At 66.8% G+C, this 55692-nt stretch carries 60 protein-coding genes (1 of these 60 cut by a window edge); 27 read left to right on the top strand and 33 right to left on the bottom strand.

The features are described from left to right. Window positions 1–316: 316 nt before the first annotated feature. From TK49_RS18175 to flgA, 3 genes are all read right to left on the bottom strand, one after another. Window positions 317–778, bottom strand: coding sequence for a flagella synthesis protein FlgN (locus TK49_RS18175; protein WP_045218757.1), 462 nt, complete (start codon window positions 776–778; stop codon window positions 317–319). A gap of 112 nt (window positions 779–890) precedes the next feature. Continuing rightward, the gene (gene flgM / locus TK49_RS18170; protein WP_045218755.1) at window positions 891–1211 is read right to left on the bottom strand and encodes a flagellar biosynthesis anti-sigma factor FlgM; all 321 of its coding nucleotides are present in this window, start codon (window positions 1209–1211) and stop codon (window positions 891–893) included. Window positions 1212–1334: 123 nt separating this feature from the next. Next, the gene (flgA, locus tag TK49_RS18165) at window positions 1335–2219 is read right to left on the bottom strand and encodes a flagellar basal body P-ring formation chaperone FlgA (protein ID WP_045218753.1); all 885 of its coding nucleotides are present in this window, start codon (window positions 2217–2219) and stop codon (window positions 1335–1337) included. Window positions 2220–2567: 348 nt separating this feature from the next. Here flgA and flgB point away from each other — a divergent pair, with 348 nt between their 5' ends. The 15 genes from flgB to tnpC all read left to right on the top strand — a co-directional run bounded on the left by flgB (window position 2568) and on the right by tnpC (window position 16569). After that, window positions 2568–3023 carry a flagellar basal body rod protein FlgB gene (gene flgB, locus TK49_RS18160; protein ID WP_045218751.1) on the top strand — a complete coding sequence of 152 codons (456 nt, stop codon included), beginning with the start codon at window positions 2568–2570 and terminating at the stop codon, window positions 3021–3023. 158 nt (window positions 3024–3181) lie between these two features. Beyond that, window positions 3182–3589: a flagellar basal body rod protein FlgC gene (gene flgC, locus TK49_RS18155; protein WP_045218750.1), complete on the top strand. Its 408-nt coding sequence runs from the start codon at window positions 3182–3184 to the stop codon at window positions 3587–3589. Between the two features lie 37 nt (window positions 3590–3626). Continuing rightward, window positions 3627–4283, top strand: a complete 657-nt coding sequence (locus TK49_RS18150; RefSeq protein WP_045218748.1) for a flagellar hook assembly protein FlgD — start codon at window positions 3627–3629, stop codon at window positions 4281–4283. Between the two features lie 60 nt (window positions 4284–4343). Next, window positions 4344–5552 (top strand): flagellar hook protein FlgE, encoded by a 1209-nt coding sequence (gene flgE, locus TK49_RS18145; protein WP_045218747.1) that lies wholly within the window; start codon window positions 4344–4346, stop codon window positions 5550–5552. A gap of 13 nt (window positions 5553–5565) precedes the next feature. Then, complete coding sequence (gene flgF / locus TK49_RS18140) at window positions 5566–6303, top strand: flagellar basal-body rod protein FlgF (RefSeq protein ID WP_045218745.1); 738 nt, start codon at window positions 5566–5568, stop codon at window positions 6301–6303. Between the two features lie 39 nt (window positions 6304–6342). Then, a complete protein-coding gene (flgG, locus tag TK49_RS18135) occupies window positions 6343–7125 on the top strand; it encodes a flagellar basal-body rod protein FlgG (RefSeq protein WP_045218743.1) in 783 nt (260 codons plus the stop codon). A gap of 151 nt (window positions 7126–7276) precedes the next feature. After that, window positions 7277–8008 (top strand): flagellar basal body L-ring protein FlgH, encoded by a 732-nt coding sequence (locus TK49_RS18130; protein WP_045218740.1) that lies wholly within the window; start codon window positions 7277–7279, stop codon window positions 8006–8008. 11 nt (window positions 8009–8019) lie between these two features. Next, window positions 8020–9126, top strand: a complete 1107-nt coding sequence (locus TK49_RS18125; RefSeq protein ID WP_045218738.1) for a flagellar basal body P-ring protein FlgI — start codon at window positions 8020–8022, stop codon at window positions 9124–9126. A 15-nt stretch (window positions 9127–9141) separates the two neighbouring features. Next, the gene (gene flgJ, locus TK49_RS18120; protein ID WP_045218736.1) at window positions 9142–10227 is read left to right on the top strand and encodes a flagellar assembly peptidoglycan hydrolase FlgJ; all 1086 of its coding nucleotides are present in this window, start codon (window positions 9142–9144) and stop codon (window positions 10225–10227) included. A 116-nt stretch (window positions 10228–10343) separates the two neighbouring features. Next, entirely contained in the window at window positions 10344–12278 is a 1935-nt protein-coding gene (gene flgK, locus TK49_RS18115; RefSeq protein WP_045218734.1) for a flagellar hook-associated protein FlgK, read from the top strand. Window positions 12279–12348: 70 nt separating this feature from the next. Continuing rightward, entirely contained in the window at window positions 12349–13308 is a 960-nt protein-coding gene (gene flgL, locus TK49_RS18110; protein WP_045218733.1) for a flagellar hook-associated protein FlgL, read from the top strand. A gap of 65 nt (window positions 13309–13373) precedes the next feature. Further along, window positions 13374–14117, top strand: a complete 744-nt coding sequence (locus tag TK49_RS18105; RefSeq protein ID WP_045218730.1) for a YoaK family protein — start codon at window positions 13374–13376, stop codon at window positions 14115–14117. 156 nt (window positions 14118–14273) lie between these two features. Beyond that, the gene (gene tnpA / locus TK49_RS18100; RefSeq protein ID WP_004633552.1) at window positions 14274–14645 is read left to right on the top strand and encodes an IS66-like element accessory protein TnpA; all 372 of its coding nucleotides are present in this window, start codon (window positions 14274–14276) and stop codon (window positions 14643–14645) included. Continuing rightward, a complete protein-coding gene (gene tnpB / locus TK49_RS18095) occupies window positions 14633–14977 on the top strand; it encodes an IS66 family insertion sequence element accessory protein TnpB (RefSeq protein ID WP_146049720.1) in 345 nt (114 codons plus the stop codon). The genes tnpA and tnpB overlap by 13 nt, the downstream gene beginning before the upstream one ends. A 62-nt stretch (window positions 14978–15039) precedes the next feature. Next, the gene (gene tnpC / locus TK49_RS18090; protein ID WP_009238807.1) at window positions 15040–16569 is read left to right on the top strand and encodes an IS66 family transposase; all 1530 of its coding nucleotides are present in this window, start codon (window positions 15040–15042) and stop codon (window positions 16567–16569) included. A 102-nt stretch (window positions 16570–16671) separates the two neighbouring features. Here tnpC and TK49_RS18085 read toward each other — a convergent pair whose 3' ends face one another. Continuing rightward, complete coding sequence (locus tag TK49_RS18085; RefSeq protein WP_045218729.1) at window positions 16672–17931, bottom strand: NAD(P)/FAD-dependent oxidoreductase; 1260 nt, start codon at window positions 17929–17931, stop codon at window positions 16672–16674. Between the two features lie 162 nt (window positions 17932–18093). Here TK49_RS18085 and TK49_RS18080 point away from each other — a divergent pair, with 162 nt between their 5' ends. Further along, window positions 18094–18822 carry a class I SAM-dependent methyltransferase gene (locus tag TK49_RS18080; protein ID WP_045218727.1) on the top strand — a complete coding sequence of 243 codons (729 nt, stop codon included), beginning with the start codon at window positions 18094–18096 and terminating at the stop codon, window positions 18820–18822. Window positions 18823–18866: 44 nt separating this feature from the next. Here TK49_RS18080 and TK49_RS18075 read toward each other — a convergent pair whose 3' ends face one another. The 25 genes from TK49_RS18075 to fliL all read right to left on the bottom strand — a co-directional run bounded on the left by TK49_RS18075 (window position 18867) and on the right by fliL (window position 40515). Continuing rightward, on the bottom strand, window positions 18867–19304 hold the full coding sequence (locus tag TK49_RS18075; RefSeq protein ID WP_045218724.1) for a hypothetical protein: 438 nt from the start codon (window positions 19302–19304) through the stop codon (window positions 18867–18869). Window positions 19305–19356: 52 nt separating this feature from the next. Further along, window positions 19357–19788 (bottom strand): hypothetical protein, encoded by a 432-nt coding sequence (locus TK49_RS18070; protein WP_045218722.1) that lies wholly within the window; start codon window positions 19786–19788, stop codon window positions 19357–19359. 26 nt (window positions 19789–19814) lie between these two features. Then, on the bottom strand, window positions 19815–21071 hold the full coding sequence (locus tag TK49_RS18065) for a beta-ketoacyl-[acyl-carrier-protein] synthase family protein (protein ID WP_045218720.1): 1257 nt from the start codon (window positions 21069–21071) through the stop codon (window positions 19815–19817). After that, entirely contained in the window at window positions 21071–22297 is a 1227-nt protein-coding gene (locus TK49_RS18060) for a beta-ketoacyl-ACP synthase (RefSeq protein WP_045218718.1), read from the bottom strand. The genes TK49_RS18065 and TK49_RS18060 overlap by 1 nt, the downstream gene beginning before the upstream one ends. Then, complete coding sequence (locus TK49_RS18055; RefSeq protein WP_045218715.1) at window positions 22297–23025, bottom strand: 3-ketoacyl-ACP reductase FabG2; 729 nt, start codon at window positions 23023–23025, stop codon at window positions 22297–22299. The genes TK49_RS18060 and TK49_RS18055 overlap by 1 nt, the downstream gene beginning before the upstream one ends. Further along, window positions 23022–23495 (bottom strand): hotdog family protein, encoded by a 474-nt coding sequence (locus TK49_RS18050; RefSeq protein WP_045220300.1) that lies wholly within the window; start codon window positions 23493–23495, stop codon window positions 23022–23024. Before TK49_RS18050 ends, TK49_RS18055 begins: the two co-directional genes overlap by 4 nt. A gap of 2 nt (window positions 23496–23497) precedes the next feature. Beyond that, window positions 23498–24685 carry a beta-ketoacyl-[acyl-carrier-protein] synthase family protein gene (locus tag TK49_RS18045; protein ID WP_045218714.1) on the bottom strand — a complete coding sequence of 396 codons (1188 nt, stop codon included), beginning with the start codon at window positions 24683–24685 and terminating at the stop codon, window positions 23498–23500. Further along, on the bottom strand, window positions 24682–27105 hold the full coding sequence (locus tag TK49_RS18040) for an MMPL family transporter (protein ID WP_045218711.1): 2424 nt from the start codon (window positions 27103–27105) through the stop codon (window positions 24682–24684). The genes TK49_RS18045 and TK49_RS18040 overlap by 4 nt, the downstream gene beginning before the upstream one ends. Further along, the gene (locus tag TK49_RS18035) at window positions 27105–27755 is read right to left on the bottom strand and encodes an outer membrane lipoprotein carrier protein LolA (protein WP_045218709.1); all 651 of its coding nucleotides are present in this window, start codon (window positions 27753–27755) and stop codon (window positions 27105–27107) included. The genes TK49_RS18040 and TK49_RS18035 overlap by 1 nt, the downstream gene beginning before the upstream one ends. Beyond that, complete coding sequence (locus TK49_RS18030) at window positions 27743–28189, bottom strand: acyl-CoA thioesterase (RefSeq protein ID WP_045218707.1); 447 nt, start codon at window positions 28187–28189, stop codon at window positions 27743–27745. The genes TK49_RS18035 and TK49_RS18030 overlap by 13 nt, the downstream gene beginning before the upstream one ends. Next, on the bottom strand, window positions 28176–29768 hold the full coding sequence (locus TK49_RS18025; protein WP_045220297.1) for an HAL/PAL/TAL family ammonia-lyase: 1593 nt from the start codon (window positions 29766–29768) through the stop codon (window positions 28176–28178). Before TK49_RS18025 ends, TK49_RS18030 begins: the two co-directional genes overlap by 14 nt. Then, a complete protein-coding gene (locus TK49_RS18020) occupies window positions 29761–31473 on the bottom strand; it encodes a glycosyltransferase family 2 protein (protein ID WP_045218706.1) in 1713 nt (570 codons plus the stop codon). Before TK49_RS18020 ends, TK49_RS18025 begins: the two co-directional genes overlap by 8 nt. Beyond that, window positions 31470–33155 (bottom strand): ApeI family dehydratase, encoded by a 1686-nt coding sequence (locus tag TK49_RS18015; RefSeq protein WP_045218704.1) that lies wholly within the window; start codon window positions 33153–33155, stop codon window positions 31470–31472. Before TK49_RS18015 ends, TK49_RS18020 begins: the two co-directional genes overlap by 4 nt. Then, the gene (locus TK49_RS18010; protein WP_373994670.1) at window positions 33152–33781 is read right to left on the bottom strand and encodes a COG4648 family protein; all 630 of its coding nucleotides are present in this window, start codon (window positions 33779–33781) and stop codon (window positions 33152–33154) included. Before TK49_RS18010 ends, TK49_RS18015 begins: the two co-directional genes overlap by 4 nt. 16 nt (window positions 33782–33797) lie before the next feature. Further along, window positions 33798–34043 (bottom strand): acyl carrier protein, encoded by a 246-nt coding sequence (locus TK49_RS18005; RefSeq protein WP_045218700.1) that lies wholly within the window; start codon window positions 34041–34043, stop codon window positions 33798–33800. Window positions 34044–34087: 44 nt separating this feature from the next. Then, window positions 34088–34345, bottom strand: a complete 258-nt coding sequence (locus tag TK49_RS18000; protein ID WP_045220295.1) for a phosphopantetheine-binding protein — start codon at window positions 34343–34345, stop codon at window positions 34088–34090. Then, the gene (locus tag TK49_RS17995) at window positions 34320–35126 is read right to left on the bottom strand and encodes a lysophospholipid acyltransferase family protein (RefSeq protein WP_045218698.1); all 807 of its coding nucleotides are present in this window, start codon (window positions 35124–35126) and stop codon (window positions 34320–34322) included. The genes TK49_RS18000 and TK49_RS17995 overlap by 26 nt, the downstream gene beginning before the upstream one ends. After that, a complete protein-coding gene (locus tag TK49_RS17990; RefSeq protein ID WP_045218695.1) occupies window positions 35111–35821 on the bottom strand; it encodes a beta-ketoacyl synthase chain length factor in 711 nt (236 codons plus the stop codon). The genes TK49_RS17995 and TK49_RS17990 overlap by 16 nt, the downstream gene beginning before the upstream one ends. A 422-nt stretch (window positions 35822–36243) precedes the next feature. Continuing rightward, window positions 36244–37032, bottom strand: coding sequence for a flagellar biosynthetic protein FliR (fliR, locus tag TK49_RS17985; RefSeq protein WP_045218692.1), 789 nt, complete (start codon window positions 37030–37032; stop codon window positions 36244–36246). A 33-nt stretch (window positions 37033–37065) separates the two neighbouring features. Then, the gene (gene fliQ / locus TK49_RS17980) at window positions 37066–37335 is read right to left on the bottom strand and encodes a flagellar biosynthesis protein FliQ (RefSeq protein ID WP_045218690.1); all 270 of its coding nucleotides are present in this window, start codon (window positions 37333–37335) and stop codon (window positions 37066–37068) included. A gap of 12 nt (window positions 37336–37347) precedes the next feature. Beyond that, entirely contained in the window at window positions 37348–38097 is a 750-nt protein-coding gene (gene fliP, locus TK49_RS17975; RefSeq protein WP_045218688.1) for a flagellar type III secretion system pore protein FliP, read from the bottom strand. Further along, window positions 38094–38495: a flagellar biosynthetic protein FliO gene (gene fliO, locus TK49_RS17970; protein WP_045218687.1), complete on the bottom strand. Its 402-nt coding sequence runs from the start codon at window positions 38493–38495 to the stop codon at window positions 38094–38096. The genes fliP and fliO overlap by 4 nt, the downstream gene beginning before the upstream one ends. Before the next feature lie 68 nt (window positions 38496–38563). After that, complete coding sequence (gene fliN / locus TK49_RS17965; protein ID WP_045218685.1) at window positions 38564–39016, bottom strand: flagellar motor switch protein FliN; 453 nt, start codon at window positions 39014–39016, stop codon at window positions 38564–38566. Further along, a complete protein-coding gene (gene fliM / locus TK49_RS17960) occupies window positions 39006–40013 on the bottom strand; it encodes a flagellar motor switch protein FliM (RefSeq protein WP_045218683.1) in 1008 nt (335 codons plus the stop codon). Before fliM ends, fliN begins: the two co-directional genes overlap by 11 nt. Window position 40014: 1 nt before the next feature. After that, window positions 40015–40515: a flagellar basal body-associated protein FliL gene (fliL, locus tag TK49_RS17955; protein ID WP_045218681.1), complete on the bottom strand. Its 501-nt coding sequence runs from the start codon at window positions 40513–40515 to the stop codon at window positions 40015–40017. 361 nt (window positions 40516–40876) lie between these two features. Here fliL and TK49_RS17950 point away from each other — a divergent pair, with 361 nt between their 5' ends. After that, window positions 40877–42736: a putative bifunctional diguanylate cyclase/phosphodiesterase gene (locus TK49_RS17950; RefSeq protein ID WP_373271718.1), complete on the top strand. Its 1860-nt coding sequence runs from the start codon at window positions 40877–40879 to the stop codon at window positions 42734–42736. Window positions 42737–42758: 22 nt separating this feature from the next. Here the strand turns inward: TK49_RS17950 and TK49_RS17945 are convergent, their stop codons facing one another. Beyond that, complete coding sequence (locus TK49_RS17945) at window positions 42759–43394, bottom strand: LuxR C-terminal-related transcriptional regulator (RefSeq protein WP_045218678.1); 636 nt, start codon at window positions 43392–43394, stop codon at window positions 42759–42761. Window positions 43395–43802: 408 nt separating this feature from the next. On the opposite strand from TK49_RS17945, the gene TK49_RS17940 reads away from it, so the two are divergent. The 4 genes from TK49_RS17940 (at window position 43803) to TK49_RS17925 (ending at window position 47756) form a co-directional block, all read left to right on the top strand. Continuing rightward, window positions 43803–44630, top strand: a complete 828-nt coding sequence (locus TK49_RS17940; protein ID WP_045218676.1) for a flagellin N-terminal helical domain-containing protein — start codon at window positions 43803–43805, stop codon at window positions 44628–44630. Between the two features lie 185 nt (window positions 44631–44815). Beyond that, a complete protein-coding gene (gene fliD, locus TK49_RS17935) occupies window positions 44816–46867 on the top strand; it encodes a flagellar filament capping protein FliD (RefSeq protein ID WP_045218674.1) in 2052 nt (683 codons plus the stop codon). 50 nt (window positions 46868–46917) lie between these two features. Further along, window positions 46918–47346, top strand: a complete 429-nt coding sequence (fliS, locus tag TK49_RS17930) for a flagellar export chaperone FliS (protein WP_045218673.1) — start codon at window positions 46918–46920, stop codon at window positions 47344–47346. 53 nt (window positions 47347–47399) lie between these two features. After that, window positions 47400–47756 carry a flagellar protein FliT gene (locus TK49_RS17925; RefSeq protein WP_045218671.1) on the top strand — a complete coding sequence of 119 codons (357 nt, stop codon included), beginning with the start codon at window positions 47400–47402 and terminating at the stop codon, window positions 47754–47756. 22 nt (window positions 47757–47778) lie between these two features. On the opposite strand, the gene TK49_RS17920 is transcribed toward TK49_RS17925, so the two are convergent. The 3 genes from TK49_RS17920 to fliE all read right to left on the bottom strand — a co-directional run bounded on the left by TK49_RS17920 (window position 47779) and on the right by fliE (window position 49205). Beyond that, window positions 47779–48222 carry a MarR family winged helix-turn-helix transcriptional regulator gene (locus TK49_RS17920; RefSeq protein WP_045218669.1) on the bottom strand — a complete coding sequence of 148 codons (444 nt, stop codon included), beginning with the start codon at window positions 48220–48222 and terminating at the stop codon, window positions 47779–47781. Between the two features lie 62 nt (window positions 48223–48284). Then, on the bottom strand, window positions 48285–48707 hold the full coding sequence (locus TK49_RS17915) for an organic hydroperoxide resistance protein (RefSeq protein WP_045218667.1): 423 nt from the start codon (window positions 48705–48707) through the stop codon (window positions 48285–48287). A 162-nt stretch (window positions 48708–48869) separates the two neighbouring features. Continuing rightward, a complete protein-coding gene (gene fliE / locus TK49_RS17910) occupies window positions 48870–49205 on the bottom strand; it encodes a flagellar hook-basal body complex protein FliE (RefSeq protein WP_045218664.1) in 336 nt (111 codons plus the stop codon). Between the two features lie 234 nt (window positions 49206–49439). Here fliE and fliF point away from each other — a divergent pair, with 234 nt between their 5' ends. From fliF to TK49_RS17880, 6 genes are all read left to right on the top strand, one after another. Further along, window positions 49440–51266, top strand: coding sequence for a flagellar basal-body MS-ring/collar protein FliF (gene fliF / locus TK49_RS17905; protein ID WP_045218661.1), 1827 nt, complete (start codon window positions 49440–49442; stop codon window positions 51264–51266). Beyond that, the gene (gene fliG, locus TK49_RS17900; RefSeq protein WP_045218659.1) at window positions 51263–52255 is read left to right on the top strand and encodes a flagellar motor switch protein FliG; all 993 of its coding nucleotides are present in this window, start codon (window positions 51263–51265) and stop codon (window positions 52253–52255) included. The genes fliF and fliG overlap by 4 nt, the downstream gene beginning before the upstream one ends. 35 nt (window positions 52256–52290) lie before the next feature. Next, window positions 52291–53028: a flagellar assembly protein FliH gene (gene fliH, locus TK49_RS17895; protein WP_045218657.1), complete on the top strand. Its 738-nt coding sequence runs from the start codon at window positions 52291–52293 to the stop codon at window positions 53026–53028. Then, window positions 53018–54457, top strand: coding sequence for a flagellar protein export ATPase FliI (gene fliI, locus TK49_RS17890; protein WP_045218656.1), 1440 nt, complete (start codon window positions 53018–53020; stop codon window positions 54455–54457). Before fliH ends, fliI begins: the two co-directional genes overlap by 11 nt. Window positions 54458–54563: 106 nt before the next feature. Then, window positions 54564–55028 carry a flagellar export protein FliJ gene (gene fliJ / locus TK49_RS17885; RefSeq protein WP_045218654.1) on the top strand — a complete coding sequence of 155 codons (465 nt, stop codon included), beginning with the start codon at window positions 54564–54566 and terminating at the stop codon, window positions 55026–55028. A 33-nt stretch (window positions 55029–55061) separates the two neighbouring features. Then, window positions 55062–55692, top strand: the beginning of a protein-coding gene (locus TK49_RS17880) for a flagellar hook-length control protein FliK (protein ID WP_045218652.1). 923 nt of this gene lie beyond the right edge of the window; the window shows 631 of its 1554 coding nt (coding positions 1–631); it begins with the start codon at window positions 55062–55064; its stop codon lies beyond the right edge, outside the window.

Here is a 55692-nt window from a genome sequence, read left to right as displayed (position 1 = left end):
CACCACGCAGCGGTGCCGCCGGGCCGAAACCTTGGCGCGCCAATCAGGCGCAATTTCCCTCCCGGTTTTTTGCTTCTTTATGTCGCCAGGCGCGGAGGATTAACCCCGCCAAAAATCGCAGAATAAATCCCCAGCATGCTTGTTGCACCCATCAATCGGATGTAAACCTTTTTGCTTATCCCGATCGGCGGTGTGCCAGACCCCTTATAGATATCAGGATCGGACGGCGGCAGCCAGCCCCACTTCATGCCCATTGACGTAAACGTCAAGCAGCGTTCGCGGGCCGTCAGGCGAGGAAACGGCAGGCGTGTGGCACCTATTCGGCAACGACCGAGAAGCGCGGCATCGAGAGCGGTTGCTTGCCGTCGCGGCCATAGGGTGTGCCGCCGCCGTTGTTGGCAGCGTGCAGGACTTGCAGCGCGTTCTGCGTGGCACGCAGGCGCAGGTCGATGAGGACGCCGTTGTCGAGGTTGCGCTGGCGCAGCGTGCGGGCCAGGGCCAGGTTTTCGTCGAACAGGCGGCTGGCGGCTTCGTCGGTGCGCAGGTATTTGACCAGCCCGTACGGATCGGCGCCGCCGTGTTGCGCCCACCAGAGGCGGCGTTCACGGTCGGCTGCGCCGAGGGCGGTGAGCTGCTGGTGCTTGGTCTGGGTAATGCGCTCGAGTTCGACCATGTCGCCGTCGCGCAACGCCTGCGCTTCGGCTTCCAGGGTCTGGTTGGCGGCGCGCAGCAGTTCCTGCTCGTCGGCCAGTGTGCGGATCAGCAGTGTGTTGTCCATGGGCGAGGCGACCTCAGCTTGGGCAGCCGCCGGCCGGCACACCGCCCCACCGCGTGCGGCCAGGGGCCGGCGGCGTCTTCAGGGTTGGAGGAGGCGCGACGGGAGTGTCCCGTCAGGCCTTTTTGCTTTGTGCCGAGAGCAGCGACTGGGCGTCGGAAAGCGCCGCATCGGCGATCTTGCCGGCGTCCATCTTCAGCGTGCCGTTCTGGATGGCATGGCGGATCTGCTCGACGCGGGCGGCATCGAAGTCGCCGCTGCCCACCTGGCGCGAGACCTGTTGGACTGACAGCGACGGCGCATCGCCGGTGTGGCGCGCCGTGCCCGCCGCTGCCGTGCTGGCGGCATGCGAGCCAGCGGCACGCGTCGACCCGGACGCAGTGTCCTTGGTCGGCGCAATCGCCGGGGCGTTGTTGACGATATGGTTGATTTTCACGGGTGTCTCCGAAGAGCGCGTTCATCCTAACACCCATATCGGCCAACCCCGCCCCAAACTTTAGCGGGCGTACTGCACGTCGCTTTGCAGTTTCAAAGTGATCGAGCAATCGCAATTCTCGGGTCAGAACTGGATGGCCACCACGCCCGCCGACTGCGCGATGCCCGAAACGACGTTGCCGTTGGCGGTACGCACCTGCGCCACCTGGCCGACTGCGGCCTGGTTCAGCGCCCGGCCGTCGCTCGTGACCTGGAATCCGCCACCCTCGGCAACCAGCTTGACGGTCTGGCCCGCCTGCACGGCGACCGGCAAGCGCAGGCTTTCGGCGCGCAGCGGCTGGCTGGCGGCCACGCTCGTGAGCAGCACGCGGCCGACCACGTCGGCGGGTTGCTGCACGACCGACGGCGGCAGCATCGACAGATCGCCGGTGCGGGCTTCCAGGTCGCTCATGTCGAGGGTCTTGCCCGGGGGCAAGGCGCGGGCGGCCACGTAGTACGTCCCTGTGATCTGGATGGTGGCCGGCACCCACGCCGCCCACGCGTGCGGCGAGCGGCAGCGCACGCCCACTTGTATACGGCCGCGCAGGCGGTTGGCCGCGGGCAGCATCAGGTCGATCTGGTCGCACGGCTGGTTGGCGACGCGCGGGTCGACCGGGCCGACTTCGACCGATGCGCGCGGCGCACCGGTTTCGTTTGTGCCGCCCAGGATGTCCAGTTGCGACTGCAACTGCTGCTGGATCTGCATCTGGATGGCGTTCGGGCCCTGGATTGCGGTGGGCTGGCCGGCTTGCGACGCCCCCGGCATGGCGGCTGCGGCGGGCGCATACCCCACGCGCATCATGCCCTGCCCGTGCGCCGGCATCGGGCGCACGAGGCCGGCCAGCAGCCCCAGCGCGAGGATCACCAGCAGCAGGCGTCGCCCGGCGGCCGGCGGCATGGCCGCGGCCCGCGCGCGCCGCGCCGTCGCGAAAGTCGGGTGATCTGCCTCACGTGCAAACCGCTGTGGCATGGCAAGCCTCCATCAAAAGTCCAGTGGAGTGTAGCCACGCGCGCGGGGGCGCCAAATCCGGAAATGTCGGCCAATCCCCCCCTTATTCAGACGAATGCGGTTGCGCATCGGCCCCTAGACTTTGCAACGTGGTGAAGTCCCTGGCGTTGCGCGGCGGCTGTGCAGCCGGACCGTGCAACCTGCTCCGGTGCCTGGTTTTCCCGGCCGGCGTCGGGCCCGCAGGCAGGCCTTTGCCACTGAGGCTGCATGACGGCAACTCAGCAATACAGCGGTTTGGAGACGGCATCGGCGGTTTTGAAGGGGCTGCCGATGCCGCGTTCTCCATCCCACGGAACACGGAACACACACATGGTCGACAAGCTGGATCAGTTGTTCGGTTTTCAGGAGCAGGCGCTGCGGTTGCGTTCGCAGCGGCACCAGATCCTGGCCTCGAACATCGCCAATGCCGATACGCCCAACTTCAAGGCGCGCGATTTCGATTTTCAGTCTGCGCTGCAGAAGGCGGTCGGCCAGCACAGCGGCAACGCCCTGCCGATGACCGCCACGGCGGCCGGCCACCTGAACGTCAACGGTGCGCCCGCCGGCGAGGTGACACCGATGCAGGCATCGCTGTCGCAACAGACCAAGGCGCTGCAGGGCGAAGTGCAGTACCGCACGTCGCAGCAGCCGTCGATCGACGGCAACACGGTCGACATGGACGGCGAGCGCATGCGCTTTGCCGACAACACCGTGCGTTACGAGGCCGACCTGAGCATCGTGACGCAGAAGATCAAGTCGATGCTGGCCGCCATCCAGAGCAGCTAGCACGGCAACGTTGCGGGACGACCGCGCGGGTTGTGACGCGCGGCGAAAGAGGGGCGGGAGTGATGCGGCGCCCCGGGCCGGCAAGGTGGTGGCCCGGAGAGCGCCCACACAAACAGCGGATCTGATCCGACAACAGTTTCAAAGACAGCGGAATCGACATGTCGCTATTCAAGGTGATGGATGTGGCTGGCAGCGCGCTCACCGCGCAGTCCAAGCGCATGAACGTGGTGGCCTCCAACCTGGCCAACGCCGAGAGCGTGACCGGCCCGAACGGCACACCCTACCGCGCCAAGCAGGTGGTGTTTTCGCCCGCGCAGGAGTCTGACGACTACGCCACCGGCGTGTCGGTCGACCGCGTGGTCGAAGACACCGTCACGCCCATGAAGCGCATGCACCAGCCGGGAAACCCGCTGGCCGATGCCGACGGTTACGTGACCATGCCCAACGTGGACGTGGTGGACGAGATGGTGAACATGATTTCCGCCTCGCGCTCGTACCAGGCCAACGTGGAAGTCGCCAACACCACCAAGACGATGGCCTCCAAGGCCCTCACCCTGGGCCAGTAAGCGCTGTCAACGGGCGCCCGATACACGAGAGACCAACATGACCGTCAACTCCACCAGCAGCACCACAAGCACGACCGGTACCACCACCGGCAACCAGCTGGCCATCACCAACGGCAGCGATCTGCAGAACACGTTCATGAAGCTGCTGGTGGCGCAGCTCCAGAACCAGGATCCGCTCAACCCGATGGACAACTCGCAGATGACCTCGCAGCTGGCGCAGATCAACACGGTCAACGGCATCCAGCAGTTGAACACCACGATGTCGAGCATGCTGACGCAGAACGCGGCCACGCAGGCCTCGTCGATGATCGGCCGCACCGTGCAGGTGCCGACGAGCACCCTGACGCTGTCTTCGGGCGCCGCCAACTTCGGGGTCTCGGTGCCCAACGGCGCGGACGATGTCGTCGTCACCATCACCAACGCCGCCGGCGTGGCGGTGCGCACGGTGGACCTCGGCCAGATGACTGCCGGCAGCGGCAACTACACCTGGAACGGCAAGGACGACAAGGGCAACCAGCTTGCCGACGGTACCTACAGCATCAAGGTGTCGGCGACGCTGGGCGGCAAGACCACCACGGCCAACGCACTGGGCCTGGACAAGGTGGCAGGTGTGACGATCAACAACGGCACGATGCAGCTGGTGCTCGCCTCCGGCGCGACGGCGCGGCTGTCGGACGTTGCTTCCATTCAGTAACGCATCACCGATCAGCGACGGGGACGGCCCCGCGCTTTTCATCTTCCACGGGAGAACACTATGGGATTCCAGCAAGGCCTGAGCGGTCTGGACGCCGCGTCCAAGAACCTCGACGTCATCGGCAGCAACGTGGCCAACGCCAACACCGTCGGCTACAAGAAGTCGACCGCCGAATTCGGCGACGTCTATGCCCGCTCGCTGGTGGGCGCAACCGACAACCAGGTCGGCCAGGGCGTGAACGTGACCAAGGTGTCGCAGTCGTTCACGCAGGGCAACGTGACCATCACCGGCAACCCGCTGGACATCGCCATCAACGGCACGGGCTTCTACCGCCTGGTCGACGCGTCCAGCGGCCAGGTGTCGTACTCGCGTAACGGCCAGTTCCAGACCGACAAGAACGGCTTCATCATCTCGGCCACCGGCCAGAACCTGACGGGCTACGGTGTGGACTCCACCGGCAAGGTCAACACCGCCGTGCTGACCAACCTGCAGATTCCCGTCAACGACCTGGCACCGCTGGCGACCACGAACACCGCGTTCGGCATCAACCTGGACGCCGCCGCCACGCCGCCGACGACCACGCCGTTCTCGCCCACCAACTCGGCCACGTTCAACCATTCCGTTTCGGAGCAGGTGTACGACGGCACGGGCACCGCGCACATGCTGACCAACTACTACGTGCGCACCGCCACCGGCTGGGATGTCTACTCGCAGGTGGACGGCAACAACCCCACCGGCGGCAACCCGGTGACCTCGCTAACCTTCAACGGCAACGGCCAGCTGACCTCCACGCCGAGCAAGATCAGCGTGGCGTTTGCTGGCATGAGCATCGCCAGCATGGATTTCACGGGCACGACGCAATACGGCGGCGGCTATAACGACACCGCCCCGGGCGTGACGCAGGATGGTTACGCCACGGGCCGCCTGGCGAGCTATTCGGTCGGCACGGACGGCGTCATCACGGCGCGCTATTCCAATGGCCGTACGGCCACGCTGGGCCAGGTTGCCATGGCCAACTTCAAGGCCCCGGAAGGCCTGCAGAACATCGGCGGCAACCAGTGGGTGGAAACATCCAACTCGGGCGCCCCGAACCTGGGTACGCCGGGCATGGGCTCGTTCGGCCTGCTGCAGTCGTCGGCGGTGGAGCAATCGAACGTGGACCTGAGCCAGGAGCTGGTGAACATGATCATCGCCCAGCGCTCGTACCAGGCCAACGCGCAGACCATCAAGACGCAGGACACCATCCTGCAGACGCTGGTGAGCATGTAATTAGGAGCCTCGCATGGATCGCTCGATCTACGTATCGATGACCGGCGTGAAGCACCTGTTCGACCAGCAGGCCGCCAGCGCCAACAATCTTGCGAACGCCAGCACTACCGGCTTCAAGGCGCAGATCGATGCGTTCCATACGGTCGGTGTGGAAGGCGACGGCTCGCCGACGCGCGCGTACGTGATGGCTTCTGCCATCGGCACGGACCTCTCGCCCGGTCCCATCGAGACCACGGGCCGCAGCCTGGACGTGGCGATCGACGGCCCCGGCTTCTTTGCCGTACAGACGCCCGACGGCGGCGAGGCCTACACCCGTGCCGGCACGTTCCAGCTCGGCGCGGACGGCACGATCCAGACGCTCTCGGGCCAGCCCGTGCTGGGCGACGGCGGCCCGATCACGTTGCCGCCCGACACCACGGTGCAGTTCGCCAAGGACGGGACCGTCAACGCCATCAGCGCAGACAACCGCACGCCGCCCGTGGCGCTCGGGCGCCTGAAGCTGGTGAGCATCGACCCGTCGAACATCGACCGAGGCGCCGATGGCCTGTTCCGCCAGCGCGACGGCCAGGACGCCGCCGTGGACGAGCGCGTGCGCATCACCGGCGGGGCGCTGGAAGGCAGCAACGTCAACCTGACCGACTCGCTGGTCAACATGATCGAGATTTCGCGCCAGCTCGAGATGCAGATGAAGTCGCTGCACACGAGCGACACGAACGCGCAATCGGCCAACGAACTGCTGCGCCACGCCTGAGCGGCGGCGTATTGAATTGAATCAACCAAGGACTCGAACATGATTCGCTCCCTGTGGATTTCCAAGACCGGGATGGACGCGCAGCAATCGCAGCTGGACGTCATCTCCAACAACCTGGCGAACGTCAACACGACGGGCTTCAAGCGCTCGCGCGCCGTGTTCGAGGACTTGCTGTACCAGAACGTGCGCGAGCCGGGCGCGCAGTCGTCGCAGCAGACGACGCTGCCCTCGGGCATGCAGATCGGCACGGGCGTGCGCATTGTCGCCACCGAGCGCCTGCACACGCAGGGCAACCTGCAGCAGACCGGCAACTCGACCGACGTGGCCATCAACGGCAACGGCTTCTTCCAGGTGCAGATGCCGGACGGCACGCTGGCCTACACGCGTGACGGCAGCTTCCAGATCAACGCGCAAGGCCAGCTCGTGACGTCGAGCGGCTATCCGGTCCAGCCGGCGATTACCGTGCCGCAGAACGCCACCAGCCTGACCATCGGCAAGGATGGCGTGGTGACGGTCACCACGCCGGGCTCGGTCAACAACACACAGGTCGGTACGTTCCAGCTCGCCAACTTCATCAACCCGGCCGGCCTGCGCAGCCTGGGCGAGAACCTGTATGCGGAAACCGAAGCCTCGGGCACGGCCAACCTGGCCAACCCGGGCTCGAACGGCATCGGCGCGCTCAACCAGAACTACGTCGAAACGTCCAACGTGAACGTGGTGGAAGAGATGGTGAACATGATCCAGACGCAGCGCGCGTACGAGATCAACAGCAAGTCTGTGCAGACGTCCGATCAGATGCTGGAAAAGCTGTCGCAGCTCTAAGCTGGACAGTGCCGCTTTAGGAAGTGATGTGATGCGAACCCCCCCGGTTGATCCTCGTGCTGTTGGTGCATTGCCTGTTTCACCCCCTGCCGGGGGCGACGCCCTGTCTTTGTCTTGCCAGCGCAAGGAAGCAGAGAAGGGCGCGCCCGACATGGCGGCCTCCCGCTTGAGTCTGCGGGAGTGGGTTCGTGTTGCGCGCTTGGTTCGCCTCGCTCTGCTTGGCGGCGCTGCTTTGCTGACGACCGCATGCGGCATGCTGCCGCCACCCGCGCCGATCGTGCAGGGTCCGACCACGGCGCGGCCGCCGATGCCGGTGATGGCGCCGCGCCAGAACGGGGCGATCTATCAGGAAGTGGCCTCGGGCAGCGGCGGTTTTCGCGGCATGTTCGAAGACCGTCGCGCGCACATGGTGGGCGACACCATCACCATCGTGATCACCGAGAACACGGCCGCCAGCAAGCAGACCTCGGGCAGCGTCAACCGCACCGGCAGCATGAGCGCTTCGGTGCCCACGCTTGCCGGCATGAACGCCGGTGTGCTGTCGCTGCTGGGCGTGTCGGCCAGCGACGCCAACAAGTTCGACAGCAAGGGCGCCAATGGCGCGCAGAACAACTTCACCGCCACGATCACGGTGACGGTGGTCGAGGTGCTGTCCAACGGCAACCTCGTGGTGAGCGGCGAGAAGCAGATGGCCGTGGGCCAGGGCACCGAGTCGATCAAGTTCTCGGGTGTGGTCAACCCGACCACCGTCAACAACCAGAACACCGTGCTGTCGACCCAGGTGGCGGACGCACGCATGGAATACCGCGGTACCGGCTATGTGGCCGAGGCCCAGCAGATGGGCTGGCTGTCGCGGTTCTTCCTCACTGTGTCGCCGTTCTGAGGGGCCTCGCCATGACATTGCAACGACTCTTTGGCGCCGCGCTGATCGCCCTCGCTTCTCTGGCTGGCACGGCGCACGCCGACCGCATCAAGGATCTGACCACGATTGCCGGCGTGCGCGAGAATGCGCTGATCGGCTATGGCCTCGTCGTCGGCCTGGATGGCAGCGGCGACCAGACCACGCAGACGCCGTTCACGATCCAGAGCTTCAACAACATGCTCACGCAGTTCGGCATCAACGTGCCGCCGGGCGCCAGCATCCAGCTCAAGAACACGGCCGCGGTGGTGGTGACGGCCACGCTGCCGGCCTTCGTGCGGCCTGGCCAGACGATTGACGTGACTGTCTCGTCCATCGGCAACGCCAAGAGCCTGCGCGGCGGCACGCTGCTGCTCACGCCGCTCAAGGGCGTGGACGGCCAGCTCTACGCGCTGGCGCAGGGCAACGTGGTGATCGGTGGCGCGGGCGCGTCGGCCAACGGCAGCAAGGTGCAGATCAACCAGCTCGGCGCCGGCCGCATCGCCAACGGGGCGACGGTCGAGCGCGCCGTGGCGGCCACGGTTGGCGAAGCGGGCAGCATCCAGCTCGACACCGGCACGACGGACTTCGGCACCGTGCAGAACATCGTCAACGCCATCAACAAGCAGTTCGGCGCCGACACGGCCCAGGCCGCGGACGGCCGCACGATCAACGTGCGTGCGCCGGCCCTGGCGTCGGACCGCGTCGGGTTTGTGGCGAAGCTGCAGAACATTGAAGTGACGCCTGCACTGGCAGCGGCCCGCGTGGTCGTCAACGCGCGCACGGGCTCGGTGGTGATGAACCAGCTCGTCAAGCTCGAGCCCTGCGCGGTGGCGCACGGCAACCTGTCGGTCACCATCAGCACCGAGCCGGTGGTGAGCCAGCCGGCGCCGTTCTCGCAAGGGCAGACGGTGGCGGGCGCGCGCTCGAACATCGAGGTCAAGCAGCAGGGCGGCAGCCTCATCAACGTCAAGGGCGGCACCAACCTGGCCGACGTGGTGAAGGCCATCAACGCGATCGGTGCCAACCCGCAGGACCTGATCTCGATCCTGCAGGCAATGAAGGCCGCCAATGCGCTGCGCGCCGACCTGGAAATCATTTAACGCCGGGGTGATGCCATGAACCCGACCGACCTGACTACCCGCCTCGCGCTCGATTCGCGCGGCTTCGAATCGCTCAAGCAGACCGCGCGCACCGACCCGACGGGCGCGGCCAAGACCGTCGCCAAACAGTTCGACGCGATCTTCGTGAACATGATGCTCAAGCAGATGCGCGATGCATCGCCGCAGAACGGGCCGTTCGATTCGTCGTCGACCAAGATGTACACGTCGATGCTCGACCAGCAGCTTTCGCAGACGATGGCCTCGCGCGGCGTGGGCGTGGCCGACCAGCTGCTCAAGCAGATGCTGCGACAGGCCAACCGCGTGGATCCGGATGCGGGCGGCAAGGTCAACACGGCGTTGTCCAGCAGCACGGCCACGAATACCGCGCTGCCGGGCGCCGCGGGTTCGGCCACCGATGCGGCCAAGGCGATCGCGCGCACATCGCTCAACAGCATGGCCGCGTCGGCAGCGTCTGGAGTGGAAGACGACGGCTCGGGCATCAGCACCGTGCCGCGCCCCGGCCTCGAGGCGCGCGTGGAGCGCGCCCTGGCGGCGTTGCGCAAGCAGGCCGAGGCGGAAAGCAAGGCCGCCGACATGCTGCCGGAGGTGGACCTGTCCGGCGTGGCTTCGGAGCCGCGCGGCGACCGCATGGCCAGCTTCTACAACAAGCTGATCGGCCACGCCTCGCAGGCGGCGCAGGAGACCGGCATCCCGGCCAACTTCATGATCGGCCACGCCGCGCTGGAATCGGGCTGGGGCCGCCGCGAAATCAAGGCCAAGGACGGCAGCAACACGCACAACCTTTTCGGCATCAAGGCCGGCGGTTCGTGGACGGGCAAGACCGCCGAGGTGACCACCACCGAGTACATCGGCGGGGTGGCCCGCAAGGTCAAGGAGAAGTTCCGGGCCTACAGCTCGTATGCCGAGGCGTTCAAGGACTACGCCAACCTGCTGGCCAACAACCCGCGCTACAGCCACGTGGTGGCGGCCGGCAACGGCAACGATGCGGCGTCGTTCGCCAAGGGGCTGCAGCGCGCCGGCTATGCCACCGACCCGAACTACGCCCACAAGATCATGGCGGTGCTCAAGCAGATCGTGTGAATGTAATTGAAGCGCCACATTTGGTGGCATCGGCCGGCTCAAGTTTGTCCTTGGCCGGCCGATGTTGTTTCTAGAGCTGATTTCGGCGGCGTCCTGCTGCCCGCACCGAGACAACGATGAGCACCTCCCTCTTGAATATTGGCGCGACCGGCCTGCGGGTTGCCGATATCAACCTGCAGGTGACCGGCAACAACATTGCCAACGCCAACACCCCGGGCTATTCGCGCCAGGAAGCGGTGCAGACGGAAAACGTTCCGCTGTATGCAGGCGTCGGCTATCTGGGGCAGGGGGTCAATGTGACCACCGTCAAGCGGATCTACGACCAGTTCCTGACCGCCCAGGTGCAGAGCGGCCAGGCCGCCACGAGCGCGGCCGACCAGCTCAACAGCCTGGTGTCGGGCCTCAGCAAGTACATGTCCGACCCGAACAGCGGGTTGAGTTCGGCGTTGACGAGCTTCTTCAACGCGGCCGATGGCCTGGCCTCCAAGCCGTCGGACACCACGGCGCGCCAGGTCTTCCTGAACGCAGCCGCCAGCCTGCAAAGCCGCTTCAACTCGATTGCCGGCCAGATGAACGCGCTCAGCGGCCAGGTCAACACGCAGGTGCAGACCCAGATCAGCTCGGTCAACGGCACCGCGCAGCAGATCGCCGCCCTGAACGACCGGATCGCCAAGGCCGAAAGCTCGACCGGCCAGCCGGCCAACGACCTGCGTGACCAGCGCGACCAGCTCGTGCAGACGCTCAACCAGTCGATCAAGGCCAGCGTGGTGCAGACCGGCGACGGTCAGTACAACATCTACGTGGGCAATGGCCAGGCGCTGGTGCAGGGCAACCAGAGCTATCAGTTGACGGCGGTGCCATCGCAGTACGACCCGACGCAGCTGTCGGTGGGCTACAAGAGCCCGGCTGGCGTCGTCAACATCGACGACAGCCAGCTGGGCGGCGGCGCGCTGGGCGGCCTGATGGAGTTCCGCAACAAGACGCTCATCCCGGCGCAGAACAGCCTGGGCCGCCTGGCCACCGCCGTGGCCGCCGACGTGAACGCGCAGAACAAGCTCGGCATGGACGCCAACGGCAAGATGGGCACGGACCTCTTCTCCGTGGCGGGCCCGAGCGTGGCCGCCAGTGCCAACAACACGGGCAGCGCCACGCTGACTGCCAGCATCACCAATGCCAATGCGGGGCAGGGTTACGACTACCAGATCAAGTACCAGGGCGGGGCCTACACCGTCTCGCACTACCCGGACGGCTCCGGTGCCGTGACGGTGACGAGCTGGCCGACCACCATCGACGGCGTCACGCTGAACCTGTCGGGCACGATGAACAGCGGCGATTCGTTCCTCGTGCGCCCGACCGTCCAGGCTGCCTCGACGATGCAGACGCTGACCACGGACTATCACAACGTGGCGGCAGCGTCGCCGGTGGTGCTCACGCAGGGCAGCAACAACACCGGCAATGCGGCGGTGTCGTCCATCGGCGTGGACAGCACGTATGCCGGCGCACCGCTTGCCTCGCCGATCAGCCTGACGTACAGCTCGGCCGTGGGCGGCTCGCTTTCCGGCTTTCCGGGCAGCGTGACGGTGACAGTCAACGGCACGTCGACCACCTATACCGGCGGCACCGCGCCCTATACCCAAGGCGCCACGTACGCGTTCAACGGCGTGCAGCTGACGCTCTCGGGCACGCCTGGCAACGGCGACACGTTCTCCATCTCGGCCAACACCGCCAACAGCACCGACAACGGCAATGCCAGCGCGCTGGCCAAGCTGCGCAATGCGAACCTGCTGGACGGCGGCACCACGTCGCTCGGTTCGGCGTGGAACAACCTCGTCACGCAAGTGGGCGTGCAGGCCAACCAGGCCAGCACGAACCTGACTTCGCAGAAGGCGTTGCTGGCGAGCTCGACGTCGCAGCAGCAGTCGGTCTCGGGGGTGAACCTCGATGACGAGGCGATGAACCTGATGAAGTACCAGCAGGCCTACCAGGCCGCCGCCAAGGTGATGCAGACGGCCAACGCGCTGTTCGATTCGCTGCTGTCGATCGCCAACTGACAGTCGCCGCCGACTGCAGAACCGCCCAGCCCTGCCGATAACGCACTAAAGCCTTCCGCCCGGACCGATCATGCGAGTCAGTACCGCCCAGTTCTTCGCGCTGTCCAGCGCCTCGATGCAGAACACGCAGTCGAACCTGCTCACCTTGCAGCGGCAGATCTCCAGCGGCATCGCACTCGACAGCGCGGGCGACAACCCGACCGCCTATGGCCAGATGGTGCAACTGCAACAGACGCAGGACGCCAACGATCAGTACCAAGCCAACCGCGATGCCACCGATGCGCGCCTGACCAACGTGTCGTCTGCGCTCACCAACCTGGTCACCACGCTGCAGCAGGGCAAGCAGTCGCTGGTGAGCGCCAACACCACGCTGATGACCGATTCGCAGCGCATTGGCGTGCTGGCGCAGGTCAAGCAGCAGTATCAGCAGCTGCTGTCGATCGCCAACCAGCGCGATGCGTCGGGCGTGGCCCTCTTTGGCGGCGCCAACGGCACGACCGACCCGTTTGTCAGCTCCGGCGGCAGCGTGCAGTACGTCGGCACCGGCCAGCCGCCCACCGTCCAGGTGTCGCAGAACATCTCGATGCCCACTTCGGTGTCGGGCGACGCGGTGTTCGTACGCATTGCCAACACGGACCCGGCCAACCCGAATACCAACCAGAGCATCTTCAAAACGTACGAGAACCTGATCGCCGCGCTCTCCACGCCGATCAACCCCGCCACGCAGGCCACCGACGTCGCCAACCTGCAGAAGGCCGTGCAGACCGCACAGGGCAATCTGGACAACGCCTACCAGGTGGCGCTCCAGGCGCAGGTGACCGTGGGCACGCAGCAGGCGCAGATCACCACGCTCAACAGCAGCGGCTCGAATTACGGCGAGCAGTTGAAGGAGCAGATCGCCAAGCTGCAATCGGTGGACTACACCACCGCCATCTCGCAGTTCGCGCAGCAACAGGTGTCATTGCAGGCCGCGCAGAAGACGTTCACGGCGATGCAGGGCATGTCGCTGTTCCAGTACATCAATCCGTAGTCGCCGCCGATGGGCAGGGTGGGGCGCGGCGTATCATGTCGCCTCTCCTGCCGCCAGGATTGGGTATGCCCATCCAGTATCTGCGACGCCTGACCAGCCCCAAGCGCTCCGACGACGCCAACCGGCGCCTCGGGCAATGCCTGGCCTTTGTCGCGGGCGCTGCCAACGCAGGTGGGTTTCTCGCCGTCAAGCAATACACGTCGCACATGTCGGGCATCGTTTCCGCGATGGCGGATGACCTCGTGCTCGGCAACATCGTTCTGGTGCTCGCCGGACTGGCTTCGCTGCTGGCGTTTCTCTGCGGTGCCGCCTGTACGGCTGTGCTGGTGAACTGGGGACGCCGGCGCAGCACCCAAAGCGAGTTTGCCCTGCCCCTGATGCTCGAAGCAGGTCTGCTGCTGCTCTTTGGCCTGATGGGCACGTCGCTTGGGCAATACCGGGTGGTGTTCGTGCCGGCCACCGTGGCCCTGCTGTGCTTCCTGATGGGCTTGCAGAACGCCATCATCACCAAGATCTCGAAGGCGGAGATCCGCACCACGCACGTCACCGGCCTGGCCACCGATATCGGCATCGAGATCGGCAAGGCGCTGTATTGGAACCACGGCCACCACAACCTGCCGGCCGTGGTCGCCAACCGGCCCAAGCTGCGGCTGCTCGCATCGCTGCTGGCAATGTTCTTCGTGGGCGGCGTGGCCGGCGCGCTGGGGTTCAAGCACCTCGGCTATGCGGCAACGATTCCGCTGGCATCGATCCTGATGCTGCTGGCCGTGGTGCCGGTGGTGGACGATCTGGTGGCGCGCGGGCGGTAGGCGCGCCGCTCAGCCCAATACCAGTCCGATCGCAACGGCTCAGCCGAGGACGACCGGCCACGGGATGGCCGTTCCGGCGTAAGCACCCGGTGAACCCGTCTTGAAGGGGACCCGCGTAGCAAGGAGCATCGTGTCCATCTAGTTCTAGGTGGACACGTGGACACTATCGAAGAGAGCGCGCCAATACGGCGCCGACGTCGGCATAGCGCCGAGTTCAAGGCCAAGGCAGTGCAGGAGTGCATGCAGCCGGGTGTTTCGATCGCGGCGATAGCCCTGCACCATCGCCTCAATGCGAATCTGCTGCGGCGCTGGGTCGCCGAGCAGGAAGCAAAGAATGGCGCGCCTGAGGACCGCGAGTTGATGAGGGTGCCGCAAGGCGAGTTCATCCCGTTGCGGATCGGCGAGCCGACCACTGCCGTGCCGGACATCCAGATCGAAGTCCGCCGTGGCGCGACGACGATCAGTCTTCGCTGGCCGGGATCGGCCGCAGCGCAGTGCGCCCAGTGGCTGCAAGGGTGGTTGCGTTGATTCGGGTGGACGCGATCTGGTTGGCCGTGGAGCCGCTGGACATGCGCGCCGGTACCGAAACGATCCTCGCGCGGGTCGTCAAGGTGTTCGGCGCGGCACGCCCCCACCACGCCTACCTGTTTGCCAATAAGAGTTCGACGCGCATGAAGGTGCTGGTCTACGACGGCTTCGGCATCTGGCTGGCCGCGCGGCGCCTCAACAAGGGGCGCTTCATCTGGACGAACGGCGACCAGGCGATCGCCACGGCGCTCAATCCCGAGCAATTGCGTGCGCTGGTGACGGGGCTGCCTTGGCAGACGCTCACCCACGACCACGCGATCACGGTCGTGTAATACCCCCAAAGCCGTAAACTGGCTTCCTTCCAGAGGACTTGGGGTTCTGGCAGACTCGCCGCATGAACCTACCCACCAACCTCGATGCCCTGAGCCCGGACGAACTGCGCACACTGGCTGCGCAGTTGATGGCCCAGGTCGGCGAGAAGGACCGGGAGTTGCGGTACCGGCAAGCCAAGATCGACCAGCTCACACACGAGCTGGCCATCCACAAGCGCTGGAAGTTCGGCAAGCGCAGCGAGCAACTGACATCTGAACAGGCGAGTCTGCTGGACGAAGCCATTGACGCAGACCTCGAGGCGATTGAGACCGAACTGGAAGCGCTCCTGCCGTCGTCCAAATCTGAAGCCAAGAGCAAGCCCAAGCGCCAGGCATTGCCGCCGCAGTTGCCGCGCACCGACATCCACCACGAGCCGGACGCAGAGACCTGCACCTGTGGGTGTGCGCTCAAGCGCATTGGCGAAGACATCAGCGAGAAGCTGGACTACACGCCGGGCACGTTCACCGTGGAGCGTCACATCCGCGGCAAATGGGTGTGCGATCAGTGTGAGACGCTGGTGCAGACGCCGGTGCCACCCCACGTCATCGACAAAGGCATCCCGACGGCCGGACTGCTGGCACATACGCTGGTGTCCAAGTTCGGCGACCACCTTCCCCTGTATCGGCAGGAGCGCATCTATGCGCGCGCCGGTCTGGCCATCCCGCAATCGACACTGGGCGCGTGGGTGGGCATCTGTGGCGTGCGTCTGCAACCGCTGGTGGACGCCCTGCAAGAAGAGGTTCTGAGCCACGGTGTTCTGCACGCCGACGAAACGCCAGTGCAGATGCTCGCGCCCGGCAATGGCAAGACGCACCGCGCCTACCTGTGGGCCTATGCGCCGAGCGAGTTCGAGAAGATGCGCGCGGTGATTTACCAGTTTGCGCCCAGCCGCAGCGGCGAGCACGCTCGCGCGTTCCTGGGGCAGTGGCAAGGCAAGCTGGTATGTGATGACTTCGCCGGCTACAAGGCCAGCTTCGACGGTGGCGTCACTGAGATCGGTTGCATGGCCCATTCGCGGCGCAAGTTCTTTGAACTGCACGACAAGCACAAGAGCGAATTGGCGGGCCAGGCACTGCGCTACATGGTGAGCTTGTACGAGATCGAGGCGCAAGTGCGGGATGCTGAGCCAGACCAGCGCCTGGCAGCGCGGCAACAAAGGGCTGGCCCGATTCTAGAGCGGCTGCACGCCTGGCTCGAGGAACAGCGACGCCGCGTCCCAGACGGCTCGGCGATCGCGCGGGCCATTGACTACAGCCTCAAGCGGTGGCCGGCTCTCGTGCGTTACCTCGACGACCCGACGGTGCCCATCGACAACAACCACGTCGAGCGACAGATCCGGCCGGTTGCCCTGGGTCGCTCCAATTGGTTGTTTGCAGGCTCACTGCGCGCCGGTCAACGCGCGGCTGCCGTCATGAGCCTGATCCAATCGGCCAAGCTCAACGGGCACGATCCCTACGCCTATCTGAAAGACGTCCTCACGCGACTGCCGACCCACAAGGCGGCCGACATCGCCGAACTGCTCCCGCATCGCTGGACGCCCAGCGCCACCTAGCTGGCAAGACGGGTTCACCGGGTGCTTACGTTCCGGCGACCACGGTGCGCAGCCTGTCTGCGTCATCCGCCCGTGGGACGGCCGTTGGCGCGGGCCCGCATCTCAGGCCGCTTCGATTCTGCAGACTTCATGGAGTGTATTGAGCCGCCGTATCGGGTCGGCCACGAACGGATTCGTTTCATCCCACGCATAGCCGGCCAGGATCGCGCTGATCATGCGGCGGATGCCGGGCGAGTGCCGCGGGTGGAAGATGATGTCCTGAAGCTCGCCCGTGTACCAGCGGTCGACGAACGCGCGGAAGGTATTCACGCCCTTGCGCAGCGGCTTGTCGTAGTCGGCGAGCCAGTCCACGGTTTCGCCATCGAGCTGGCGCAGCAGCACGCGCGTGGCGAGTTCTGCCGAGCGCAGCGCGATCGTCACGCCCGAGGAGAACACCGGGTCCAGGAACTCGCCCGCGTTGCCGAGCAGCGCATAGCCGGGCCCATACAGCCGCTCGACGTTGGCCGCATAGCCGCCGATCTGCCGCACCGGCATCAGGAACGGCGCATCGCCGATCAGCGCGGCGATGTTGGGCTCTGCGCGGATGAGGCTGCGCAGCGTTGCTTCGCGCTGGGCTTCCGCCACATCGAGGAAGCCCGCCTCGGCCACGCAGCCGACCGACGAGCGCCCGTTGGCCAGCGGAATCATCCAGTACCAGACGTCGCGGCGCTCAGGGTGGACGGCCACGCAGATCTTGTCGCGGTCGGTGCTGCCGGCGGGCAGGGCGTCGCGCACATGCGTGAAGAGCGCCGCGCGCGTCGGCATGCCGGTCGGGGCTTCGAGGTTCAGCAGTCGTGGCAGCACGCGGCCGAAGCCGCTCGCATCGAGCACGAAACCGGCATGCACGGCATAGGCGTTGCCGGCTTCGTCCTCGACCTCCAGCACGGGAGCGTCGCCCGGCTGCATGGCGCGCACGGTGTGGCCGAAGCGCACTTCAGCGCCCTGGTCCGCCGCGCAGCGGATCAGCGTCTGGTCGAACACCGCGCGTTCGACCTGGTATGTGGTGCCCCAGCCGGCGGAATGCTTGTCGCGAAAGTCGAACGACGCATGCTTGTCGCCACGCACGAAATACGCGCCGTTCTTGTATTGGAATCCGGCCTCGACCACGGCCTGCAGCATGCCCGCCTGCTCGAGGTACGCCATGCTTTGCGGCAACAGGCTTTCGCCGATGGAGAAGCGCGGAAAATGCTGGCGCTCGAGCACCAGCGCGTTGCGCCCGGCCTGCCGCAGCAACGCCGCGGCCACCGCGCCGGACGGGCCCGCGCCGATGATCGCGACGTCAACGTGTTCGTGCTGTTCGATGGGTTGTTGGGTGGAGAGCATTATCGTTGGTGAATATCGCTGTCTTTTGGCCGCTGGCCGCCGGCTAATTAACGGGGGAGCTTACGTCGTACGTTCCGCTTTGAAAACCGGCATGCATTGTCGGTACAATGCGCCAGCCCTGGATACCCGCGCTGATTCAAGATCAACGCCATTTCAATTCCTATGGAAACCGCTTCAACGCCTGCGCATGTGGGTTCTTTTGTGCCCGAGACCGCATTCGGCATCTGGTTTCTGCGCACGTACACGTGGGAGCACCATGTCCTGCGCGTCGCCATTCGGGACCTTCAGCGCCTGATCACCACGCCGCTGCCGGCGGCACCGGTTCTGGTGGATGTCGGTTGCGGCCAGGGCATTTCGTTCCGGCTGCTCGAGCAAGCGTTTGCTCCCGCGCGCATCGTCGGGGTGGATTGCCACGCGCCGTCGCTGGAGGCCGCGCGCCGGGCCGCCGATGCGCTGAGGGTGCCGGTCGATGTGCTCCATGGCGACTGTGCCGCGCTGCCGCTGCCCGATGCGTGCGCCGATATCGTGTTCTGTCATCAGACGTTCCATCATCTCGTCGAGCAGGAGCGCGCGCTCGCTGAATTCCGCCGCATCCTCAAACCGGGTGGCGTGCTGCTGTTTGCCGAATCGACCGACGCGTATATCAAATCGTGGGTGATTCGTTTGTTGTTCCGGCATCCGATGCATGTTCAGAAAAGCGCCGACGGTTATCTGCAAATGCTGCGTGCCGGTGGTTTTGAATTTGAACAGCGCAATATCTCGCTGCCTTATCTGTGGTGGAGCCGGGCCACCGACTTCGGCCTGTTCGAACGCCTCGGCCTGCACCATCCGAAGCCGGGCAAGCGGCGCGAGACGCTCGTCAACGTCGCCGCCACCAAGCCTGCCGCCTGAGCGTTGCGGGCCGAAGGCTTCGGCCTGCAACCGCGGTTGGCGTCTTACTTCTTCAGCGTCACGACCTCGCCCTTGAGGGCCACGCCCGACATGAGGGCGCCCGAGCCGCAGGTGAATTCCGTCGCGCTCTCGGTCAGGTTGTTCTTGTAGTTGCTCTTGATGTTGATGACCGCGTTGCCGCCCATCTGGCGCGCACGCTCCTGCAGCGCCAGCACGGCCGACAGGAACACGTACTGGCATGCGGCTTCATCGCTGCGCCCGACGCCGTTGGTCTTCTTGTTGGTCGCGATCTCGCCCATCGATTTGGCGACCGGCGCGTGATTCTGGCCCGCGAAGACCAGCGCGATGTCGCTGCCGACCTTGTCGGAGCCTTCGCTCTTGAGTGCCGCATCGATCGAATACGTGGCGACATCGTTGCGGGCCAGGGCGCCGCTGCTCATCGTGGCCAGGCACACGGCGGCCAGCATCAGGTGACGTTTCATTCCAGACTCCTTGTTGTCGGTATGGCGGGTTGAGGGAACGGGCGACGCACGATTATTTCGAAGCTTCCACGGTGACCAGCTCGCCGCTCACACGCAGTGCCGCCGACACACCGCTGACGCCGCAGGTGTAGTTGCTCGGGTCGTTGCTCACGGTCGAGTGGAACCACGTCTTGATGTTGATGACCGCATTGGCGCCACGGTCGTGCGCGGCATTGGCGAGCTGGCGCAGCGCGTCGGCCAGCGTGGCGTTGCAGATCTCGACCTCCGTGGCGGTCTTGCGCGCGGGGTGCGACGACTTGGTGACTTCTCCGAACGTGTTCACCACGGCCGGGTGCGGCTGGTTGCCGAAGTACAGCGCCACGCCGGGCGCGAACTGCTGCGATTGCAGCACGGGCTGAAGCGGATACGTCATGACTTCGGTGCGCGCATGGGCAGCCTGGGCAAGCATCGCGGCGCATGCGGCCAGCAGCAGTTGGGTCTTCATGAAGGGCACTCCCTGTGGTTGGTACGTCAAGAATCAAAGGCGCCGTTGACGGCGTCGAACATCAGCCCGGCGCAACTGCCGCCGAACCCGAATGAAATCGACAGCGCCCGCCCGATGCGCGCCGCGCGTGCCTGCCGCACCAGGGGCAGACCCGCGACGGCAGGGTCGGGCGTGTCGATGCCGGCCGAACCGGCGATGAAGCCGTCGCGCATCATCAGCAAGGTATAGATGGCTTCGTGTGCGCCTGCTGCGCCCGGCGGGTGGCCGGTCAGGCCCTTGGTGGACGAGAACGGCGGCACTTCAGCGCCAAACACGGATTGCAGCGCCAGCAGCTCTTCCGCGTCGCCGGCCGGCGTGGACGGGGCATGCGTGTTGATGTAGTCCGGCGGCGCGCCCCCCTCGGCAAGCGTGCTGCGCAGCGCGCGGGCGATGCCGTGCGCCCGCGGCGATACCATCGAGCCGACATCGGTGCTTTGTCCGAAACCCGTCAGCTCGGCATAGATGCGGGCGCCGCGTGCACGCGCATGGGCCAGCGATTCCAGTACCAGCATGCCGGCGCCGGACGCGAGCACGAAGCCGTCGCGCGCCACGTCGTAGGGCCGGGATGCGCGCTCGGGCGCGTCGGCCGTGGCGTGCGAGAGCGCACCCATGGCGTCGAAGAACAGCGCGTAGCTGTCGTGCAGCTCCTCCGCGCCGCCAGCCAGCATGATGTCCTGCTGGCCCGAGCGGATCCACTGCGCCGCCTGGCCGATCGCCAATGCCGACGTGGTGCATGCAGACGACGGCGAGTAGCTGATGCCGCCCAGCTCGAACATCTGCGCAAGGTTGGCCGACACGGTGCTGCTCATGACCTGCGGCACGATGTAGGGCGAGGCGCGTTCCACGCCGCGCGTGCGGGCCACGTCCAGCGCCGCGTCGTAGGCCGCAAGCGCACCCGTGCCCGATCCGGCCACCACACCGGCGCGGCCCGATTGCAGGGCGGCGGCATCCAGACCCGCATCGTCAATGGCCTTGCGCGCCGCGTGACACGCCAGGCGCGCGGTCTGGCCCATGAAGCGATCGAACTTGCGCGCAAACGGCGGTTCGTCGTCAATGGACGCAACACCGGCCACCTGGCTCGACAACCCGAGCGCCTGCCAGGCCGGTACGTGCGAGAGGCCGCAGCGCCCTTCGCGCAGGGCCGCCGAAACCGCGTCGAGCGTATTGCCCAGGCACGACACGATGCCCAGGCCCGTCACGACCACACGTTCCTGCGCAGCGGGGGGGCGCGAAGCACTGGCCATCAGCCGACGCGCTTGAAGATCAGCGACGTGTTGATACCGCCGAACGCGAAGTTGTTGCTCATCACGTAGTCGGCGTCGATGCGGCGTGCGCTGCCGGCGATGTAGTCCAGCGGCGCGCAGGCCGGGTCGACGTGCTCGAGGTTGAGCGTCGGGGCATACCAGTTGCGCTTCATCATCTCGATCGTCCACCACGCCTCGATGGCGCCGCATGCGCCCAGCGTGTGTCCGATGTAGCTCTTGAGCGAGCTGATCGGCATGGTTGGGCGAAACACCTCGGCCGTGGCCTGGCTTTCGGCCACGTCGCCCAGGTCGGTCGAGGTGCCGTGCGCGTTGACGTAGCCGATGGCGTCCTGTGACAGGCGCGCGTCCTGCAACGCGAGCCGCATGGCCTGGCTCATGGTGGCGGCGGTGGGCTGCGTCATGTGCGCGCCGTCGGAGTTGCAGCCGAAGCCGACCACCTCCGCGTGGATGCGCGCGCCGCGCGCAACGGCGTGGTCGTAGTCTTCGAGCACCAGCGTGGCCGCGCCTTCGCCCACGACCAGGCCATCGCGTGCCTTGTCGAACGGGCGCGGCGTGAGGTGCGGTTCATCGTTGCGCGTGCTCGTGGCGTACAGCGTGTCGAACACGGCGACGGCCGGCGCGGACAGCTCTTCGGCGCCGCCGGCCAGCATCATCGTCTGCTTGCCGGTGGCGATGGCTTCGTACGCATAGCCGATGGCCTGGCTGCCCGACGCGCACGCGCACGAAGTAGGGATGATGCGGCCTTTCAGATCCCAGAACAGCGCCACGTTCACGGCCGCCGTGTGCGGCATCATCTGCACGTAGCTGTTCGACGTGACGCCCTGCATCGAGCCCGTATCGAGCATGCTGCCGAACGCGCGGATCGGCTGCACCGAGCCCGACGACGAACCGTATGCGACACCCATGCGGCCATCGGCGATGGAGGTGTCGCCGCTCAGGCCCGCATCGGCCAGCGCCAGCTCGCTTGCGCGCACCGCATACACCGACACCGGCCCCATCGAGCGTGTCTTCTTGCGCGGGTATTCCGGCGGCGTGGTGAAGGCGGGCAGCGGGCACGCCAGGCGCGCATGCAGGGTGTCGAAGTAATCCCACTCGGGCATGCGGCGCACGGCATTGCGTCCCTGCTCGATGGCCGACTGGATCTCGCTCCACTCGGAGCCCAGGGCGGTGACGCCGCCCATGCCGGTCACAACGACGCGCTTCATCAGATCATCCCGCCGTTGACGCCAATGACCTGGCGCGTCACATACGAAGCGGCATCCGACATCAGGAAGCCCACCACCGCCGCCACCTCCGCTGGCTGGCCGATGCGGTTCATCGGCACGGTCTGCAGCGCGTGGTCCAGGTGTTCGACCTGCGACAGCATCTCGGTTTCGATCAGCCCCGGCGCCACGCAATTGACGGTGATGTTGCGCGAGGCCAGTTCCACCGCCAGTGCCTTGGTCGCCCCGATCAGCCCGGCCTTGGCGGCACTGTAGTTGACCTGCCCTCGGTTGCCCATCACGCCCGAGACGGACGCAATGGTGACGATGCGGCCGCCCTTGCGCGCACGCACCATCGGCATGGTCAGCGGGTGCACGACGTTGTAGAAGCCGTCCAGGCCGGTCTCGAGCACGATGTCCCAGTCTTCGTCCGTGAGGGCGGGGAAGGCCGCGTCGCGCGTGACGCCGGCGCACAGGACGATGCCGTAGTAGGCCCCATGCGCCTGCACATCGGCTTCCAGGTGGATGCGGCAGGCGCTGCGGTCGCGCACGTCGAACTGCAGCACGCGGGCCGTGCCGCCCTGCGCCTGGATGCCGGCCACCACGGCGTCGGCCTCGCTGCGGCCGCTGCGGCAATGCACCGAGACGTCGAACCCGTCCGACGCCAGCTGATACGCGATGGCGCGGCCGATGCCGCGGCTCGCACCCGTCACAAGAACACGGCGGCTCATGCTGTGAAACTCCCTTCAATGAATGCTTGGAAATCGGTCGGCTGGTACACCTTGATGACGGCGCTGGCCAAAGGTTCGCCCTCACTGCGGATTGTGCACTCGTAGGCGCCGTGGCCCTCCGCACTGCGCAGCAGTTCACGCGCCTCGATGCGCAGCGGCCGGCCGTGCGGGAAGGCCGGTACGGCCGCTTCGACCCTGCGCGAGCCCAGCAGCACGCCCGGCCGCGCTGGCTGGCCGTTGCGCATCGACAGCAGGCCGACGTGCGCAGCAATGGCCTGCGCCATCAGCTCGATGCCGATCCACGCGGGCATGTTGCCCTCCGCGTCGGCATACCAGGCGGCCGGGTCCACATGGGCCGTCGCCGCGAGCGATTCGTCGTCCCACGCGTCCACCCCCGCGAGCAGCAGCATGGTGCCGCGATGGGGCAGGATGGACTCGATGGGCAGGGCACTCAGTTCGGCATCGGTCATGTTCATCCCCGGCCCAGGATCAGGCTCGCGTTGCTGCCGCCAAACGCGAACGAATTGCTCATCACGTACTGCCCGGCGGCCAGGCGGCGCGTGTCTTGGATCAGGTCCAGTGCGGGCAGCGCGGGGTCGGCCTCGCCGTCCCAGAGGTGGCGCGGCAGGGCGGTGGCATCGTCCGCAAGAGCCAGCCATGCGAAGCCGAGCTCCGTCGCCCCCGCCGCGCCCAGCGTGTGCCCCGTGAAGGGCTTGGTGCCGCTGGTGGGCACACCGTGCGCAAAAACCCGCGCCATGAGGTGGGCTTCCATCTCGTCGTTCTTGCGCGTGGCAGTGGCATGCAGGTTGACGTAGCCGATGGCGTCGGGCCCGATGCCGGCATCGGACAGCGCGGCACGCAAGGCGCGCTCGGCACCGGCGCCGGTCGGGTCGGGCGCGGAAATGTGGTGCGCGTCGCTCGATTCACCCACACCCGCCAGGCGCACGGGGCCGGGCTCGCGGCTCATCAGGAACACCGCCGCCCCTTCGCCGATGTTGATGCCCGCGCGGTTGCGGCTCATCGGGTTGGTGCGTGCGGCACTGGTCGATTCCAATGAGGCGAAGCCCTGCAGCGTCAGTTCGCACAGCGAATCCGCGCCACCCACGATCACCGCATCGCACAGGTTCAGCTGCAGCAGGCGGCGCGCCGAAGCGAACGCCTTGGCACTGGATGTGCACGCGGTCGACACCGTATAGGCGGGGCCCGTGGTGCCGAGCGCGGCAGCGGCGAACGGCGCCAGCGTGCCGATCTCCATCTGCCGATAGTCGAAGGCCGCAGGCAGCGCACCGTGCACCCTGGCATGGCGCAGCGCCGCCTCTGCCGCGTCGATGCCCGACGTGCTGGTGCCGAGCACGATGCCGATGCGGTGCGCGCCGTACCGCGCGCGGGCGGCCTCCAGCGCGGGCCGGATCTGCGCGACTGCGGCAAGCAGCAGACGGTTGTTGCGGCAATCGTAGGCAGCCAGGTGTTCGGGCGGCGCAAGTTCGAGCGCCGCCTGGGCGCGCCCGACGATGGCGGCCGTGCCGTCCGGGCGCTCGGCCGCGATCATGCCCGGCGCGTGTCCGGCTTCCAGGTTGCGGCGGATGGCCGGCACGTCATCGCCGAGCGCGTTGACCATGCCCAGCGCGTGCAGGTAGACGGAAGCTGAAGAAGCAGTCATGAGGATCGATGTTTCGAGTGCGGCAGCCTCGGCGGCATGCCGAGCGGCGCCAGCGCCACCGCAATGACGATGCCCAGGGCCAGCGTCATGCCAAAGCTGCGCAGCACCGGCATGGCGCTCGTGCCCAGCAGGCCAAACGACAGCAGCGTGGTGGCCGCCGAGAGCAGCACGCCCACCCACACGCCGCCAATGTTCGCAGGATCGCGCACGCAGCCCTCGCGCAGGAAGACGGCGTAGTTCGCGCCCACGCCCAGCACCAGCATCAGCGCGAGCCAGTGGAAGAGGTTCAGCGCAATGCCCGCGTAGCCGTACACCGCAAACGTGAGGCCGACGGCGCAGACCACCGGCAGCGTCACGCGCACGCCGGCGGCCACGCCGTAGCGCACGCAGAACAGCGCCAGGATCAGCGTGAGCGCGCCCGCCAGCCACCAGCCGCTGTCCACGCGGTACGCGGCAAACAGCCGTGCCACGCTGGCCGGCTTGTCGACGAAGCGGATGCCGGCATCGGCATCGGCCAGCGCAGCCAGCGCCGGCAGTTGCGACGCCATGGCTCCGACCGGAATGACGATCGCGGCGAAGACCGCAGGCGCCTCCGGGCTTGCCACCTGGCCGAGCCACAGGTGGCGGTACGGCTGCGACCACGGCGTGGCCAGCCACGCATCCACCGTGAGCGGGCTGCCGGTGGCACGCTCGAACGCGTGGATGTAGCCTGCGGCGATGTCGGGGCGGAAACCGGCATCGGTGAGCGTGGCACGCAGGGCTTGCGGGTCGGCAAAGACGCGCTGGGCCAGGCGGGCACGGTCTTCAGCCTGCCGGCGCGCTGACGGCACGAACTGCGTGATGGACTGCACGCCCTTGAGCGCCGCGCCCGCAACGGGCCCTTCCAGCCGGCGCTGCAGGGCCTCGGCACGCTGCAGGACCTGCTCGGCGGAATCGCCCTTCACGACAAAGAACTGCGTGTTGTTTTCCACGCCAATGGCCTCGCGCACCACGGCTTCCTGCCGTGCAAGCTCGGGGTCGCGCTGGATCAGCAGGTGGATGTCGTCGTCACTGGTCAGGCGCAGCCAGCCGGGCACCGCGGCTGCGGCAACGAGGGCCAGGCACAGCCACGTGCCGCGGTGGGCAAGCGCGGTCTGCCAGCCGGACAGCCAGCGTGCCGCGCCGCGGTAAGACCGCTGCGACTGCCGCGGCGCATTCGCCAGCAGCGCCGGCAGCAGCGAAACCACCGACAGGAACGCGGCCCCGATTCCCGCGATGGCAAAGCATGCAATCTGGCGCAGCGCCGGAAACGGCACGCCGACAAGGATCGCGTAGCCCAGCAGGCTGGTGGCCAGCGCAACGACCAGCGCCGGGCGGACGTTGCGCGCGCTGCGCCGCGCATCGTGTCCGGCCTCGGCACCGAGATGGCCGACAAAATACTGGATGGAGTAGTCCACCGCCTCGCCGATCAGGCTGGCACCGAATACCAGCGTGAGCAGATGCAGCTTGCCGAAGACCAGCAGCGTGGCCGCCAGCGCGAACACGATGCCGATACCGGTCGACACAAACCCGAGCACCAGAAAGCGCGGCGAGCGGAACACCCACAGCATCAGCACCGCAATGCCGAGGGCCGAGACGATGCCGATGCGATGCAGCTCCTGCTCCGACGCATGGCGCGCCGCGGCCGCGTAGAACACGGCGCCGGTGCGCGCGAGCGTCACATCCGGGAAGGTGTCCGCCAGCGACTGCTCCGCCTGGGCGACGGCGGCGCGCACCTCGGCCTGCGTTTGTGCGTCGTAAGCAGAGGCCCCGAGCGTGGTGGTGACGAGCACGCTCGTCGTGCCGCCGTGCCGGGCGAGGAGGAAGTTGTCTTCGAGTTCGAGCCGCATGGTGGCCAACGGCAGATCGGCCAGCCAATGGCCAAGCCAGCCGAACGGATCGTCGGCCAGCGGTGCGCTCAGGCCGGTTTCCACCGGTGCATAGAGCCGCTGCGCGAGCAGCGCCGGCAAGGCCGTGCCGCCGGCATCCAGCGCGGCGCGATCGCCGGGCGCGAGCAGCCCGAACCGATAGGGCAGGTAGAACCGCGTGATCTGGCCCGCATCGAACGGTGGCAACTCGGCGATGACGTTGCGAAACGTCGTGCTGCGCTTGAGGTCGGCACCGAGCTGCAGCGCCGCCGCCTTGGCGTGCATGGCGTTGCGGCTGCTGACGAGGAAGACCGTGCGATCGCCCAGCGATGCGGCCAGCGTGTCGACGGCTTTCTCGGCGACGGGGTCGACTTCGGTGGCGGGCAGAAGCGCGAGCAGGTTCGTCTGCAGCGCGGCGCCGCCGTGCAGGCGCACGCCGCAGTAGACCAGCGCGATCAGCACGGCCGCCAGCCAGCCGAGACGAACGGCCCAGGCGGACGGGCTCGAAGTGCGCAGCGCCAGCTCTTGCGCCATCAGGGCGCCCCCAACAGGGTGCGTTCGGCCGCGGAGGGCGCGTCCACGCGCGTGCTGCCGGTGAAGTCGATGCGCGTTTCATCGCCATTGGCCGAGCGGATGCGAATGCTGCGCACATAGGTGTCGCCGGCCAGGTCGAGCCCGCGCAGCGCTTGCGCCAACTGCGGCTGGGCCGGCGTGAGCTTCAGTTGCCAGCGGCTGGCGTTGCCCTGTGCGTTGACGCTGAACTGCGAGTACAGCGCCGACAGGTCGCCCGCCAGCATCGCGCGCATCATCCGCGACACCTGTGCCACGCCGGCGGCGTTGCGGGTGCCGCGTGCCATCGGCTTGTCGTTGGCATCGAGCGTGGTGACGCCGGCGTCGGTCATCACGTACGTCATGCGCGTCGGCTGCTCGATGCGCCAGATCGCGCCCTGGTCGCGCACGAACAGCAGCGTGCCGCTGCTCACCAGCGGCTTCTGCAGGGCTTGCAGGGTCTGCGTCTGCACGAACTGCGCGCGCACGCCCCGGGCTTGTGCGAGCTGCGCCGCCACTTGCGAGACGAGTGCGCTTTCCTGCGGCGCCTCGCTTGGGGCCGCGCCAGCGAGCGCGCTCATGGCCAGGGCCAGGGCGGCCAGGCACGCGCGCATGGTGTCGTTCAGCCCAGCCATGCACGCTCCACACGTTCAATCAACACAGGCGGCGACACGAACTGCAGCTCACCGGTACGCGCGCACACCGCCACCTGCGTGGTGTAGCCCTTGGTCAGGCGTGTGCCCGACGCGCAGTCGACGATCTCGTAGGCGATCTTCAGCCGGTTCTCGTATTCGACCAGCGTGGCGCACACCTCGATCTGCTGGCCGTAAGTGGCCGGCTTGATGTACTTCAGGTGCGCCTCCACCACGGGCCACAGGAAGCCCGACTCGCGCATGTCGCGGTAGTCATAGTGGAAGCGGCGCAGCAGCGCGGCACGGCCGATTTCGAAGTACTTCAGGTAGTGGCCGTGCCAGCAGACGTCCATGGCGTCGACGTCGTGAAAGGGTACCTCCACGCGGGCGCTGGCGGCGAGCGGTGGATGGCCGGGCGGCAGGTCACGGGCGGTCATGGGCGTCCCCTTCGATAAGTTCGCCGCGCTCGATGGCGAGCGTGAGCGCGCGCAGCTCGGCTTCGAGCGGGCGGTCTTCTTCCACGAACCCCGACTGCGCGCCCACGCGGTCGATGAAGGCTTGCACCGGAGCGGGCACCTGCGTCGATGGATTGAGGCGGCAGCGCAGCCGCACGGCCTGCACCGCCGCGAGCGTGTGCGCGGCCGCCACCTGCTCCGTCAGCTCCAGCACACGCAGGCAGTCGCGCGCGGCAATCGTGCCCATGCTGACCTTGTCCTGGTTGTGCGCCTCCGTGGAGCGCGAGAACACGCTGGCCGGCATGGTGTGCTTGAGCGCCTCGGCCGTCCATGCCGACGACGAGATCTGCACGGCCTTGAAGCCGTGGTTGATCGGCGCGCGTTCTGCCGTGGCGCCCGACAGGTTGCGCGGCAGGCCGTTGTTGAACTTGTCGTCCACCAGCAGCGCCATCTGGCGGTCCATCAGGTCGGCCAGGTTGGCAACGGCCGTCTTGAGGGCGTCCATCGCAAACGCGATGTGGCCGCCGTAGAAGTTGCCGCCGTGCAGGACCTCCTGTGCATCCGGGTCGATCAGCGGGTTGTCGTTGGCGCTGTTGAGTTCGTTCTCGATGTCGCGGCGGATCCACGACTGCGCATCGCGTGCGACCCCGATGACGTGCGGCGCACAGCGGATCGAGTAGCGGTCTTGCACCCGGTGCGCGGAGGTGTCGTCCCAGTCGGCCAGGTCGGCGCGAATCCAGGCGGCGACCTCTGCCTGACCGGCATGCGGCTTGGCCGCAAAGATGGTCGGGTGGAAGTGCGCCGCGCGGCCGTCCAGCGCCACGGTGGCCAGGGCCGTCAGCCGGGACGACAGGCGCACCAGCTGCTCGGCGCGCGTGTAGGCCAGGCATGCGAGGCCTGTCATCACCGCCGTGCCGTTCATGAGCGCCAGCCCCTCCTTCGGGGCCAGCGTGATGGGCGGATGGCCGAGCTGCTGCCATACGCCGGCGGCGGGCTGCAGTTCGCCGTTGAAGAGCACCTCGCGCTCGCCAACGAGTGCGGCGGCCACGTATGACAGCGGCGTCAGGTCTCCGCTCGCGCCCACCGAGCCCTCGGCGGGAATGCGCGGCAGGATGCGATGGTTGATCAGGTCGGCCAGGCGCTGCAGCAGCACGTAGCGCACGCCGGAATAACCGTGCGCGAGCGAGTTCAGCCGGGCGGCCACCACGGCCAGCGTTTCGGCGGGCTCGAGATGGCGGCCCATGCCGCAGCCGTGGTAGCGCGTGAGCTGCAGCGGCAGCGCCTCGACCAGCGCCATCGGCACGCTCACCTGGCAGGCATCGCCATAGCCGGTGTTGACGCCATAGATGGTCGCGCCGTCGGCCAGCCGTTCACGCAGGAATCGCGCGCCGCGCTCGATCCGATCGCGCCAGGCGGCATCGGCATTCAGCCGCACCGGCTGCCGGCCATGCGCAATGGCGACCACGTCTTCGATCGTCAGGCGGCGGTTGCCGATCACAACGGGGTGCTCGCCGGCCGCCGCATGCGCTGGCGCGGGTACGTTCAGATCGTGTTCAGCCATGGGCGGCATCCTTCTTGGGGCTCGCCCAAAAATCGAAGAAGTTGAACCATTGGAAAGGGGCCTTGCGGCAGTAGTGCTCCAGCCGCTCGGCGTAGCGTTGGGCCAGGGCGCCAAGATGGCGTGCACGCTCGGCGCGCGGCAGCTCGATGCGCTCGGCGAACGGCTCGAAATACAGCGTGTGGTTCTGCCCGTGCTTCAGGCAGAAAAACAGATAGACCGGGCAACCGAGCGCGTGCGCGAGCACGTACGGCCCCTGCGCAAACTGCGCCGATGCACCGAGGAAGCGCGCCTGCACCGTGCGGCCGGATTCGTGCGCCGGCACGCGGTCGCCCACGATGACGAGCAGCTCGCCTGCGTCGATGCGTTCCTGCATCAGCATGGCCGTAGCGGGGCCGAAATCCGTCACCTGCATCAGGTGCGAGACGACATCGGGATGCGCCTGCGCCAGTACGTGGTTGAAGCGCTGTGCATGCTCGGTGTAGACGACCGCCGTCACCTTGGCGTGGCCGTTGCGGGCGGCCAGCGCGCGCGTCATCTCGAGGTTGCCCAGGTGTGCGCCGATCACGAGCGCGCCACGCCCGCTGGCGACGAGCGCCTCGAACGCGGACGGGTCATCGAAGCGCACGCGCTCGCTCTTGACCTGGCCCGACCACGCGGCGAGCTTGTCGAGCCCCGATTGCGCAAACGCGATCATGTGGCGATACGAGGTCAGCCATCCCGGCTGCGGCAGGCCCGCGCCCGGCATCGACGCATGCAGCCGCGCGAAATACTGCCGCGAGGCCTCCCGCGCGGTGCGCCCCGTCAGCAGGAAGTACGCAACGATCGGGTACAGCCACAGCGAGGTGAAGCGCGTGCCGAACACGCGGCAGCTCAGCGCCAGGAACTGCATGCCCAACCGGCTGCCGCGCTCGGCCATGCGCCACCAGCCTTGCTGTGCGCCGGAGGCGGCGGGATGGCGCCAGCGCGGCAGGAACTTGCCCGCCAGCAGCACGGGCAGGCGCGCCAGCATGCCGGCCACCAGGCGCGTGTGGCTTTTGCTGATGCGGACGTTGTCCCACAGGACATCGAAGTGCGACAGGCCGCCCGGCTCGTACGTCACGCGCGTGGGCAGCGTGACGATGCGCGCGCGGCGCCAGTGCAGGCGTACAAGGATCTCGATGTCGAAATCCATGCGCGTGGGCAGCGCCACGTCGTCGATCAGCTTGCAGGCCAGCGCCAGCGGGTAGATGCGGAAGCCGCACATCGAGTCGCGGATGTCGAACGACAGCGTCTCGATCCATACCCACACGTGCGTGACGTAGCGTCCGTAAAGGCGCGCCTTGGGCACGCTGTCGTCGTAAACGGGGCTGCCGAGGATGACGGCGTCGGGCGAGGCTGCGGCCGCGGCCAGGAAGCGCGGCACGTCGGCCGCATCGTGCTGGCCGTCGGCATCGATCTGCAGCGCGTGCGTGTAGCCGCCGGCGTACGCGGCGCGCAGGCCGGCCATCACGGCGGCGCCCTTGCCGCCGTTCACGGGCAGGCGCAGCAGCGTGACCTGCGATGCATACTGCCGGGCCAGCGCGGTCAGCACGGCTTGCGTGGCCGCATCGCTGCCGTCATCGACGATGAAGATCGGCAGCCCATGCACCGCCAGGTGCGCAACCGTGTTGCCGATGGCGTCCTTGTGGTTGTAGATAGGGATGACGATGGCGGTGCGCGGGTTCACGCGGCCTCCCGATGGGCCTGATGGACGAATGCGCCCGACGCGCACTCCCGCGCGCCCAGACGGGCGGTAAAACGCACGCGGCAGCGCTCCGGCTCGTGCGCAAGACGCAGTGACACCACCGCGCCCGGGGGCACCGGCGCCATGAACTTCAGCTGATCGACCGAGGTGACCGCGCGCACCGCCGGATTGCGGGCCGCTGCCAGGCGTATGGCCCAGTCGATCAGCACCACGCCGGGCAGGATCGGCAGGCCGGGGAAGTGCCCCTCGAAGTGGATCAACGACGGGCTGACGCGCAGTTCGTAGTGGTCGCCCTCGGCGTCGCTCACGTGTGCGAGCGTTTCGAAACCTTCGGCGCCCGGGCGGAACGCGGCAGCCACGGCGGACGCCGGCAGCTTGCCGCGTGCATCCACCGGCAGTGCCATGCAGAAGCGCCAGCGGCGCGGGATCAGGGTGGGCTCGGTGTAGGCAGACAGGTGACGGCGCAAGGTCTTTGCCAGCGCCACGCGGCCCTGCGTACGCAGGGCTTCCACGCCCGCCGGCGTGAGCGCCACCAGTGCGCCCAGCCGTTCGCGCGATGCCCCTGCCAGCAGCGTGGCGGCAGCCCTTGCCACGAACAGATGCGTGCCGAGCCAGTCCTCCATCTCGGGGAGCGAGACGCGCTTGCCGTCTACCTTGACGACGCGATCGAGCCGGCCGCGCAGGATGAAGCGGCCGCTGTCGTCAAAGGCGATGGCGTCGTCGGTGCGGTGCCAATCGTCGTGCGGCAGATGCGGTGAGCGTACGGCCAGCGCGCCGTCGGCTTCCTGCCGGATGGCAACGCTGGCAAACGGCTGCCATGCGAGGGACTGATCCTGGCGGCGCCAGGCGATGCCGCCGGTCTCGGTGCTGCCGAACACTTCGATGGGCGCGCTGCCGTGTGCAGTGGCAAAGGCCGCGGCGGCTGCGGCATCCAGCGGCCCACCGGACGAGAACACCGCCGGCATGGGCGGCAGCCCCTCAAAGCCGGGCAGCTGGGGCCAACGGGCCAGTTGCGCCGGGCTCGAAACCAACGCCGCCACCGGCTGCTCCGCAAGGGCGCGCTGCAGCGCAGCCGGCTCCGAGACGGTCTGCCGGCCGAACGCACGCCCGGCCGCCAGCGGCCAGAACACGCGGAACAGCAGCCCATAGATATGGTGATGCGGCACGCTGGCCATCACGGCGCCGGTACCGATCTGCATGCCCCATTGCTGCTCGAGGGTCACGACTTCGGCGTCGAACTGCGCGAGCGTCTTCTGGATCGGTTTGGGCGTGCCGGTGCTGCCGGACGTGTACAGCGTGATGGGCGCATGCCGGTCGACTGCATCGAACGCGAGGGGGCCGGCGTGCGGGCCGATGGCCGCGAGGTCTGCATCGGTGACGAGCGCATCGTAGGCACCGGCGAGCGACTCCAGGTAGGCCGGTGCGGCACTGGCCGGAATCACGACGTGCCTGCCGCAAGCGAACAGCGCGAACAGCGCGCAGGCAAAGGCGAACGGGTCTTCCACGCACAGCGCCACGCGCGCAGCCGGCTGCGCGGCAAATGCGGCGGCCCAGGCGGCCACGCGGGCACGGAAGGCGCCATGGGCAATGTGTTGCCCGCCATCGACGCACACCAGGGCATCGTCGGGCCGCGCGGCCGACAACAAGGCATGGAGCGGAGTCATGCAGCCTCCGATGGCGGCGCATGCGGGCGCACGACCCAATGACGGAACGCCGCCTCGGCCGCGATGAGGCCACCCACCAGCACGTACGCGATGACGCCGTTGTACAGCGCCCACGCGCCGCGCGACCACGTCAGCGCGGCCACGACGGCCATCAGCCCGTTGAGCGCAAAGAAGCCGCACCAGACCTGCGTGACGCGCCGGGTATAACGAACGGCACGCGGCTGCAGATCGGGCAGGCGCATGCGCGCGAATTTCTCGATCATGGAAGGGCCGGAGCGCAGCGTGGCTGCAAAGCTCAGCAGCAGCCCCGCGTTGACCAGCGCCGGATACAGGCGCAGCAGCCGCTCGCTGTCGGTAATGGCCACCGCGGCCGACGTGCACGTGAGCGTGCCGGCGATCAGCCAATCGAGCGGCGTGAGCTGGCGCAGCAGCGACGACACGCTGCCCGCGCCGATCCACCGCTGCAGCCAGAGCAGCGCCAGCAGCGCGACGCCCGCATAGCGCGGCGTGCCGAAGTGCCAGGCCCCGATCAACACGAGCGGGTATGCGACCTTCAGCGCCGTCTGGGCAGCGGCGCGCGTCCAGTGGGGCAGTGCTGCTGATTGGCGCGCCGGTTGCGTCTGCATCCGCGCTTGCATCGGCTTATGCCGCCAGCAGCGATTCGACCGCGCCGATGACGTCACCCACCGTGCGCACGGTCTTGAACTCTTCCGGCTTGATGCGCCGGCCGGTCATTTCCTGCAGCTTGATGGCCAGGTCGACCGCGTCGATGCTGTCCAGGTCGAGCTCTTCAAACAGATGCGCTTCGGGCGTGACGCGCTCCGGCGCAATGTCGAAGTTCTCTTTGAAAATGGCGCGGATGCGTTCGAGGATCTCGGTGTCCGTCATGGTGTTTTCTCTCCCTGTATCTGCCGTTGCCAATGCCCGGCGGATTATTGTTGGCTCTTGACCAGTGCGGCCAGCGTATTGACCGAGCGAAAATGCTCGCGTGTGTGTTCGTCGTTGGCGGCAATCGTCAATTGATAACGCTTGCGCAATACGATGCCGATTTCCAATGCGTCAATGGAGTCCAGACCGATGCCGTTCGTGTCGAACAGCGGTGCATCGTCGTCGATGTCGGCGGGCGTCATGTCTTCCAGATCGAGCGCCTCGATCAGGAGCTGCTTAATTTCGAGCTTCAAGGAATCCATATTGCAGAAGGTGGTCGGTGATGTGGGTTTCGATGCCGTTGGTGAGAGCCCGGGCCGCGAGCATCGTCGGCGCGCCGGGGGGCACGTACCGTGCGGCGCTGACGGCCGGCAGGACGGCCACCTTCATGCAGAAGGCGCGCGGCGGCACGTCGTACCAGCGCATGGTCTTGGTGAAGGCAGGCGGGTCGCAGTCCATCAGCACTGGCAGGATGGGCGCGCCCACATTGAGCGCCATGTGCGCAAAGCCGCGCGAGAACGGGTGCAGGCGGTCCTTGGCCGGGCTGCGCGTGCCTTCCGGGAAGATGATCATCGTGTAGCCGGCGGCCAGTTGCCGCGCGCCGGCTTCGACAAGCTCGGCCGGATCGGCGTTGCTGATGTATTCGGCGGCGCGCACGATGCCCCAGAAGCACGGGTTGCCCCAGTGCGCATGCTTGACCACGCAGCAGGCGCGCGGCGTCAGCGCCAGCAGCACCATGACGTCAAGGTAGGTCGGGTGGTTGGCCACCACGATGGCCGGGCCGCCGTTGCGCAGCTGCTCGGCACCGTGAACGTCGAGCTTCATCACGCCAAGCCATTGCAGCGCCCGCACCAGCGCGCGGAAAAACCAGTGGATGACCAGGGTGACAGTACGCTGGCGCGACGCCCGGTGCGGCCACAGCCACGCGAGCGGAAACACGACGATCGAGAACAGCAGTCCGCAGATGCCGAAGACGGTGAAGGCCAGCCCCGTGGCCGCCAGGCGCCAGGCCGTGTTCACGCGGGTGGTCAGTGCGGTTGCCATGCACCCTCGCGCCATTGCCATGCCCAGGCGCCGCCGGCATGTTGCCAGGCGCTGGAACTGCGGGATTCCAGGCAATGCAGCACTGCCCGGCTTTGCGTGGCCATGTCGCCTGCGGGCGCTGGCAACGCGCCTGCACACCCATGCGAGCACACCAGTGAGGCCGGCGCCGCGGCATCGAGGAGGATGGCGAGCGCGCACGCGTCCACGTCATCGGCCACGGTGCCGAAGCGCGCATCGGCCGGCTCATCGGCATAGACGAGCAATACCGGCGCACTCGGGTCCGAGACGTATTGCGCATGCGCCTCCAGCAACCCCAGTCCAAGCGTGGCGGGCCCGGCGGATACGGCTATTGCCGCGGAAACGTCGCCGCGTGCAATGCCGAAGACGCCCGTCATGGCATTGAGTACGGACAGGCTGAAGGCGGTGGGGGAGACGGGCTGGCCGTCTTCGATGTCGGCCAGGATGCCGGCCGTGCGGCGCAGCTCGCCATGGCGCGAGGCAAACACGATGCGCGCGTTCGGCACATCCGACACGCAATCGTGTGCGACCTTGAGCGCGCTTTTTGAGAGCGAACTCAGGCGGCGCCGGACCATCGGCTCAATAAAACCGATGTCAGGAGACGATGCCGAATCAGAACCAATGGCAGGCCAGCAGGACCAGCGAGCAACCGGGATTGTCCAGTGCAAATCGGGCATATCGGTGTTCGCGTGCGGAGCACCGCCGTGGCCGCATGCTGCGCGGCGCCCGGCGCGGGGTTGGCGGATCGCGCATGCACGCGACGTTTGCCTTGACCCGATTCGCTCTCGTTGTTGTCGATTGATCTGGGTGAGCGCGCGGGCCGTTATGCCGGCCGGTATTTGTCTTTCGGAACGCTTGCTATTCCCCAACCCCGGGCCGAATCATACTGAAAAATCCCTTAGGAAAACAACCACATGCGGGATTTCGTATGACAGAAGCGACGAATGCGGCAAACGCCCAGGCGCGGTAAAAACACCCCGCCGCATTACGGCGCCATTTAATCGGGCGCCGTTGCTGCCAAATGATTCCGCTCCGCGCGATTGGGGTGATATGAAACGATCGTTTTAGTCTTTTTGAAGCAGCCGGGATGCGGGCATGCTCAGCGGGCCCCGAACTGCCCAAATGCCCGTCCACCGAGTTCCAGCGCGTCCATGACGGAGCGCTCCACCACGGGCGCCAGCGAGGTCATCATCACCATCACGAGCATCAGGCCCACCACCACCGTGGCGGAAATGCCCACGGCAAACGGGTTGAGCGCCTGCGCCGTGCGCGACAGCACGGCAAACGCGAGGTTGACGACCATCATGATCGCGATGATCGGCAGGGCGATGCGCACGGCCAGCGCAAAGACCATCGTTCCTGCGCCGGCCAGCGTCTGCCAGCCCGGATTGGCCAGCGGCGCGGCCGAGACGGGCAGGGCGGTAAAGCTGTCGAACAGCGCATGCATCAGCACCAGGTGGCCGTCGCCGGCAATGAATGCGGTGAGGGCGGTGAGGCCGATGAAGCGGCCCAGCAGCATGCTGCTCTCGGTCTGCTGCGGGTCCAGCAGCGAGGCGAAGCCCAGGCCCATCTGGATCGACATCAACTCGCCCGCGCCGCTGATGGCCGAAAACACGAGCTGCACGCAAAACCCGAGCGACAGCCCGATCGCCACCTGCAGCAGCGTGAGCCACAGCCCCTCGTACGAGCCGACCGACACGCCCGCCGGCACCGGGAGCATGGGCGCCAGCGCGACCGTGATCACCACGCCAAACGCCACCTTGATCGACGTCGGCACTTCGCTGTTGGCAAACGGCGGCGCGATCGCAATGAACGCCAGCACGCGCACCAGCGGCCACCAGTACATGGCGATCCAGCCGTTGAGCTGGGCGGCGGTGAATTGGATCATGGCGGATGCGGCGGCGACGTCAGCGCGGCTGCGTCAGTTCACGTAGTTCGGGATGTTCGTGAGCAGGTCGCGCGTGTAATCGACGATCACGCCCAGGATCCAGGGGCCTGCCAGAACCATGGTGGCAGCCACTGCCAGCAGCTTGGGGATGAACGACAGCGTCTGCTCGTTCAGCTGCGTGGCCGCCTGGAAGACGGCCACCAGCAGGCCGACGACGAGCGAGACCAGCAGCATCGGCGCGCCCACCATCATGGCCACCTGCATGGCCTGGCGGGCCATGTTCAGAACGTACTCGGGTGTCATGGCGGTGCCTCCTTATTGCACAAAGCTCTGGGCCAGCGAGCCCAGCAGCAGGTGCCAGCCATCCACCAGCACGAACAGCATGATCTTGAACGGCAGCGAGAAGATCGACGGCGTGACCATCATCATCCCCATCGACATCAGCACGGCCGCCACCACGATGTCGATCACCAGGAACGGGATGAAGATGGCAAACCCGATCTGGAATGCGCTTTTGAGCTCGCTCGTGACGAAGGCGGGGATGAGTGCGCGCATGGGCGTTTGCTCCGGCGTGGCGATCGGCGGCATGTTGCCCATCTTCACGAAGAGCGCGAGGTCGGGCTCGCGGGTCTGCTTGAGCATGAACTGGCGCAGCGGCGTGGCCGCCGTGTCCATGGCCTGCTCCACGGTGATCTTGTTGTCGCGCAGCGGCACGTAGGCGTCGGTGTAGACCTTGTCGAGCACGGGCGACATGACGAAGAACGTGAGGAACAGCGCCAGCCCGATCAGCACCTGGTTGGGCGGCGTGGTCTGCGTGCCCAGTGCGTGGCGCAGCAAGGACAGCACGATGATGATGCGCGTGAAGCTGCTCATCATCAGGATGATGGCCGGCAGGAAGCCGAGCGACGTCAGGAAGATCAGCGTCTGGACCGGCAGCGAATAGCTCTGGCCGCCGGCCGTGCCGGTCAGCAGCGGCAGGCCGGGCTGGGCCTGCGCGAACACGGCGGGCGCCGCGCCCAGCAGCACCGCTGCGGCGAGGCAACGAAGGACGGCGCGCACGGTCATTCCGGCTTCCCCGTCAGGTGGCGCTTGAGCTGGATGGACAATGCGTCGGCAAAGCGCGGCGGCTTGCCGGTGCCGGTGCCGGGCGTGCCGTCGCCGACAGGGTCGTCCGGTGCATCCGTGGACGCTTGCGCCGGGCGCGGCAGCGTATGCAGCGTCTGCACGTGCTGCTGCGTGACGCCCAGCACGAGCCACGTGCCTTCCACGTCGAGGACCACCACTTTCTCGCGTGCGCCCAGCATCTGCTGCGCAACCACGGTGATGACCTGGGTGCGACGGCCGCCGGGGCCCATGCCCGCGCGCTGCTGCAGGCGCCGTATCAGCCAGCCGGCCGCCACGATCATCGCCAATACTACAAACAGCCCGCCTAGGGTGCGGGCCCAATCCACTGCATGGTTCATTTCAACACCTTGCCCGGGGGGAGCATTGGTTGCTGTCAGGGTGCCGATTGACGGCGCGCTGGTGCGGCTTAACGGTTCAACTTACGGATGCGTTCGGACGGCGTGATGATGTCGGTCAGGCGGATGCCGAACTTCTCGTTGACCACCACCACCTCGCCCTGGGCGATCAGGTAGCCGTTGACGAGCACGTCCATCGGCTCGCCGGCCAGTGCATCGAGTTCCACCACCGAGCCCTGCGCCAGCTGGAGCAGGTTCTTGATGGGCACCTTGGTGCGGCCCAGCTCCACCGTCAGCTGCACGGGGATGTCCAGGATCATGTCGATGTCGTTGCGCTGGGCGGCGCCCAGGCCATCCGGGGTCAGCGGCTTGAAGACCGGGCTCGGGCCGCCGGGGGCCGCGGCGGGTGCGCTGGCCGGCGGGCTGGCCGCGGCACGCTGGGCCGCTTCCAGGGCCATGGCCTCTTCCATCGTCATCTCGACATCGACGTTGTCGTCGGCGTTCATGGTCGGTTCAGTTGTCATCGTCGGACTCCGTGGCAGGCTCGCTGCCGCTCATGTTCAGCATGCGGTTGACCCGCAGCGCGTATTGGCCGTTGAAGGTGCCGTAGTTGCATTCCATGACGGGCACGCCGTCTACCTTGGCGGTCACGAAATCATCCAGTTCGAGCGGGATCACGTCGCCCACTTTCATGTTCAGGATGTCCGAGACCTGCACCCGGGCCGTGGCAAGGTCGGCAATCAGTTCCACCTCGGCGGTCTGCACCTGCTGCGACAGCAGCCGCAGCCAGCGCTTGTCCACTTCCAGCGCCTCGCCCTGGATGGCGGACGTGAGCCGGTCGCGGATCGGCTCGATCATGGTGTAGGGCATGCAGATGTGCACGTCGCCGCCATTGCTGCCCAGCTCGATGCTGAAGCTCGTGGTCACCACCACCTCGTTGGGCGTGGCCACGTTGGCGAACTCGGTGTGCATCTCCATGCGCAGGAATTCGAAATCGATCGGGTAGACCGGTTGCCACGCCTTGGCGTAGTGCTCGAAGACGAGCTGCAGCATGCGCTGGATGATGCGCTGCTCGACGTCGGTGAAGTCGCGGCCTTCCACGCGCATGTGGTAGCGCCCGTCGCCGCCGAACAGGTTGTCGACCACCAGGAAGATCAGGTTGGGGTCGAACACGAACAGCGCCGTACCGCGCAGCGGCTTGACGTGCACGAGGTTCAGCGACGTCGGCACCACCAGGTTGCGGATGAACTCGCTGTACTTCTGCACCTTCACCGGCCCGACGGAGATTTCCGCGTTGCGCCGCATGAAGTTGAACAGCCCGATGCGCCAGTTGCGCGCAAAGCGTTCGTTGATGATTTCCAGCGTGGGCATGCGCCCACGCACGATGCGCTCCTGCGAGCCCAGGTTGTAGACCCGTACACCTGCAGGGTCGGCCTCGGCAGGTTCCTCGTCTACCTCGTCGGAGACGCCCTTGAGGAGCGCATCGATCTCCTCCTGGGAGAGAAACTCTTCCTTGAGCATGTCACTGGATCACAAAGTTGGTGAACAGGACGTCCGCCACCGGCGATTCCTTCCCGACGGCCTTGTAGACCTGCTCGCACTGCTCGACGATGTCCCGGGCGAGCTTGGTCTTGCCTTCGGCCGGATACAGCTCCGCCGGCGTCTTGCTGGCCAGCAGCGTCAGGATGCGGCTGCGCAGCTCGGGCGTGTAAGCCTTGATGTCGTTTTCGGCATGCTTGTCGAAGCTCTTGAACGTGATGCCGATCTGCAGGTAACGGTCGCTGCCTTCTTCGGGCTGCAGGTTGACGGTGATCGTCTCCATGGCGACGAACACGGGCTCCTTCGGCTTGGCCGGCGCGCTGGCCGAAGCGGCGTGGCTGCCGCCGCCCAGGAAGAACCATGCGGCCGCGCCGCCCATGCCGACGAGGACAAGCACGATCAGGATGATCAACAGGAGCTTGGTCGCGCCGCCCTTGGCGGGCGCGGGAGCGGGTGCGGTATTGGCGGCAGCGGCTTCGGCCATGGGGATCACTCGAGAGCTAGGGGGGTGGTCTTGCCCGCTCGCGAACATGCAGAGTCGGGTTCTCGAGTGGCATTCTTCCTCACCTGCGTCCAGCTCATTCCGGCAAGAAAGGCGGTCAATCCGGGCTATCTCGCGGGTTTGCAGTGTCCCCGGCGCAGGCTGTCCCTTCGTATAAGTGATTTTTAGTCCACTTGAAATGCACGAGGCGACGACGCCATGCGATGTTCGCGCCGCCCAGCACGGCGCGCGTGTCACAAAAGTGACGCTGGCCCGAAAGATTTGCCGGGGCGTGCCGTTGTAGTGGGCAGAAGGTGCCGATGTTGCGGCCCGCCCATACTGCGTTGTCCTGCCGGAAGTCGTCGTGAATCCCTTGCCTTTCTCCATCCGCGCCGATCACTCGTCTGCCGATGCTGACGGACTGCCGGACGGCTGCCCTGCGCGTGGCGAGCCGCAAGGGTTCTGCCCGAAGCTGGACCTGCTTTCGATGGTCAATGCGCTGACCGAGGGCATCCTCGTCTGCGATGCCGAGCGCCGCGTCACCTACGCCAACCCCAGCGCCGCACGGCTGCTGGGCTTGCCGGTGGCCGAGCTGGTTGGCCGCGCGCTGCCCGAGGTGGTGCACTCGGCGGTGGACGAGTTCGAGGCGTCCATCCACGCCGCCGACTGGCCGGACCGCGAAGTCATGGCCGACGGCCAGCCGCAGCTGAACCAGATCTTTGGGCTGCATTGCCTGAACGGGCGCACCGTGTGGGTGTCGAGCAACTGGACGCCGCTGTATGCCGATGGCGGCCGGACGGTCAGCGCCGGGCTGGCCGGACCGCCCGTGCCGCCGTATTCGGTACTCGTGTCGCTGGTCGATATCACGCAGATCCGCGAGGCGCAGCAGCGTATCCGGCATCTGGCCACGCACGACACGCTCACGGGGCTGCTCAACCGCTCGGCGCTGGAAGACCGGCTGGAGCACGCACTGGCGCTGGCCCAGCGCAACCGCACGCGGGTCTCGGTCATGTTCCTCGACCTGGACCGCTTCAAGAACGTCAACGACACCCTCGGCCACCAGTTTGGCGACATGCTGCTGCGCGAGGTCGCGGCCCGGCTACAGGCGTGCGCGCGCGAAGCCGACACCGTGGCGCGTCTCGGGGGCGACGAATTCGTCGTCATGCTCGAAGCGCTGGACGGCCTCGGCACGCGGCGCGTGGCCGAGCGGATCCTCTCTGCCATCAGCGCGCCCTTCCATATTGAAGGGCAGGAACTGTACCTGGGCGTGTCGATCGGCATTGCGGTGGCACCGCACGACGGCGACGACGCCAACACCCTGCTGCGCAAGGCCGACGCCGCCATGTACCTGGCGAAGGAGCGCGGCCGCAACAACTTCCAGACCTTCACGCGCGACCTCGACGACCGCGTCTCGCGGCGTTTTCGCATCGAATCGGGCCTGCGCCGCGCGAGCGACCGCAACGAGTTCTATGCCGACTACCAGCCGCGCGTGGACGTCAGGACCGGCCGCATCGTCAGCGTGGAAGCGCTGATCCGCTGGAACTCCGCCGACTTCGGCCGCATGATGCCCGGGCAGTTCATACAGGATGCGGAGGAAACCGGCCTCGTCGTCGAGATCGACCGCTGGATCCTGCGCGCGGCGTGCGACCAGCTCGCGCGCTGGCGCCGCATCGGCCTGCCGCACCTGCGCATGTCGATCAACCTGTCGGGCCAGGCATTCAGCTCCGGCCAGTTGAGCGCGATGGTGCGCAGCGCGCTGTCCACCAGCGGCCTGCCGGGCAACGCGGTCGAGCTGGAGATGACCGAAGGCATCCTCATCCGGGATGACCCGTCACTGCACGCGCTGCTGACCGAGCTGCGGGCGATGGGCGTATCGCTGGCGCTGGACGATTTCGGCACGGGCTACTCCTCGCTGTCGTACCTGCACCGCTTTCCGATCGACACACTGAAGATCGACCGCTCGTTCGTGCAGGACCTGCCGCACGTAGCCGAGCGTGCGGCCATCACGCGGGCCATCATCATGATGGCGCAGGCCATGGGAATGAAGACTGTGGCCGAAGGCGTGGAGACCGAGGGTCAGCTTGAATTCCTGCGCGAAGCCGGTTGCGACGAGTTCCAGGGCTACCTGCTCACGCGCCCGCTGGAACCGGCGGCCGTGCAAGACCTCGTGCGCGAGAACGCCCGGCGCTACGGCGCGTGCATCCCGAGGTTCTATCCGTCTTGAACCCTTGCGTGGGCCCCGGGGCCTAGAGCTGGAGGCCGTTGCTGACGACGTACATCGTCAGCTCCGCGTTGTTGCGCAGCTTCATCTTGGAGAGCACGCGCCCGCGGTACACGCTGACCGTCTTGGCGCTGATCTGCAGCGCCTGGGCAATCTCGCTCAGCGTGCGGCCCGAGCCGAGCATGCGCAGCGTCTGGAATTCACGGTCGGAGAGGATGTCGTGGCGGGGCTTGTCCCAGTCGACGTTCAGGTTGTCGGCCAGCACTTCCACGAGGTCGGAGGGCAGGTACTTCTTGCCCTTGGAGATGGCGTTGACCGCGGCCAGCAATTGCGGCTGGCTGGCATCCATCGGCAGATAGCCGGCGGCGCCGGCCTTGAGGGCGCGCACCGCGAGCAGCGCTTCGGGATGGCGGCCCAGCGCGAGCACGGCCAGGCGGGCGTGTTGCTGGCGGACCATCTTGATGGTCTGGAACTCGTCTCCGGTGGCCGATTCCACCGAAAACAGCATGACGTCCCACTCGCGCTGGGCGAGCACGTCGTTGTTGGCGTCGCGCAGGTCCGGCACGGCCTCGATCTGACGTGCCAGGCGCGAATCCTTGAGGATCTGGCGCAGGCCGACACGGGCAATGTCGTGCGGTTCGACGATCAGGACATTGAGCATGGTGGGTGTTGCGGGTCAAACAGGCTCGCTTCGAGCTCTTATGACCGCCGGCAGGCCGCTGGAGCGCCTGGGCGGGGCTTGCAACTCCCCATCTGTGCGAAGTGGCGCTCTTTGTATGGAGGGATGCGGCGCCGTGATTTATCGGACGAGTATAGCCGAGGCCCTGTACGGCAAGAAGCAGGCGCGCTGCTGCTGTTGGCGGGCCGGCTCAAAAAAACGGGCGCCCGAAACCCGGACCGCCGCCAGCGCACAATTTTGTCAAGGCGACCCTAAACTTTCTTCGACGGCCACCGATAACCTGAGTACAACGCAGACCTGATCCCCTTCAAGTTACAGGTCACGTTGCCCGGCACAGCCGGAACAAGCCGCCAATCGGGCAACAAACCAACGGGAAACTTAGGAGCCGTCATGTCCCTCAGCCTCAATACCAACATTTCGTCCCTGCAAACGCAGCAAGCGCTGTCGCAATCGCAATCCGCGCTGCAAACGTCTCTGCAGCGCCTGTCCACCGGCCTGCGCGTGAACAGCGCCAAGGACGATGCTGCTGCGTACGCTGTCGCTTCGAGCCTGACGACCACGCTGAACTCGCAAACGCAAGGTATCCAGAACGCCAACAACGCACAGTCGTACCTGCAGACGGCCGACTCGTACCTGGGTCAAGTCGAAAACAACCTGCAACGTATGCGCCAACTGGCTGTGGAAGCCAACAACGGCGGTCTGTCGGCAGCTGACCAGGCCAACCTGGACAAGGAATACCAGCAGCTGGCCACGGCCAACAAGAACATCGCGACCAACGCCAACTACAACGGCAACAAGCTGTTCGACGGCACGGTTGCTTCGGTGACGTTCCAGTACGGCCAGAACGCCACGACGGACAGCGCGACCATCACCAACGTCAACCTGTCGGCATACGGTTCGTTCACGGGCGCCGGCACCAGCGTGACGAGCGCTGCCAACGCAACGGCCGCGCAAACGGCAATCGACACCGACCTGACCGCCCTGAAGTCGGCGCGCGCCAGCCTGGGTGCCCAGCAAAGCGGCCTGACCTCGACCATCAACACGCTGACGTCGAACAACACCGCCCTGTCGGCTGCCAAGTCGGCCATGGTCGACACCGACTACGCTGCAGAAACGTCGAACATGACGCGTCAGAACATCCTGCAGCAAGCCGGTACGGCGATGCTGGCGCAAGCCAACTCGGCACCGAACAGCATCCTGAACCTGCTCAAGGGTTAATCGGCAGGCGGATGTCAGCCCGGCGCGTTGCGGCCGGGTCGAAGGCCGGCGCTCCTCGAGGGGGGCGCCGGCCTTTCGTTTTGCTGATCCAATTGTGAAGAGTGGCCCACCTCCGCTAAAGAAGTGGCGAGCGCTGCCGTTGTGAGGAAGGACTCCCGCCAACGCATACGCTGACCGATCCGATCATGGCGACCACGACCAGCAGTTCCTCGAGCAACAACTACGTCCCGCCGATCTCGATTCCCGGTATCGGGACGAGCATCGACGTCAATACGTTGGTCACCAGCCTGATGAAGGTGGAAAGCCAGCCGCTGACCCTGCTGCAGAACCAGCAGACGTCTTACCAGACGCAGCTCTCGGCGGTGGGCAACCTCAAGAGCTCGCTGGCGACATTCCAGACGGCCATGGCGGGACTGAGCTCGGTGTCGAACTTCAGCGCGATGAAGGCGAGCGGCTACGACGCCTCCATCCTCAGTGCCTCGCTCACGGGTTCGGCGCCGGCGGGCTCGTACGCCGTCAACGTGACGCAGCTCGCGCAGTCGCAGGTGCTCGCCGCGCAGGGGCAGGCTTCCGCCACCTCGGCCATCGGCAGCGGGTCGTCGACCACGATTTCGTTCTCGTTCGGCTCGGTGTCGGGCGGCACGTTTGCCAACGGCAAGTATTCGGGCGCCACGTTCACGCAGAACGGCAACCTGCCGGGGGGCTCGATCACGATCGACTCCTCGAACAACACGCTCTCGGGCATCCGCGACGCGATCAACTCGGCCAACCTCGGTGTGTCGGCCAGCATCGTCAACGACGGCAGCGGCAACCCGTACCGGCTGGTGCTGACCTCCACGGCGGGCGGCTCGAACTCCGAGATGAAGATCTCGGTGTCGGGCGATGCGACGCTGCAATCGCTGCTCTCGCAAGACCCGGCCGGCACGCAGAACATGACCGAGGTGACCACGGGCCAGAACGCCCTGGCCACGATCAACGGCATCACCGTGCAGAGCCCGACCAATACGCTGTCGAACGTGGTGGACGGCACGTCGTTTACGCTGTCCAAGACGGGCAGCACCACCGTGACGGTGGCCAACGACCCGACGGCTACCACGAACGCCGTGGTCAATTTCGTCAAGGGCTACAACGCGCTGCGCGTTTCCCTGAACTCGCTGACGAACATCGATACCGCCAACAGCGCCAACAATGGCCCGCTGGCCGGAGATGTCAGCACCAAGGCGCTCATCAACCAGATCACCGACGTGCTTGGCCAGGCCATCGGCAATGGCGCGTACCAGTCGCTGGGCAGCATCGGCGTGACGATGGGTTCGGACGGCACGCTGTCGATCGACAACACCAAGCTGGCCAACGCGATTGCCGCGTCGCCCAGCCAGGTGGCCGGCCTGTTTGCAGGCGCGGGCACCAGTACGGACGCACAACTGAGCGTGCCGAAGTTCGCCGACAGCACGAAGTCGGGCACGTATGCCGTCACCGTGTCGCAGCTGGCCACGCAAGGGTCGCTGAAGGGCGCGGCGGCGGCCAATACGACCATCACCGCGGGCGTGAACGACAGCCTGTCGGTCACGGTCAGCGGCATCGCCACCAACATCACGGTGCCGGCCGGCAGCTACACCGCATCGAGCCTGGCCGCGCAGATCCAGTCGCAGATCAACGGTTCGGCCGCGCTGCAGAACGCGAAGATCAACGTGTCGGTATCGGCGGATGCCAGCGGCGTGCTGACCTTCACCAATAGCCAGTACGGTTCCAACTCGAGCATCTCGATCTCGGGCAACGGCGCGTCGTCGCTGGTCGGCGGCAGCCCGACCGCCGTGACGGGCCAGGACGTGCAGGGCACCATCAACGGCGTGGCGGCGGTCGGTTCCGGCCAGAACCTGTACGGTGCCACGGGCACCGCGGTGGACGGGCTCACGGTGCAGGTGACGGGCGGGGCGCTGGGCAGCCGCGGCAGCGTCACGGTGCAGCGCGGCTATGCAGCGCAGCTCAATACCGTGGCGACGAACCTGCTCTCGACCACGGGCCTGGTGCAGAACGAGACCGATGCCATCAACAGCTCGCTCAGCTCCATCGCCGGCCGCATCACGGCCATGCAGCGCCAGCTCGATGCCAAGCAGGCGCTGTACTACTCGCAGTTCAACGCGCTGTCGGCGCTGGTGGCCAGCATGACCAACACCAGCAACTACCTGACGACGCAGTTGGCCGCATTGCAAAAACAGACCTCAAGCAGCAACAACTGACGCCGTAAGTACTGTCTGAACCGCTTACAAGAACAGACCAGGAAAACTCCATGTACGCAGCACGCCGAGCCATCGGTGCCTACGCGCAAGTCGGCATTGAAACCTCTGTGGTGGACGCCAATCCGCATCGGCTGATCGCCATGCTGTTCGAGGGCGCGCGAGCGGCCATCAACATGGCCACCGCCGCCATCGAACGGGGTGACGTGCCGGCCAAACTGCGCGCGATCGACAAGGCCATCTCGATCATCGGGCAGGGGCTGCAGGCGAGCCTGGACCACCAGCGCGGCGGTGAGATCGCGACCCAGCTCAACAGCCTGTACGACTACATGCTGCGCCGCCTGCTGGTGGCCAACGCCAACAGCGACGTGGCCATCCTCGCCGAGGTCGACAAGCTGCTCGTACCGCTGCAGGACGCGTGGCTTGCCATCGGCAAGCCAGCTGCCACGGCAGGCGCGAGCCACCTGAGCGTGGTCAGCTGAACATCATTTGAGCCAGGCGAACTTTGACTGAATCCGGCCCAACTGGAGCCAACATGCACCGCAACATCCCCATCAAGGACAGCGACAGTCTGTTCGCCTGCTACGAAGCCATCGCGCGCCTGACCGCCGAAATGGTCAGCGCCGCCGAGGTGGGCAACTGGGAAGTCGTCAGCACGCTCGAGCGCGAGAGCGCCATCTATGTCGATGCGCTGCGCCGCTCCGAGCCGCATCCGCCGCTGGCGCATGCCGGCATCGAACGCAAGCGCGCCCTCCTGGTGCGCATCCTGGAAGACGACGCCCGCGTGCGCGCGATGGTGTATCCGCGCCTCGAGCGTCTGCAGAAGCGGATCGATACGGCACGCCGCAGCACCAACGCAAGCAACGCCTACGGCAACATGGCGCGGTACTGAGCCGCAAGAGGGCGGCGCCGCCTCAGCTGCGGTCGTCCGCCGCCGCCAGCGCATCGAGCAGCTTGCGCAGCACGTTGCGCGTCGCGCCGATCTCATCACGCTCCAGCGGAATCCGGCACGCCAGGGCCTCCGGCACCTTGGCGGCGCGCTCGCGCAGAGCACGCCCCGAGTCGGTCAGCTCGATGACCACGCGGCGCTGATCGTCACGATCGCGCGTGCGCGTCACGAGGCCCTGTTCCTCCAACCGCTTGAGCAGCGGCGTCAGCGTGCCCGTGTCCAGATACAGCGTCCGGCCGAGATCGCCGACGGCGCAGGGCGCCTGCTGCCAGCACGCCATCATCACCAGGTATTGCGGATAGGTCAGCCCCAGCTCGTCGAGCAGCGGGCGGTAGAGACGCGTCAGCAGATGACCTGCCGCGTACAGGGGAAAGCACAGTTGCTGATCGAGCGCCAGCACGTCGTTCACGGAAGACTCCCGGGGACGGTCCGGCGCCCGAGCGGCGAGTGCCGCATCGGCCCACACGGGGCTCAGCGCGCGACCGTAGTCAATTGAACGTCAATATTGCCACGGACGGCATGCGAGTAGGGGCACACGCCATGGGCCGCGGCCACAAGCGCTTCGGCCGTCGCCTGGTCCACGCCACCCAGCGTTGCCACCAGTGCCACGGTGAGCGCAAAACCACCGTCTTCACGCGGGCCGATGCCGACCGTGGCCGTGACCGCCGTGGACGCGAGCTTGACCTGCCTCAGGCGTGCCACGTGCAGCACCGCGTTTTCAAAACACGCGGCATAGCCCGCGGCGAACAACTGCTCCGGGTTGGTGGCCGCGCCGCCCGCGCCGCCGAGTTCGCGCGGCAGCGAGAGCGCAAGATCCAGCGTGCCGTCTGCGCTGCGCACGTGGCCGGCGCGGCCGCCTTCTGCGGTGACCTGGGTTTGATACAGCGTCTTCATGGTCGAGTCCTATTGCTTGCCTTTTGCCTTTTGCGGGAAACCCGGTCGGCAACGCGTCGGCCGGGGCATCGATCATAAATCGATGGCGCAATTATATTGCGCACAATATAAATGGCAAGCAGAATCGAACAGGTTCCCCGCAGCGTCCGCGGGGAAGTGCCGTCAGATCGACATGCTCATGATGCTCTGGTAGGCAGACACCAGCTTGTTGCGCACCTGCACCGCCGTCTGCAGGTCGATATTGGCCTTTTGCAGCGACAGCATCACGTCGTGCAGGTCGACGTCGTTGTTGCCCATCTCAAAGCTGCGCGAGATGGATTCCGCCTTCTGCTGCGAGGCGTCGACCTTGTCCAGCGACGACTTGAGCACCGCCCCGAAATCCACGCTGACCTTGGCATCGTCGCCGCCGGCGCCCGAGCCGATGCCGCCGACCTGGCCGGTCGGCGCCAGCACGCTGTTCATCAGCGACACCACGGAATTGGCGTTCGTCATATTCATGTGAAGAAAACTCCCCTTTGCGGGTGGCGTACGACGGCTCTTCTACTTGGCCGCCATTGCGCCACGGTGCAGCAAAGGTAGCAGCGGGGTGCGCCGTTCCAAGCGCCCAAATGAGAGGGAAAAGGCCTTCTTCTTGGCGATTTGTTTGCACAGCGGCTGCCGATAATGCCAATCACGGAGTTCTGCCCGTTGTTCGGCGCAGCCGCTGTAACGCAGTCAGTCAGGAGATTTTGGATGCCAACGACAGCCGATTCGGTTGCTGTCGCCGACACGCTCGGTACGGTCGATATGCCGGCGGGGGGCCATGGCGCGATAGCGCGCCAGAACGCGGGCGCGCTTGGCGCTCTCGGTCCGCTCGGCCGTCTGTCGCCGCGTCTGCTCATGATGATCGGCGCCGCCGCGCTGGTGGCCGTGATCGCTGCCGCAATGCTGTGGAGCCGCGCGCCCGACTACCGTGTCCTGTTCAGCAACGTGAGCGACAGCGATGGCGGGGCCATCATCGCCGCGCTGCAGCAGATGAACGTGCCGTACCGCTTTGCCGATGGCGGCACCGCCATCATGGTGCCCGAAGCCAACGTGCACGAGACGCGCCTGAAGCTGGCGTCGCAGGGGCTGCCCAAGGGCGGCCTGGCTGGCTTCGAGCTGATGGAAAACCAGAAGTTCGGCACCAGCCAGTTTGCCGAGCAGGTCAATTACCAGCGCGCCCTCGAGGGCGAACTGGCCCGCACCATCCAGGCCATGCAGGAGGTGCAGTCCGCCCGCGTGCACCTGGCGCTGTCCAAGCCGTCCGTTTTTGTGCGCGAGCAGGCCAAGCCGAGCGCGTCGGTGCTGCTCAAGCTGTATCCGGGCCGCATGCTCGACCGCTCGCAGGTGCAGGCGATCGGCCACCTCGTTTCGAGCAGCGTGCCGAACCTGCCGCTGGCCAACGTGACCGTGGTCGACCAGTCGGGCCGCCTGCTTTCCACCGCCTTCCAGGACAACGCCTCGGGGCTCGACCCGACGCAGCTGAACTACGTGCGCGAGATCGAGCAGGGCTACATCAAGCGCATCGAAGCCATCCTCGGCCCGGTGGTGGGTGAAGACAACGTGCGCGCGCAGGTGACGGCCGACGTCGACCTCGACAGCACCGAGCAGATGGCGGAAACGTACCGGCCGAACCAGGATCCGGCGACGGCCGCCGTGCGCAGCACGCATACCGCAGAATCGACGCAGAACAAGGCCGACGCCCAGGGCGGCGTGCCCGGCGCGCTGTCGAACCAGCCGCCGACCGCGCCGCGCATGCTGCCGACCGCGCCCGCACCGGCATCGGCTTCGCAGCCCGGAGCCACCGGTCCGAACGGCCAGCCGCAGCAGCCGGCCGTCGCCAACGCGAATGCGGCCACCTCCAACGGCGTGACATCCAGTACGCGTGACACGACGACCAACTACGAAGTCGACAAGACCGTGCGTCGCACGCGCGCCGCGGTGGGTACCGTGCGCCGCCTGTCGGTGGCCGTGGTGGTCAACTATCGCGTCGACGGCAAGACCTGGAAGCCGCTGACCGAAGCCGAGATGACCAAGCTCAACGCGCTGGTCAAGGATGCCGTGGGTTTTGACGCCAAGCGCGGTGATTCCGTCAACGTGGTCAACAGCCAGTTCTCGGGCACGCTGCCGGCGGCCAAGGACGACCTGCCGCTCTGGAAGCAGCCGGAGATGATCCAGTACGGCATCCAGGCCGCGAAGTACGGGGCGCTTGCCATCGGCTTCCTGATCCTGGTGTTCGCGGTGATCCGGCCGCTGATCCGCTCGATCGGCAAGAAGGAGGAGCCCGTCACGCCTACATTCGTTGGTCGCGAAGGCGAAGACCCCAACGCGCCGATCATCACGGGCGCCGCGGCACCCGCCGGGCCCGAGCTCGAAGGCCCGGCAGCCAATGCCGAAGACGGCGAGGATGTGCCCGAGAGCCTGCCGCAGCTCAAGAATGCCGACTTCGAGAAGAAGCTCGAGACCATGCGCCGCGTCGCGCAGAGCAACCCGCGCGCGGTCGCGGCCGTCATCAAGCAATGGGTGAGTAACGAATGAGCGCCGAAGGACTCCAACGCAGCGCCATCCTGCTGATGTCGCTGGGTGAAAACGAAGCCGCCGAGGTGCTCAAGCACCTGGGCCCGCGCGAGGTGCAGAAGCTCGGCGCGACCATGGCAGCGCTGAAGAACGTGTCGCGCGACCGTGTCCTCGACGCCTTTGACGCGTTCTTCGTCGAAGCCGAAGACCTGCCGCTGGACGTCGATTCCAACGAGTACATCCGCACCGTCTTCCGCAAGGCCCTGGGCGACGATCGCGCCGCCAACATCATCGACCGCATCCTCTCGGGCGGCGATACCAGCGGCATCGAAGGCCTGAAGTGGATGGATGCATCGTCGGTGGCGGAGCTGATCCGAAACGAGCACCCGCAGATCATTGCGACCATCCTCGTGCACCTGGACCGCGACCAGGCATCGGAGATCCTGACCTATTTCACCGAGCGCCTGCGCAACGACACGATCCTGCGCATCGCCACGCTCGACGGCATCCAGCCCAGCGCCCTGCGCGAGCTGAACGACGTGCTGACCAAGCTGCTGCAGGGCAACGACCATCGCAAGAAGAGTGCGATGGGCGGCGTGCTCACGGCGGCGGAAATCCTCAACCTGGTGCCGAGCGCGGTGGAGTCTTCCGTGATCGAGGGCGTGCGTTCGCGCGACCCCGAGCTGGCCGACGCCATCGTCGAGAAGATGTTCGTCTTCGACAACCTCATCGACCTGGACAACCGCAGCCTGCAGACGCTGCTGCGCGAAGTCGGCCAGGAGATGCTGGTGGTCGCGCTCAAGGGTGCCAAGCAGGAGTTCCGCGACAAGGTGTTCGCCAACATGTCGCAGCGCGCCGGCATGATGCTCAAGGAAGAGCTGGAAGTGCTGGGCCCCGTCAAGGTGTCGGAGGTGGAGGCGCAGCAGAAGGAAATCCTCGTCATTGCGCGCCGCCTGGCCGACGAAGGCGAGATCACCATCGGCCGCAAGGCAGAGGACGCTTATGTCTGAGCACGCCGGCCGCCATGTGCTGACGGAGCGCTGAGATGCCGCGCCCGCCGATCATTCCGCGCGACACGCTGGTCGAGTACCAGCCTTGGGAGCCGACCGACTTCGTGCGTGAGGCGGAGCGGGCAGCGCTTGAGGCGGCACCGCCCCCGCCCCCGCCCGAGCCGGAAGAGCCGCCCATTTCCGAAGAGGAATGGCAGGCCGCGCTCGATGCCGAACTCGCCAACGCCCGCGACGAGGGCCGGCGCGACGGCTTTGCACAAGGCTTTCAGGATGGCTTTGAGCAGGGCCGCCGCCAGGGCGAAGAAGACGCCAGGCAGATCGCCGCGCTCATGCAATCGGTGCGTGAAGCCGTGGACGAGCTGAACGGCAGCGTGGCCCAGGAACTCGTCGACCTGGCGCTGCAGCTTGCGCAGCAGTTCGTGCGCGGCGCGCTGCATGCGCAGCCCGAGCGCATCCTGCCGCTGGTGCGCGAGGTCCTGGGCGATGCGTCCACCGCACCGGCACCGGCCATGCTGCGCGTGCATGCGGACGATGCAGAGCTGATCCGTCAGACGCTGGGCGCCGAACTGGACGCCGCGGGCTGGACCCTCATCGTGGATGCCGCGATCGAGCGCGGCGGCTGCCGTGTGCAGACCCGCTTTGGCGAAACCGATGCCACGCTGCAGACGCGGTGGGCGGAACTGACCCGCGCGCTCGCCCGCGACACCGCCTGGCTTGCCAGCGAGCGTATCGAAGCCGAACGCGTGGCCGGAGGCGCGCTCCATGTCGCCTGAGACCGTGCAGCCATCGGACCAGCCTGCCGCCAACAACGCCCATGTGCGGCTGTGGCAGACGCATCTGCGCCAGACCGCGCAGCGTGCCCGCCTGGCGCGCCCGGTGGTGACGTGCGGCAAGCTCACGCGCGTGGCGGGGCTCGTCATGGAGGCCGTCGGCCTGAAGCTGCCGGTCGGCAGTGCCTGCCGCGTGGAGTTGCCGCATGGCCGCCACGTGCTGGCCGAAGTGGTCGGGTTTGCCGAAGAGCGCGCCTTTCTGATGCCGCAAACCGATCTGGTGGGCGTGGTGCCCGGCGCGCGCGTTTTCCCGCTGGAGCCGCAGCGCCTGCCCGCAGACGCCGCCGACCCGACGATTTCGCATAGCAAGTTCCTGCCCGTCGGCCCACGCCTGCTCGGCCGCGTGGTCGATGCCAACGGCGAGCCGCTCGATGGCAAGGGGCCGCTCGGCACGCATGAAGAACTCGCCTGGGGTACGCTGAACCCCGCGCCGCTGAACCCGCTCAAGCGCAAGCCGATCGAGCATGTGCTCGACGTGGGCGTGCGCGCCATCAATGGTCTGCTGACCGTTGGCCAGGGCCAGCGCCTGGGCCTGTTTGCCGGCTCCGGCGTGGGCAAGAGCGTGCTGCTGGGCATGATGGCCCGCTACACGCAGGCCGACGTGGTGGTAGTGGGCCTGATCGGCGAGCGCGGCCGCGAAGTGAAGGAATTCATCGACGAGATTCTTGGCGACGAAGGCCTGGCACGTTCAGCCGTGGTGGCTGCGCCGGCCGACACCTCGCCGCTGATGCGCCTGCAGGGCGCCGCTTACGCCCACACGATTGCCGAATACTTCCGCGACCGCGGCTGCAACGTGCTGCTGATCGTCGATTCGCTCACGCGTTATGCGATGGCCCAGCGCGAAATCGCCCTGGCCATCGGCGAGCCGCCGGCCACCAAGGGCTATCCGCCCTCGGCCTTTGCCAAGCTGCCGGCGCTGGTTGAGCGTGCCGGCAACGGCATGGTCGATGCCAACGGCCGCGGCGGCTCCATCACCGCGTTCTACACCGTGCTGGCCGAAGGCGATGACCAGCAGGATCCGATTGCCGATGCGGCGCGCGCCATTCTGGACGGCCACTTCGTGCTCTCGCGCAAGCTGGCGGAGCAGGGCCACTACCCGGCCATCGACATCGAACAGTCGATCAGCCGCGTGATGTCGGCCATCGTGCCGCGCGAGGAGCTCGACGCGGCCCGCCGCTTCAAGCAGCTCTATGCACGCTACCAGCGCAACCGCGACCTGATTGCCGTCGGTGCGTATGCGCGCGGCAGCGACCCGGTCACCGACCAGGCCATCGCCCGCTACCCCGACATGGAAGCCTTCCTGCAGCAGGGCATGTTCGAGAACGAAAGCCGCGAGCACACGCTGCAGAAGATGCTGGGGGTGCTCGCATGAGCCCGGCGCTTGACACTGTGAAGCTGCCAGCGTTGTGCAAGCCCGGGCTCAAGGCCGCGGGCCACCGGCCGATGGATTCATGTCATGGAAAGCAGGAGGTTGAAGGATGACCACTGGAACTGCGCCGTTCCGCCTCGAAACCGTGCTGGAACTGGCCCAAAAGGACACCGAGAAAGCCACCCAGGAAGTCGGGCGCCTGATGAACACGCGCGAGGCCGCCACGCAAAAGCTGGCCCTGCTGGCCGACTATCGCCTGAACTACCACCAGCAGATGCTGGCAACGGCCGAGGGCGGCATCGATGCCACGCGCCTGCGCAACTACGCCGCGTTCATCGATCGGCTCGGCAGCGCGGTGCATCAGCAGAAGGGCACTATCAGCGCGCTGGAGCGCCAGCTTGAAGCGAGCCGCGCGAACTGGCTCGAGAAGCAGCGCCGTGAGCAGTCGTTCGATGTACTGCGGCAGCGCCATCTCGAAGAGCAGCGCCTGCACCAGGAGCGTCGCGCGCAGCGCGAAAACGACGAGCACGCCGCCAAACTGATCCGCATGCGCGCTGCGCAGGGCGGCAACTGAAACTGAATCACCGAACGTGAAGACGGAGTTCCCGTGGGCTTGAGTGCCACCCCCAACGCCGCTGTCAAAGACCTGGGCGCCATGCTTTCGGCCGGCAACGCGCCTGCCGCCAGGGCATCGGCCGCGTCGTCCGGCGCCGATACGTTCGGCAACCTGCTGTCGGATCGCGTGACGCAGGAAGCCGAGCGCCGCCGCGCGACGGCGCAGTCCGCCGCCGATGACGCCGGCCGACGCGCCGATATCGCGCGCAAGGATGCTGCCCGCGCCAACGCTGCGCGTGACGACCAGGATGCCGGACCGGTGGAACGCACCCCGGGCGCGCAGGTTGAAACCACGCCCGCCAGCAGCACCGCTAATGTGCCCAACGCCAAGCCCGCGGCTGCCGAGGATCTCGACACCGCTGCGCAGCAGACCGTTGTCGACCCGGCCGCGCAACTGGCCGCCCAGATCGAAGCCGCCCGCCAGGCCGCGCAGCAGGCAGCTGCCGCGCAGGTGCCGGCGTTGCCCACCGCGGCGCCCTCGGCCAGCGACGCCCATGCCGACGCGATGACGCAGCCGGCAGGCAAACCGGCCACGAACGATGCCGCCACGCTCGCCGCGCTGAACGCGGCTGCCACCAACACGCAAGGCGCGAATACTGACGCAGCGGCGTCCCAGGCGGCGG

It is taken from the genome of Ralstonia mannitolilytica, from assembly GCF_000954135.1.
GTDB lineage: Bacteria > Pseudomonadota > Gammaproteobacteria > Burkholderiales > Burkholderiaceae > Ralstonia > Ralstonia mannitolilytica.
Note: the sequence above shows the minus strand (reverse complement) of the source record. Positions and strands in the feature narration are given on the sequence as shown.

Coding starts and splice junctions, on each gene's coding strand:
- TK49_RS18045 (WP_045218714.1), bottom strand. CDS start 24,685: ATGACTGCTTCTTCAGCTTCCGTCTACCTGCACGCGCTGGGCATGGTC.
- TK49_RS17925 (WP_045218671.1), top strand. CDS start 47,400: ATGCACCGCAACATCCCCATCAAGGACAGCGACAGTCTGTTCGCCTGC.
- TK49_RS18125 (WP_045218738.1), top strand. CDS start 8,020: ATGACATTGCAACGACTCTTTGGCGCCGCGCTGATCGCCCTCGCTTCT.
- flgG (WP_045218743.1), top strand. CDS start 6,343: ATGATTCGCTCCCTGTGGATTTCCAAGACCGGGATGGACGCGCAGCAA.
- fliL (WP_045218681.1), bottom strand. CDS start 40,515: ATGGCCGAAGCCGCTGCCGCCAATACCGCACCCGCTCCCGCGCCCGCC.
- TK49_RS17940 (WP_045218676.1), top strand. CDS start 43,803: ATGTCCCTCAGCCTCAATACCAACATTTCGTCCCTGCAAACGCAGCAA.
- fliG (WP_045218659.1), top strand. CDS start 51,263: ATGAGCGCCGAAGGACTCCAACGCAGCGCCATCCTGCTGATGTCGCTG.
- TK49_RS18030 (WP_045218707.1), bottom strand. CDS start 28,189: ATGACCGCCCGTGACCTGCCGCCCGGCCATCCACCGCTCGCCGCCAGC.
- TK49_RS18130 (WP_045218740.1), top strand. CDS start 7,277: ATGGCGGCCTCCCGCTTGAGTCTGCGGGAGTGGGTTCGTGTTGCGCGC.
- TK49_RS18015 (WP_045218704.1), bottom strand. CDS start 33,155: ATGACTCCGCTCCATGCCTTGTTGTCGGCCGCGCGGCCCGACGATGCC.
- TK49_RS18150 (WP_045218748.1), top strand. CDS start 3,627: ATGACCGTCAACTCCACCAGCAGCACCACAAGCACGACCGGTACCACC.
- flgC (WP_045218750.1), top strand. CDS start 3,182: ATGTCGCTATTCAAGGTGATGGATGTGGCTGGCAGCGCGCTCACCGCG.
- tnpC (WP_009238807.1), top strand. CDS start 15,040: ATGAACCTACCCACCAACCTCGATGCCCTGAGCCCGGACGAACTGCGC.
- TK49_RS18000 (WP_045220295.1), bottom strand. CDS start 34,345: ATGGATTCCTTGAAGCTCGAAATTAAGCAGCTCCTGATCGAGGCGCTC.
- TK49_RS18035 (WP_045218709.1), bottom strand. CDS start 27,755: ATGGCTGGGCTGAACGACACCATGCGCGCGTGCCTGGCCGCCCTGGCC.
- fliD (WP_045218674.1), top strand. CDS start 44,816: ATGGCGACCACGACCAGCAGTTCCTCGAGCAACAACTACGTCCCGCCG.
- fliQ (WP_045218690.1), bottom strand. CDS start 37,335: ATGACACCCGAGTACGTTCTGAACATGGCCCGCCAGGCCATGCAGGTG.
- fliS (WP_045218673.1), top strand. CDS start 46,918: ATGTACGCAGCACGCCGAGCCATCGGTGCCTACGCGCAAGTCGGCATT.
- TK49_RS18175 (WP_045218757.1), bottom strand. CDS start 778: ATGGACAACACACTGCTGATCCGCACACTGGCCGACGAGCAGGAACTG.
- fliE (WP_045218664.1), bottom strand. CDS start 49,205: ATGAATATGACGAACGCCAATTCCGTGGTGTCGCTGATGAACAGCGTG.
- TK49_RS18010 (WP_373994670.1), bottom strand. CDS start 33,781: ATGCAGACGCAACCGGCGCGCCAATCAGCAGCACTGCCCCACTGGACG.
- fliJ (WP_045218654.1), top strand. CDS start 54,564: ATGACCACTGGAACTGCGCCGTTCCGCCTCGAAACCGTGCTGGAACTG.
- TK49_RS17990 (WP_045218695.1), bottom strand. CDS start 35,821: ATGCCCGATTTGCACTGGACAATCCCGGTTGCTCGCTGGTCCTGCTGG.
- flgB (WP_045218751.1), top strand. CDS start 2,568: ATGGTCGACAAGCTGGATCAGTTGTTCGGTTTTCAGGAGCAGGCGCTG.
- flgE (WP_045218747.1), top strand. CDS start 4,344: ATGGGATTCCAGCAAGGCCTGAGCGGTCTGGACGCCGCGTCCAAGAAC.
- flgF (WP_045218745.1), top strand. CDS start 5,566: ATGGATCGCTCGATCTACGTATCGATGACCGGCGTGAAGCACCTGTTC.
- fliM (WP_045218683.1), bottom strand. CDS start 40,013: ATGCTCAAGGAAGAGTTTCTCTCCCAGGAGGAGATCGATGCGCTCCTC.
- TK49_RS18105 (WP_045218730.1), top strand. CDS start 13,374: ATGCCCATCCAGTATCTGCGACGCCTGACCAGCCCCAAGCGCTCCGAC.
- fliR (WP_045218692.1), bottom strand. CDS start 37,032: ATGATCCAATTCACCGCCGCCCAGCTCAACGGCTGGATCGCCATGTAC.
- fliF (WP_045218661.1), top strand. CDS start 49,440: ATGCCAACGACAGCCGATTCGGTTGCTGTCGCCGACACGCTCGGTACG.
- TK49_RS18005 (WP_045218700.1), bottom strand. CDS start 34,043: ATGACGGACACCGAGATCCTCGAACGCATCCGCGCCATTTTCAAAGAG.
- flgL (WP_045218733.1), top strand. CDS start 12,349: ATGCGAGTCAGTACCGCCCAGTTCTTCGCGCTGTCCAGCGCCTCGATG.
- flgA (WP_045218753.1), bottom strand. CDS start 2,219: ATGCCACAGCGGTTTGCACGTGAGGCAGATCACCCGACTTTCGCGACG.
- TK49_RS17945 (WP_045218678.1), bottom strand. CDS start 43,394: ATGCTCAATGTCCTGATCGTCGAACCGCACGACATTGCCCGTGTCGGC.
- TK49_RS18065 (WP_045218720.1), bottom strand. CDS start 21,071: ATGGCCAGTGCTTCGCGCCCCCCCGCTGCGCAGGAACGTGTGGTCGTG.
- TK49_RS18080 (WP_045218727.1), top strand. CDS start 18,094: ATGGAAACCGCTTCAACGCCTGCGCATGTGGGTTCTTTTGTGCCCGAG.
- fliH (WP_045218657.1), top strand. CDS start 52,291: ATGCCGCGCCCGCCGATCATTCCGCGCGACACGCTGGTCGAGTACCAG.
- TK49_RS17995 (WP_045218698.1), bottom strand. CDS start 35,126: ATGGCAACCGCACTGACCACCCGCGTGAACACGGCCTGGCGCCTGGCG.
- TK49_RS17915 (WP_045218667.1), bottom strand. CDS start 48,707: ATGAAGACGCTGTATCAAACCCAGGTCACCGCAGAAGGCGGCCGCGCC.
- flgJ (WP_045218736.1), top strand. CDS start 9,142: ATGAACCCGACCGACCTGACTACCCGCCTCGCGCTCGATTCGCGCGGC.
- TK49_RS18070 (WP_045218722.1), bottom strand. CDS start 19,788: ATGAAGACCCAACTGCTGCTGGCCGCATGCGCCGCGATGCTTGCCCAG.
- TK49_RS18060 (WP_045218718.1), bottom strand. CDS start 22,297: ATGAAGCGCGTCGTTGTGACCGGCATGGGCGGCGTCACCGCCCTGGGC.
- fliI (WP_045218656.1), top strand. CDS start 53,018: ATGTCGCCTGAGACCGTGCAGCCATCGGACCAGCCTGCCGCCAACAAC.
- fliN (WP_045218685.1), bottom strand. CDS start 39,016: ATGACAACTGAACCGACCATGAACGCCGACGACAACGTCGATGTCGAG.
- flgK (WP_045218734.1), top strand. CDS start 10,344: ATGAGCACCTCCCTCTTGAATATTGGCGCGACCGGCCTGCGGGTTGCC.
- TK49_RS18050 (WP_045220300.1), bottom strand. CDS start 23,495: ATGACCGATGCCGAACTGAGTGCCCTGCCCATCGAGTCCATCCTGCCC.
- TK49_RS18075 (WP_045218724.1), bottom strand. CDS start 19,304: ATGAAACGTCACCTGATGCTGGCCGCCGTGTGCCTGGCCACGATGAGC.
- TK49_RS18055 (WP_045218715.1), bottom strand. CDS start 23,025: ATGAGCCGCCGTGTTCTTGTGACGGGTGCGAGCCGCGGCATCGGCCGC.
- TK49_RS18025 (WP_045220297.1), bottom strand. CDS start 29,768: ATGGCTGAACACGATCTGAACGTACCCGCGCCAGCGCATGCGGCGGCC.
- fliO (WP_045218687.1), bottom strand. CDS start 38,495: ATGAACCATGCAGTGGATTGGGCCCGCACCCTAGGCGGGCTGTTTGTA.
- TK49_RS18040 (WP_045218711.1), bottom strand. CDS start 27,105: ATGGCGCAAGAGCTGGCGCTGCGCACTTCGAGCCCGTCCGCCTGGGCC.
- TK49_RS18085 (WP_045218729.1), bottom strand. CDS start 17,931: ATGCTCTCCACCCAACAACCCATCGAACAGCACGAACACGTTGACGTC.
- fliP (WP_045218688.1), bottom strand. CDS start 38,097: ATGACCGTGCGCGCCGTCCTTCGTTGCCTCGCCGCAGCGGTGCTGCTG.